Origin of the sequence: Paenibacillus sp. 32O-W, from assembly GCF_007679495.1 — a bacterium.
In the GTDB taxonomy this organism is placed as follows: Bacteria; Bacillota; Bacilli; order Paenibacillales; family NBRC-103111; genus Paenibacillus_L; species Paenibacillus_L residui.
On record NZ_VEGP01000031.1, the window covers coordinates 5,076 to 58,651 of the forward strand.

The window sequence follows — 53,576 nt, forward strand, 5'->3', positions numbered from 1 at the left end:
GAAAGTCACTCCATTTCAATACTTTAATGAACTTAAACTTTCCAATGTGGTAAAAAAAGCTTTTAACGAAGTTTTTTCAAAGATGGATAACCCGGTACTAGAGGTGGCTTTTTATGCCAATTGGAAAGTCACTCCATTTCAATACTTTAATGAACTTAAACTTTCCAATGTGGTAAAAAAAGCTTTTAACGAAGTTTTTTCGAAGATGAATAACCCGGTATTAGCGGAAGCTTTTTATGCCAATTAGAAAGTCGCTCCATTTCAATACTTTAATGAACTTAAACTTTCCAATGTGGTAAAAAAAGCTTTTAACGAAGTCTTTTCGAAGAGGTGAGAAAACAGTAGCACTAAATTACAGGGACTACCTGATCAGATAGTCCCTGCAATAGGATTAAATTTTATGGACTTGCTTCTCGAAAGCCCCCCGGATTCGGCTCTCGATCTCAGCAACCTTGGCGGAATCTACACCTTTGCGGTAAAGCCTCTTCCATTCATCGCGCAAACTTTTCACCTTGGCCAAGCATGCATTGGCTTCACTCATTGCCGAAGTATAGCGGGCACGGATCTCCGCAATCGAATCCGCATATTTTTCATCTATTCCTGGCGGAAAGGTTTTCTCATACATATCCAAAATTTCATCCCCTGCCCGGGAAGGAAAATGCTCATGGGGAGCCGTACTATCGAAAATGGCCACATTGATATCCGGAAAAATCAGCATATCGAGACTGTTTGGGTCGAAGCCGCAATGGAACATTTCCACATCGTACCCTTGTCTTTCCGCCTCGGCGGCCAGCTTCTTCATCATCGTCGATTTCCCCGAGCCCGGGCGTCCCTTAACGAAAATCCGTCTGGGGAGTCCCTCTGTCAGAGGCATGATGAAATCAACAGGGCCTCTGGATGTCGCCGCTCCAAGATAGCGGTGAATGACCTTGGCCGGTTTCGAATCCTTCCTTACTCCAAATAAAGAATCGGCCAATTCCCGGGTAATTCGATCGGCTGCAGCATGATCCATGTTATCGATATAGATCTTTTCCCATTCATCATGGATTTGCAAGCCCTTGTTATAAGTATCTATCGCTTTATTATACCAATGCTCTATTTCCTGCTGCAGTTCGGACATCCGGCTCTCATCCGCCTGCAATAAATTACGATCCACCGCTTCATCCAAATCGAATACCTCAAGCGTATTCCCTACACCGGATTGCAAAGCTTCCGGACAAGCCGTGCCGTCAATCAAACCGGCCTGCAAGCCGGCAACGATCATCCCGTCCAGGTCTTCACTGTCGAGGGAGGAATGATAAAGCTCCACATCCCAGCCCCGTTCCTGCATTGTATTCGCCAAATTTCGAATGATGGCGGATTTCCCCGTACCGGGCCCTCCTGTAAGAACATAGAGGCTCTTCACATTGCTGTAAGCCGAATCAAACAGGCTGTGAGGACCTTTCGCTGTATTTCCGACAATAAAATAAGACTTCGCCTGACCTCGCATCGATTAGCCACTCCTTTCGGTTGCATCACTCTTGCCTCTATATGGATAATATATGCTTGCGCCCAGGATGTGTGTTTGCCTAAGAGTCAATTATAGCAAGTCAAATCAGACGCGGTACGCTGTTAGAGCCAACCATGCGTTACTTACTTGTGAGCGCCCCGGTTCCGGCATGCTCTTGCCGATAACGGTCAAACAGCATTTTCCAATCGGCGGCAAAGCGGGGGTATAAATTAGGTCTTCTCCGAACCGCCAGAGGATGGTAAGAAACCAGAAGATGGCGCCCGTCGGCTTCAAGCCACTTCCCCCGCAGTTCCTTAACCTCGGCCTCCGGATTTCCGAGAAAAGACTGCACAGCCGTATTTCCCAAGCAAAAAATAAACCGTGGAAGCTTCTGATCTAACTGCAGCTGCAAATGCTCCCTGCAGGCCGCTCTTGCCTTTTCTTTATTGTAGGCTCTCTTCGGCCGGCATTTCAATAAATAGGTTACATAGAGATCGTTCTCGGTGAAGCCCGCCTCCCATGCGGCCTTCTGTAACGTTTGCCGGGCGCCGCAAACATACGGCTCTCCGTCCCGGTTCTCCCTCTCCCCGGGGTTGTCCAACAAAATTAGAACGGATGCTTGCGGATTCCCCTCTCCCCAAATCACCCGGGTGCGCTGTCCGGCTAACTCGCAATTGCTGCAATTTATGGCATGGGGAGGAGCCGGTTCCTCCTGCCAACTGGTCGCTTGAAAATCCATTCTCTTCACCGCCTTCTGATTTTTTCCCATACTGATCCATGGAGCCTGTCCAACGAGACAAGTTTAGACATCCAATCGCTGTTATTCTCAGATTTCTTGGGAATCTATTTTTTGAAGGTTGAAATCCTGGGATAACGAGGCGAACGCCGGCGCTTTTCCAGGCCGGAAACTTACTTCTTCGGTTCCTTTCTCACCTAACACGAATTCGGTCAGCGGATAGTCTTCAAACGGATTGAAGCTTGTTTCGCTCGACTGGACCCGGGTCACATGACCCGGTTGCCCACAAACATACTAATAAGCCAAGAACCGGCAGTTGGTTCTGCCGGTTCCCTTATGCTGCTATACTTCCCCATTTTCCGTTCGGGGAAACGTCTCATCCACTTCCCAAGACTCCACCAACTGATGGGCCTTCTGAAGAGGATATCCTCTTCCCATTAAATACGCTATTAATACTACTTCCGTCATGGCATGTCGGGTACCCGTCGTTTGCGCCTCCTTTAATCCGTAATTCACCAGCGGGCGGAAGCGGGCAATCAGCTCCCGGGGGCGAATCGATGGCTGGGCAAAAGCGGGTAAAACTCCTGGTCCTTCAGGATAAGAAGGATAGGATGGATAGGACGGATACGACGGGTAAGACGGAGATGGGTATAACGGCTGGGGAGATCCATAGGGGATTCCCGTATCAAAATAACTCACTGAAAGTAACACTCCTTTATCGGGTTGATCCTTAGGCTGCTATATCCTATGCATTCGCCCGAACAAAGGATAGGGACCAACGCCCATTATTTATTGGACCCCGTCGCGGATCTGTGCCCGAGTTCACCTCGTCAGAGAAAAATCACCCGAGCTTGTCCTTACCTTCATCTTGATCTTCCCCTCACCTATCTTGCCGACAATCCGGTTGGATTTATCCGTTTCGTATTCGAAGCCCTCCAGTCCGACTCTGCCATCCCCCGAACCGGAACGGAAATCGAGGTCCAGCCCCGAAGGCCAGTCGCTTAGCCGGATGTCGATATCCCCGCTGGACGTTTCCAGATTCATGTCTTGTCCCAGCTCACCCAGCTCTATCGAAATTTCCCCCGAACTGGTTTCTCCCTGGAGCTCAGCCGATCCGTCGAGAATGCTGATATCTCCGCTGGATGCCCGGAACTCAATCAGATCGGCGGAGAACCGGCTGACCTGAATGTCCCCGGAAGAGCTTCTTAACTGCATATAGACCGCATTCACCGAATCGAGGCTGAGGTCTCCGCTTGAGCTCTCCAGCTTCAATTCTTTATAAATCTTCTCGGGGAGCTCTACCTTGAGATTAACATCGTTTGGCGCGAAGCCGAAGCTGATGCCGTTAGGCAGATTCACCTCAACATTCAGAGTGTCTCCGGCCTCTTTGACCCGCAGAGCCGTCTTCTTCCGGTAGCTTTGGTTTGCCTTCCCCTCCAGCTTAATCACAATCTGCTCAGCGTCGCCGGAGACCATTTGCACATCTGCACTGCTGGTATTAATATTGATTCTTTCTATTTTGTCAGCGTCCACTGATTGCTCTTGAAATACATTCTTACTGGCGAACCAGGACAAGCCTCCTTGGGAAATTACAATATAAATGACGACCGCTACAAAAAAAAGCACTGCCAAAAAGATTTTCATCGATCCTCTCATTCGAGAAAACCTTCCCTCCCATCTCTTCGCGGCCTTATACTGACAGCCGCTTGCACGGCGTTCGCTATAAACAATTATGCCGTGCTAATACTCCATCGTGATTGCCGGAAAACCGAGGGTCAGCCTCCATTTGCCGCTTTCGGTCACTTGGTGCACAGCGGCTTGCGCATGAATTTTATGCTGTCCGCTTATGATATATTCATTAAGCAGCGGGGAGGACAATGAAACGCTCAAGCTTCCGGCATCTTCATAACGGTCAATGCGCTGAGCCTGCAGCTTATTCTGTACGCTCAGGATAACCTCTTCCTTGCCGGAGTTCGCCTGCAAGCTATCCCGTACCATCCCCTGAATCCCTATATTCCATCTAGCTCCATCGCTTTCCGGCATCGATTCCCGCCACTCCAAAGCCTGCGGAAATTCCCGGACAGCCCCATCCCAACGCACGGTCAGATAAGCCGTAACACCATCATCCAGGGCGACTAGTCTCATCGTTACCTGACCGCCGGACATAGGTGCGGCGGTCTCATAGCAGAGGCGTCCATCCGGGAGTGCGTTCAGGCTTCCTTCCGGCAATTGAAGCCTCTCTGCGGTCTCGCGGCCTATAGCTGTGAATTCCGCCGGATCGCTATAAGTGTTAAAAACACTCTCCTGATAGATTACCAGATTAGCTTCATCATATAAAGAATCGGTTAAGTTCATCAGTTCCCGCCATGGGTCTTCGGCTGCCGTAACATCGGCAAACACGCGAAATTGCCCCCATACCCCTAACAAAATAAGGAAAATAGTGATAAGTGCCAGTCGATTAATAGAAAATGGCGATCTGAAAGACATTCTTAATCACCCCATCTTTAAAAAATAGACTTTTATTAGTTCTTCTCACACTCAGTTTTCCCGAATCTAGCAAAAGCTATACTTGTTTTTCTTTCTATTAAATAGCTTCATTCTTCCGACAAGTAATATTTAGTATTACAAAGTATGACAAAGGAATTCCAAATTCGACATTTTCCCCTGAAATCTCCTAAGCCCCGGCCTCTTCTAACCTGGAAGAAGAAGGAGTACAATGGAATCAAACTAAGGACGAAAGGTGGTCTTTGCGATTAAACCGCTTGTGGGAATTACTTGTTATATGAATGAAGAGCAGGTTTATCTCGGACATGTATATTCGGATACGATACTGAGATCCGGGGGATTGCCTGTTGCTATTCCGGTCATTCGGGAGCTGCAGGATGTGGAGCAATTAGCCGAAACTCTGGACGGCTTACTGTTATCTGGAGGGGAAGACATCGATCCGGAGTGGTACGGAGAGGACCCTATCCCCGGACTGGGCACTGTGACCCCGGCAAGAGACTGGAGCGAGATTCACCTGGCCCGCCGCTTTCTCGCGCTGAACAAACCGGTATTTGCCATTTGCCGCGGCTGCCAGGTGTTAAATGCGGCCTTCGGGGGAAGCCTATATCAGGATCTGGGTTCGCAGCATCCCTCTATCCAGCATGCCCAGAAAGCTCCCCGATCGCATAGGAGCCACAAGATCACCATTCTGGAAGGCACGCTTCTTCATAGCATTGCCGGCACAGAACAGGTCAAGGTCAACAGCTTTCACCATCAGGCGGTCAAGCAGGAAGCCCCCGGCTTCCGGGTTTCCTCCCGGGCGCCCGACGGAGTCATTGAATCGGTCGAGCATCCCGGTTCCAAGTTCGTTCTTGGCGTCCAATGGCATCCCGAACATACCGCGCTTACGGACAGCTTGTCCGCCAAATTGTTCGAAGCCTTCGTCCAAGCCTGCAGCAGCCCGGATTAAACCCATGGAACGAAGCCGCCGATATTCGACATTCCTTCGTTACGTCATTCGCCATACATTTGCCAATGCCGAGAAGGATAATTACAATAAGAATCATCTCAATCCGTTTCACCCTGACAAATAGTATATGAAGGAGGACACACCATGGCCCCGCAAGAAGAACGTAACTATGAACTGGCCACTTTCGCCGGCGGATGCTTCTGGTGCATGGTTTCCCCATTCGAGGAATTGCCCGGCATCATTCAAGTCGTATCCGGATATACCGGCGGGACTCTGGAAAACCCGACCTATGAACAGGTCTGTTCGGACACAACCGGGCATTATGAAGCGGTTCAGATCACCTATGACCCCGAGATTTTCCCTTATCGCAAGCTGTTGGAAATCTACTGGATGCAGATCGATCCGACCGATGAGGGAGGACAATTCTATGACCGGGGAAGCTCTTACCGGACGGCCATCTTCTATCACAATGAGAAGCAGAGGGAAGAAGCCGAGCAATCCAAGAAGGAGCTGGAAGATAGCGGCCGCTTCGACAAGCCGATCGTGACCCCGATTATTCCGGCGGCTCCTTTCTACCCGGCAGAGGATTACCATCAGAATTACCATCGCAAAAATCCCGCCCATTACCGTCGTTATCGGCAAGGCTCCGGCAGGGAGGATTTTATCGAACGGCATTGGAGCCGCAAGATAGATCGGGACAGCTTAAAAACTCGCCTCACCCCTATGCAGTATGAGGTTACTCAAAACGAAGCTACAGAACCGCCTTTCCAAAATGAATTTTGGGATTCCAAGGAAGAAGGCATCTATGTCGATATTATATCGGGAGAGCCTCTCTTCAGTTCCCTGGATAAATTTGATTCCGGGTGCGGGTGGCCCAGCTTTACGAAACCGCTGCAGTCACACAGCATCAAGGAGAAGCTGGACCTGAAGCATTCGATGGTTCGAACGGAGGTCAGAAGCCGGGTAGCCGACTCGCATCTCGGCCATGTCTTCAACGATGGGCCGGCACCCACCGGGCTTCGTTATTGTATCAACTCCGCTTCTTTACGCTTTATTCCGAAGGAAAGACTGGAGGAAGAAGGCTACGGAGAGTATCTCTATTTATTCGAACATAAGAACGATTAACTTTCTCGTTAGAGAGCATCGCCCAAGCCTCATCACGAATGATGAGGCTTCGCCTGCGTCCTGCCATGCGGCTGCCCAATCGCCCAGCCGCATGTTGACGTCGGCCTATGGGGTCGGATTATCTGGTCCTGTTCCAAATGTAAGAGAACCAGGTGGCATGCCGCTGCTCGTCATGCGAGGCGTTGATCAGCCCTCTGCGCAGAGGCAAAGGCACAATCTCCGACAATCGCTGATAGCTCTTCGAATCCTCCAGCTCGTCCTTAATGGATTCCTCTACACCCTTAACGAAAGATTCCGGGAGTGGACCCGCCTTAATTTCCGGCTTGCGACCGCCTGTCAGCTGGGAATAATAGCTGGAAAATAGCCGGAAGTGGTGTTCCTCATCCTGCTTTATGTCTGAAATTATTTTACGAAATTCTTCGTCAGGAGCTTCTCTGGCCAGCCATTCATATGTCCGGATAGCGTTGTATTCTCCATTGATCGCTTTGGCCAGCTCCCGGATCAACGAGGCAGTATCCGTATCGGCTGCGGGTCCGGCTTGCAGCCGGGTATTGTACGAAGGACCTGCGCTATATGGCGGATATACCCAGCTTCCTCCCCATAGAATTGGAGAGCTCCCGTAACGATTCCCTTTCATCCTTAGTTCCTCCTTTCCATGAGATTCTGCTTATACTCTATGGAACTACCGCCTATTTGGTGCCCATGGTTCATAATCCATGTGCAGCTATTGAGCACAATAAAAGCACGATCCGCTTAGGATCGTGCTGTTCGCATGTCCGGGTGAACTACCAATTGGAGCCCCCGGATTTATTATTGTTGTTTGAGCCGGAACCCCAGGAGGAACCGCCGGATTTGTTCGCTGAGGAGCTCGAACCCCATGTAGAGCCTCCGGACGTATTCCGCGAAGAGGTTGAACTCCAAGAAGACCCTCCGGACGTATTCTGCGAGGAGCTGGAATCCCTTGTAGAGCTCCCGGAGGTATTCCGAGACGAGCCGTAACCCCATATAGAGCTTCCGGAAGGCTTGCGCGACGAGCTGGAACCCCATATAGAGGTTTCCGAGGAACTGGACCCCCAGCTTGAAGAGGAGGCCGCTGTCCGCTCTGAATATAGCTTACGCTGATATTCGTTATCCATTTCGTCAATAAGATATTGAACCTCGTTAACCTTCTCGGCTGCATCCATATAGAAGCCGGAGGCCATCAGGTTGTTCACTTCATAAAGAATATTGCGGTAGTTCTTCTCATATTTTCTCACCCGGATCTTCCTCCGGGTCCTGGCCACTGCAGATTGGAAGCTTGATTCCATAAAGCTGATCGCTTCCAGAGCATAGTTCTTTTCCCCTAATACGAATTCGACATGGATCACGAAATCGTCGATCCTGCCGGAAAATTCGCGGACATGCCGCTCAAGTTCCTGTAAAGAGTATGGGGTAGTATGGAGCATCGATTTCAACTTTTGAAACATGGGATAGATAATGGGGTAGGTTTCGTCCGGCCCTGCCCCCTCCAAGAAGATTAGCTTTTCATTTCTGGCCAACTGCGCAGATTCCATGAATTGCTTCCAGCTCTCATTCACGACCGTTCGCAGATCATCCATAGCTTCGTTCAATTGCATGGAAATCGACTGGCAATGGCTTGAAATTTGATCCACCCCGTCAAGCCACTGAAGCATCTCATCCAGCTTTAGACGAGCCTCCTCAAAGTGTTGGTGATCATCATCCGTCAGCTTGATTACATTGGGAAGCTGAACGGCCGTATCCTGCATCATCCGTTTGGCAGCCTCCAGGGAAACGGCCAGGTCCACCCAATGCTCCTTAACGAAAGCCTCCCTCAGATCACTCAATATCTGCTCCAGATCGGCCTCGACCTTCGCGAACTCCGCTATTTTCTGCTTGATGAATCGAATATCCTCCTGGTTCTTGCCCCGCAAATAAGCATGCCTCTTCGTCATCTCCAGTGCTTCCGCCAGCAGTTCGTCCATTCTTCCGGATATCTGGCGAATATTAGGCATATTTCCGACCCGCAGCTCTGCCGATAAGGGCTCCATATTCCTCTGCGCCTCATCCAGCTTGGAGTACGGATCGATTCCGACCAATTTCAGGCAATGCTCGTTTATCCAACGCTCCAGCTCTTGTCTGCATTCCGACAACGTTTGAGGAAAGGCGTTATACTTATTCAACCATTGGGGCAGTTCTTCTGCCTCCTTGAACGCTTTCTCCATGGGCTGCGTTAACCCGGCGGCCGCTTCGCTCGCTCTTAAAGGATCGAACACCTTCAGATCGCGCACCCGACTAAGTTCCGCTTCCAACTCGGTCAATTCCTCCGTCATGCAGGTTAACGGAAAGGAGTGCTTCTCCGCAAGCCGTTGAACCGTCGATTGAGCGGCTTCCAGCTTCCCGGATAGGTCCTCGACCTTTCTAGTCACTTGACGTTCGGTTTCCCCCACCCGGACAATTTCCGGATAAATCTTCTCGAAGACAGCCTGACAATTCGCTACTGTTAATCTGCCTTTACGAATTCCCTGGCGAAGAGCGAGCAGCCTGATAAAAAGGATCTTCGCCTCCATGTCCTGCTGCAGCTTGCCTAGATCAATCAACAGCAGTGTGACAAGTTCGTTAAGCTGGTTGACCAGCTTCTCGGTCTGTCCTTGAACCAGCCCGACATAAGGCTTCAGTTCTTCGTTGGCATGACTGACCTCAATCAGCAGTTGATTCGCTCGGGACCGCAGCTTGGACCACTGGATTTTGAGAATCATTCCATATAGTAATATCCATGCCAGAACAACCGAGGTGAGAACGATAGCGATCAGAGTCCAGTTCCACTGGCTCAGAGGAGGTATTAAAGGTTTCTTGTCAACATCGGCAGAGGTTTCGGCCGGGCTCATGTCCCCCGCCTGCGGTTCAGGATCGGCAGCGGGAGCCTCCGGCTCCGGATCAGGGACAGAGGCAGGCTGGACCGCCTCGGCGTCTTCTGCCGCCAGTTCATGAACCGCATTCATCAGGTTCAAGCTGGCCTGAGCGAAATCCCCTTCTTTAGCCGCGGGAATGAAATACTCCTCCGTCAGCCTTCCAATCAGTTCACCGACATCGCCGCCGCCATAAAAGGATCGGGCGCTCCGCTGGAGCTCCTCGCTGACCAAATTCATTTCAATCCGCCGGTCCTGACTGGATATCAGCAGCAATATTTCATTATTTTGCAAACCCCATTCATTAAATACGCGTGTCGTATAATCGAACGGATCTTCACCCTGCAAGCTGTCGATCGTTAAAATATAGAAAGTATAGAGGGGGCCTTGAGCCGCCTGCTCCAACGAGGCCAGCGCTTCCTCACGAAACATGCCCGCCTGGTCCTGCACCGTTCCATTCTTCACAGGAGTATTTGCCGCCCAGACCATGACCGGGCTCAATAGTAAACATAATAAGAGCAGGAAGCAGGTTAATTTCTTCACAAGTCTATCCCCCATTTTCATGTCTATAATCATCAGTATACTGAAAATAAAGGAAATTGGATAGAGATGGCAATTTTAACTTGTGCGTCGATTTATATGAAACGCGCTCGATCGCAATAATCTTCGCGCATTTTCGCTTGGCCGCACCGAAAGTTGAGTTACAAACTATGCAAAAAAAGCCGCCCCCATCCAGAGAGGATGAAAGCGGCCGCGGGGAATCCACGCATCGGTCATTGCATCAATCATTGCATCGATCAACGCACTTCGGCCATTACATCGTCATGGCATCACCCATAACATCGGTCGTTACATCGATCATTGCACATCGGCCATTGCATCGCCATAGCATCACCCATGACACCGGTCATTTACAATTGCCCGGCGTACCACTGCAGCAAACCGAGCCTCCAGGAAATATAGAAGGAAAGCAGCAGGGCGGCAAGCATACTCCCCAGGAAAATCCAATCCCGGGCCTGCACCTTAACCTTCTGATAGAAGGTCCGGTCGCGTGAACCGGTAAACCCTTTGGATTCCATCGCTACGGCTGTTCTCTCCGCCTTGCGTATGGCGCTGGCCAACAGAGGGATGACGTAACGGCGGATTTGCTTCAGCTTCCCACGAAACCCTCCGCTTCGGTTGATCCCCCTTACTCGATGGGCATTCTGCAATATTTGCAGCTCCTCCTTGAATAGCGGAAGGAAGCGATAGCCCGCCATAATGCTGTAGGCCAGCTTGGGGGACAGCTTGAACTGCTGCATCAGGCTAAGCATCAAGCGGGTGGAATCGGTCGTGAAGACGAACATCAGAGACAGGGCTGCGAAGCTTAGCATCCGTGCGGCCAACGAAGCTCCGCGAATCAAGGCCTCTTGGGTAACCTCCAGCCATCCCAACCGCAGAAGTATCGTCTCAGCTCCTCCCTCCGGCACCTTGGCAAATAGTATCGCCGTCCAAATATAGCCCAAAGCAACGATCAGGAAGGGAGAGAAAAACAGCAGCCACTTCTTGGCCGGGACCCGGCCGAATATAAAAGTGATCCCGATCGTCCAGGACAAAAAGAGGAGAGGAGTAAGGGGATCGAACACGAGAGCAAGCAAACAGACGCAAAGCAGAACGGCAGCCACCTTGATCCCCGGATTAATGCTCTGTAATACCATAAGGCAGCCTCTCCTGATCGGTAAGATGAACCTGCTCACCGAGCACCTTCCATACGGAAACCGGTATCGGCAGCAAGAGCCGGGCCTCCTCCAGCAGATCGGAGGAATAGTCCCACAGCTCAAACGGCGTGCCCGCAAAACGAAGACGGCCGGCTATCAACACGGCAACCCGGTCCGCATACTGCCGCACCAGCTCCATGTCATGAGTAATCATGACAACCGATTTGCCCTGTTCCTTCAACTGAACCAACAGATTCATAAGCTGCCCTGCCGTGTATGCGTCCTGACCGAAGGTCGGCTCGTCCAGCACCAGTATCCTCTGCTCGTCGGCGAGCATGGAGGCCACGCTGAGCCTTCTCTTCTGCCCCTGGCTGAGGGCAAACGGGTTCTCTTCGGCCAACTCCGCCAAACGAAACATACGCAGCGACTCTTGTACCCGCTCGCTAATTTCCCGCTCCGGCATTCCTTGAATCCGCAGGCTTAAGGCCACCTCTTCAAATACCGATGAGGTGACGAACTGGTGCTCGGGATTCTGGAATACAAGCCCGACTTGCCGGCGCAGCTCTCTCTCGTTCCAAGAAGATAAGGGACGACCATAGAGCGCAATCTCCCCTTGAGAAGGACCGGATAAAATCCCTGCCAATGCATGAGATAGGGTCGTTTTCCCAGCACCGTTAGGTCCTACAATGGCGAGCAGTTCGCCCGGATAAAGCTCCAGGCTCAGTTCCTGCAGAACAGGCTTGTCTTTGCGGGAATAGGAAAATTGATTTAGCGTCATAAGAGGGGACTTCGCAGCAAGAGCTTGCTCCTGCCCACATCGGGGCGGTACGGCCCCGCTGGCTGCCGGGTCCCCCTCCACCCCGGCATCCGGACAGCGAAGCGCAGCCGCCAATTCCGCCCATCCCCGGTAGGGCTCCTGAATTCCCGCCAGCAGCTCCCGCTCCGTCAGCGGATCATGACTGCCGGCATAGATGCCTTGAGCCCGCCAATCCTTCCCCATCCTGTAGGCCGTCGGCCACCATATCCCTTCCTCCCGGCTCCATTCTTCATGCCTGTGGAAGAAATCCCTCAATCCTCCCTGGTACACCAGCTTCCCCCGGCGATCCATCGCCACAGCCCGATTGGCGACCGTCATCCAGTCATCCAGCTTATGCTCGATAATTACGAGCGTCAATGAGCTTCTCTTCCGCAAACGGTCTATCATGCAGACGAATTCCCGGGTCGACAGCGGATCCAGATTGGCCGTCGGCTCATCCAGAATGAGGACGCCGGGCTCCATAGCCAGAACGCATGCCAGGGCCAGCTTCTGCTTCATTCCGCCGGAGAGCTGATGGAGCTTGGACCTTCTGTATTCCGCAAGCCCTGTCCAATTCAGTGCCCGGTCGATTCGCGCGTCCATCTCCTCCGGAGGGACCGCCAGGTTTTCCAGGCCGAAGGCCACCTCATCCTCGACAGTCACCATACAGAACTGACTCTCCGGATCCTGGAAGACCATTCCGATGCGGCGGCTAATTTCCGAACGGCTGTAAGAGCTTATTTCCCGGCCCTGCAGCAGAATTGTTCCGTCAGAATGACCATCCACCGCCTCCGGATACAGGCCGTTCATACAGTAAGCGAGCGTGCTCTTGCCCGAGCCGCTCGGCCCCAGCAGAAGAACCGCATCGTTCTCCGCTACTTCGAAGCTGACGTTATCGATGACCGGAGCCGACTCTTCATCGTAAGCAAACGTCCACCGGCGCACCTCCAGCAGACGGGAGTTAGCCTGCAATGTCATGATGCTCTCTCTTTCTTGCGGATTTGGCAATGGCAAAGCCTCTCAGCACCCCGGTCTTGGCCAGGCCGTCCGCCACCCCTTTGCCCAACAGGCCGGCCAGAACAGCCCCGCTGATGAGGCGAAGAATGAACATGGCCGTGACGTATCCCGGGTGAAGAGCCGCATAGCCCGAGACGAAGAAGCCCCACACGAAGCTGAACACCGCCGAGCCCATTCCCGCGCAGACCAGCACCCAGGTCGAATAGCGCTGCCAGCCGGTAGCGGCAAATACAGCCTCCGCCCCGAGCCCCTGAATCATCCCCGACAGCAGCAGTCTGGGGCCGGCCACATTGCCCATCAGCAGCTCGATGGCTGCGGTAATCGTCTCGGACACGAAAGCCGCCCCCGGTTTGCGGATAATGTAAGCGGCGATGATGGATACAATGAACCAGATGCCGAAGATAAACTCGTAGCCAATCGGGCCCATCAGGCCGACCAAGACATTGCCGAATTGTAGGAAAGCCAGATAGACTACGGCAAAAACGACCGATAACGCGGCAAGCACTACCACCTCGCGAAGCTTCCAGCGCTTCATTACGGCAGCCCCCTCTACACTCTGTCCGGCTTCCTGGAAGGGCTGTTCGCAGAAAGCACGGCCGTCATGGTCACATGGGAAGCGAGCTTGCTCGCATTCACGAACGATTCTTCCAAAGAGGCAAACACTTCATGGGCATCCCCGTCCAATCGGCTCGCATAGTGAACACCGCCGCTGAAGGTTCCTCGCGCTTTGGCCCGTTCGATTTGGTCATAAATGATTTTCATATAGTCGGGGTTCCCGAGAGGATACAGGGCGAACTGGCAAGCCGTCTCGACCGAATGCTGCCGCAAACCGGCCTCATTCATCCTCTCCTCATCCTCAGACAAATAGACGTCTCCTTCACTATCGCCCGGACAGCCTATAGAGAAGGTCCCGTTCCATACGACATGCAACTCGGAGACAGCAGTCTGAATGTAAACCGCCTTGGCCACATCGAAGACATGCTCGGCCTTCCCCCGAATGCAGGTGCTGATATCATCCGTGCTCATCCATACTTTAGATCGATCCACCTTCTCCAACACGCCCATAATGATTTCTACGAACCGGTCCGACATGGGATAAAGAGAGAACCGGCAGCCGACGATCCGACTGGCTCCACAACCTGTCTGTTCCATTTGCGAACACCCTCCATGTAAATGGTTTTGAGCAAATAAAAAAACTGCACCCGGGCAAGATGCAGTTTAAACACAAGGCTAAAATAACGTTGTGCAGCTACACTTCCCCACGCTAGCATTACCTAGATCGGGTCCAAAGGGATCGGACAGCGTCCGTCTCAGCCGATTACGGCACCCCTAGTGCATTTGAATGAATATGCAGTTTTTTCATTGCTTGAGTCTTATCGTAGTGGAGTGCTTCCGGTTTGTCAATTGGCCCATCGGGCCTATTTCGGTGAAACGCAGCATTCCCCCGCTATTGCAGGGGAATGCTCATTTAGCCCGATGCTGAGAGCTCATACTTACGTTATTGGGGTTATTTCACAGCGTCAAACCCGCCGCCTTCGCGAATTTGTTTCGTGTAGTTTTCGAAAATTTCTCTTCCCTTATGCTTGGTCATCAGCTCCTCCAAATACTCGGGCCACTTGTCGGCCGGCAGATCGCCGAAGACGATTTTCGCATGAGTCGAGTTCATTTCCTTCCGGTAATCGGCAATATTGATGCCGGCCGGCGGTGTCACATAAGGTCCTCCAGTGTAAGGAACCGATTTATAGCTGAGCAATTCTTCCACGATAGCGCGGTCCCGTTCCGTTTCTTTCGGATTGATGATTTCCAGTCCGATTGGACTAGTATCGGAAACCCGGGTGAAGAAATCGTAAATCTGCAGGAATTTACCGTTCTCTTCGTTGATCTTTTGGATGACGTCCGGTTTTAACGTGACCTTGTTGCCTTCTCTCGTATAGGACTCGTTCTCCAGGCCGTAATGCGTCAGCAGGAAACCTTCCGGACTGGCCAGATAATCGAGGATGGCCATCATTCTTTTCACCTTATCCGGTTCTTGCTCGGCCAGCTGCTTGGGAACAACAAAGCCGAAGGAGCCTTGCGGATCCGTCTTGATCCCTTTGGCATCAGGGAAAGGATTGAACGGAACGATATCCGCTTCCGGATTGATTTGTCTTGCCCGGCTCACCGCGCTCGTCTCCACACTCTCCAGCGCAAAATCGCGGCCACCGGCTTTAACGATTCCCGCCTTGCCTTCGATGATCTTATTGAGATGCTCCGACCCCTTATTCAAGAACCAGTTGGGATCGACAATACCTTCCGCAATAGTATCTTTGATTTCCTGCAGTACCTTGACCGTATCCGGGTGGGAACCGGCGTCCACCAGCTTTCCTTCGTCAATATACATGGAGGCGTAGAAGCCGTTCTTGACCCAATGAGGCCAATCGAATCCGACATTGGCCCCATTGCCGGAAGTGGTGAAGCCGTAGGTGTCATTTTTGCCGTTCCCGTCGGGATCGTTAAAAGTAAATTGCCGCATCGCTTCCAGCATTTCCTCATAATTGGTCGGCACCGGAAGGCCTAATTTATCCAGCCAATCCTTACGAATATACCAAGCGCTGTACGCTGTAAGATCAAATGGAGTCGGCGCCCGCAGGCCGTCGTCTACCCCTTCAATCGTATAATAGCCTTTGAATTCGTTATCGCTAATCCATTTATAGTAATTGGGCATCGCCTCTTTAGTCATGAATGGGCGCAGATCGGCCACCAGACCGTCTTTGGCGTAGGTTTGGGAATCCCTCCCGCCGACGACTGCCAAATCCGGCGGAGTATTGGAGGCGAACCTTACATTGACTTTATTGGTCGAGTCCGGTCCGGCCGCCATATGGGTGATTTTCAGATTGACATTAAATTTCTCATCGATCGTTTTCTTGACGAAATCTTTATCTTCACTTGGAAGCGACCCTCCCGTACCGGTTGGGACAAAAAACTCAATATCATACTTTTTCCCCATATCATCCGTCTTGGGTGCCTCCGAAGGCTGTGTGGATGCAGAGGCATCCGGTGACGGGTTGGCCGCCGGTGCCGGTTCCGACTTGCCGCACCCGGTAAGCACAAGCATAGCCCCCATAATAATGGATAAAGATCCTCCTGCTATTGGTTTAATGCGCATTGGACTTCCCCTTTCCATGTTTTTGTAAAATGGCTTTTTAGCTATTGCATATCGTAGTTAGCCTTCATCAACCTTTGATCGCTCCCAGCATAACCCCCTTCGTGAAATACTTCTGGACAAACGGATAAACAAATAATATAGGCAACGTCGTAGCTACGACCATAGCCATCCGAATGGAGAATGGAGGAAGCTCGGCCTCCAAGCCCTGAACCTGGCTCATCATTTCCACGCTCATATTGGGCTGCTGCAGCATATCCCGCAAGATGACCTGAAGAGGATACAGCTTATCGTTCGTAATGAACATGATCCCTGCGAAAAATTCGTTCCAGTGGGCTACCGCATAGAACAATCCAATCGTCGCAATGATGGCCTTGGACAGCGGCAGTACGACCCAGAACAGCGTCTGCAAATCGTTGCAGCCATCGATCTTGGCCGCCTCCTGAATTTCAATCGACATATTCTCGAAGAATGTCTTGGCAATCAGCAGGTTGAAGGTCGCTATCAGGCTGGGAATGATGAGCGCCCAGATAGAGTCTAGCAAACCGAATTCCTTAACCACCAGATAATTCGGGATCAGCCCTCCGTTAAAAACCATCGTAAATACGATCAGGAACAGGCACAGCTTGCGCCCGGGCATCTGCTTGCGTGACAGCGGATAGGCCAGAAGCAAGGTAAAAACCAGGTTAAGGAAGGTCCCGAGGACCGTAATCAAAGTCGTTATTTTCAGCGATTGCGGCAATCTCGGACTCTCGAATATGGCACGATAGGCGCTGAACGTCACTTCCGACGGGAAGAGAACGAAGCCTCCGTTGCGAATCGTCTCCTTAAGCGGTGTAATGGACATGATGACGACATAATACATCGGAAACAGAGTCGCCAAGCCGATCAAGGTCAGGATGGTGTAGAACAAAGCGTCGATTAGCCGGTCTCCCGTTGTTTTGATCTGTGTGTTCATGAAGCTTCCCTCCTACCAAATGCCGGAATCGCCGAACTTCTTGGCAATTTTATTGGCGCTGAGCACCAGTATAAGGCCTACGAATGATTTGAAGAACCCGACCGCAGCCGCGAAGCTGAACTGCATCTCCTCCAGCCCCCGCCGGAAAACCCAGGTGTCGATAATATCCCCTACCTCGTAAACTCTCGCGTTCAGGAAGATGTAGATCTGGCCGAAGCCGGCGTCCAGAATGCCTCCCAGTCGAATAATCAGAAGGAGTACGATGACGCTTCGGATTCCCGGCAGGGTGACGTGCCATATCTTGCGCCAGCGGCCCGCTCCATCAACTACCGCCGCTTCATACAGACTCGGATCGATGGAGGATAGCGACGCCAGGTAAATAATCGCCCCGAAGCCGACTTCTTTCCATATCTCGGTAATATACAGAATGGGCCGGAACCAGCTCTTGGAGGTGAGGAAATCGACCGGTTCTTTGCCTAGAAATTTCAAAAACTCGTTAATCAAGCCATCCGCCGGAGCCAGAAACGCTAACGCAAGCCCATAAATGATAACCCAGGATAAAAAGTGAGGCATATATGAGATGGTCTGAATGGTCCGCTTGAACCACCTGGAACCGATTTCATTTAAAATAAGAGCAAGCATTATGTCGGGGACCATGCCCAATATAATTTTGAATACGCTGATCACCAACGTGTTGCGAAGCAGAAGATAGAAATCTGCGCTTTGGAAAATCTCCTCGAAATGCTTGAAGCCCACCCATGGACTGTCAAACACACCCTTCATGATGTTGTAATCCTTGAATGCTATGATCAGGCCGAACATGGGCAAATATTTAAAGCATAGGTAGTAAAGCATGCCGGGAATCAGCATCAAATACATCCACTTGTATTCTTTGATGGTTCGGACGAATCTCGTCCGCCACGTCTTTTTCTTGTTCGAAGCTGGCGCCAGGTCTTTTTTCAAAGTAATATCCGCCATTCTCTCACTCCCACTTTCTCTTTGTAAAGCGCTTACAATTTTGGTCTGACTTAATTATAGCTTCGTGACTCCACCCTCCTCTACGGGAAAAATTTTATAACCTGTGTAAAAATTATATTAAAATAACGGTACTTGTGAGGTTTTCCTTAGGGAACTAAGCGGCATAGGGGCTAACTTGTAGTACACTATAGTTTTTTTCAATTAGTGGCAACGACAAGTGTAACGTTAAACTAGGCAAAATAATAGAATAACTTGACTCTAGAGAAAAAGTGGGGGGTGTGGGCCATCAACAACAAATTACGGCCTACCAGTCAGTAACGTGGAGGTAAAACGGCCATTTATCTAGGGGATGGCCATTACGATCTACATTTCGGGGGAGGTTTGGAATTTATTTCGGGAATACCTATACAAGGCTGATTGGAGATGGATCGGGTTACATCATCCTGCATAATATAAATATGTCCACCGGACAAATATATGGTGAGTATTTAAATTACGATGCTAAGTCCGTTCGCCGCACACCGAGTAAGTAGCAAGGGGGCTAGCCCCTTGCTACTTACTGCAAACTGACTATCAAAAAATTGGTATCACAAGCACAATCTTCTCGATTTCAGAAAACATCTTGATGAGTTGCCTCATATTATCAGGAAAATAATGGACGTTTGAGTTTATAGGGACTCTTGTAAACGTCCAACACGTTTCCATGAAACATCGGAAGCTTCCTTTATTTAGCCAAGTTTGTTTTTTCAACACAGTTGAACGGTCATATTAGATCCGCTAGCAGGAGAATCGATTATTTGCTGTAGCCCTCTGATGACTGAAGGTTATGGCTATCAATTTGATTTCGATCTCAATACTTCTGCAATTTCCCAGCCAGACCGGATTAATCACTCTGTTCAGTTTTCATATATGTATACAGAGTGATTTTATTGCCGGCGACTTTCCTCTGTTAATCAGGGGGGGGATTTTCTATGCTTTTTGTCCGTGAACTAACGAACCAAGAAGGTCAAAACTTACTTCGGGTTGCTCGCCAAAATACATCCGGCTTTGCTGTGCGGAGAGCTCACATATTGCTAGCGTCTCGCAAAAAATGAAGAATTAAAGACATTGCGTCCTTTGTATCATTGGGCAGATATGCCTACCGTTTACACGCAGAAACGCTTGTTCGCTATCTTTTCGCTGCTTATGATCTAAAAAGTAACACTCTCTACGGGAATATCGAAAACAATAAAGGGCCGTGACTTCTTGTCGAAGCCTTCAAGTTCTTCGCCGCCGGTACCATCGTTCCGAGCGGCTTTATATTGTGCTGGACAATTTTAACATCCATAAAACGGTGAAAGTAAGAGAGTTTCCGGCAGAAGACAATATGGAGCTTTTCTTTACATCAACTTGTTCGTCATGACTGAATCGCATCGAGTGCCACTTGCTCCACTACGTTCTTTTGTTTCTACCCCGATTCCCACTATTGGCGTAATAAGAACGCCAAATCCAAAAGCTACTGCGCCTTCAAAAACGGGATTAAGGTAGCCTGATGGGGTATTTGGTATGTTTGATATTCCCGCACCTTCAATACATATCATAACATACCTTTCTAACTCCGTTGCGAAGTTCTTCACATATTCTATAGGCCTCCCCAGATATAAACGTCGCCCTCTACTCATACCGAACCATTTGTAGGATCACAACCGAATACTATATTTAATAACATTTTCCTTACTCCAGTGCTTTTGCTTCCGGCCCCCTAAAGATACATTCACGCCCTGATAGATACCCCAAGATACACATATTAACAATAAACTTGGTCAGCTGGTGTTTGTGTTTTGGTTATAAAATATGTATGCGTTTTTCAGTACTCTCGTTATCAATTAAAAAAAGATAGTCTTTTATATTTGCTTTATTGTTCTTATCTAAAATCAGAATCCCATTCGACGTCACAGCTACAACAACATTGGATATACCAAGCACTACAACCGGTATATCTAATTCATTTATCATATGGCTATTTATACAATCATCGCTTAAAAATCCTTTTCCTATGGTGTTAGATACAAGCTCCTCAGTGAAAGTCCCCCACGAACCAAGGTCTTTCCAATATCCTTCATAAGGGACCACAGCAATATTACTTTCACGCTCAGCAATTTCATAGTCAAAACTTACTATTGGCAATTCACTATAATAATCCCGAAGTTCTCTAAAGGTTGTGGGAATACCTTTCTGACGAAGTATATTTATAACATATTCCAACTTAAAGGCATATACGCCACAATTCCAAAGAGCTAAACCACTGTTCACTAGACTTTCAGCTATTTCTTTTGATGGTTTCTCAACAAAGTGTGAAACCCTGTGAAATAAACGTTTTTCTCCAAGCGTATCTGTTAGTATATAACCATATTGCGAGGAGGGCATTTTGGGAGGCACTCCTATTAAAGCAAGGGAAAAACAATTATCTTGAAGTAATTCTTCCAGTTGTTTGATTACCATAAAAAAATTATTTTCAACGTACGTATCAACTGGAAGCGTTATAACTACCTCACTTAGTTCTATTCCAATTTCTGAATATAGAAAAGCCGCAGTTAGAGCAATCGCTGGGAAAGTATCTCTTCTCTCCGGTTCAATTACTACTGATTTCCCATTTCCTATTTGATTATATATTAATTCAACTTGGTTTTCTCTCGTTACTATTAATGTTTCTTTTTCTAATCCAACTTCTACAATTTGTCCCCATATTCGTTGCAGCATTGATTCTTGATGTCCATATTGATTTTTTATCAGCTTTATGAATTGTTTAGACTTAATCTCGCTAGATATAGGCCATAAACGTTGTCCAGATCCTCCTGATAATAATATAAGTCTCATATTAATTATAGCTCCCCCAATTAATTTCCAACACTTTCATATTTTTTTATTCCTCGATAAAATATTCTAATTGAAAGGTATAAAAAAAAGATAGAAACGATTGGCGTAAGTAATCCTATAATTGACCATTGATCTTTACCAAATATAAATGATGTGGGAAAGTAGCTTATAAACGCATACGGTATAAAGATTGAAATAATGATCTGTATACCCATAGAATAAATAGTTATAGGGTACCTGCAAAAATCAATTGCGCTATGAACCATTACCGGAAGAGAATTTCGAGGTCCCTGTGTCCAAAATGAGGCGGAATTCGCAATCAAGTTCACTGCTATCCTTATACCTACGCCTGAAATAATAAAAATAATTAATGCTAGTAACTTCAAAAAACCCCAATCTGTATCGGTTTTATTGATTGACTCCAATAAAAATACTAGCCCCAAAATTATATTTACAATCCCGTTCAAACCAAATGCTGAGGACATAACCTGTAATAATGGTGATACTGGTCTTAGTAGGAATCTATCTAGCTCGCCCCTATTTACAAACCCATTTATTAACCATATCCCATTAAACAAGAATGAAGATACTCCCTCAGCAATAAAAATGAGTGAATACATAAAAACAATCTCCCATAAACTCCAGCCATTAATATGGGGGATACGTTCAAATATAGCCCAAATAAAAATTAAACCAAGGCTTTGCGTCAACAATCCTGCGGCCATAGCAATAAAAAAATCTGACTGATATTCTAGAATCGCCTTTACTTGTTGAATTAAAAAACGAAAATAGATGTAAATTGAACGCTTTAACTTCATAATCCATCACCCTCCATGAATTATGACTTTTCTAATAGCCCACCGCCAAATAAAAAGGACTGTTCCCCACAATAATAATATCCAGAATAGTTGTAGAACCATTTGTTGTATCGCTTTGATAATACTCATATGTCCTAAATATATAGATGCCGGAATATAAACAATTCCCTGAAAAGGTAACCATTTTGCTATAGTGGCTAACCAGTCAGGAAAAAGAGAAAGTGGAATCAATGCTCCCGAGAATAAATTTGTAATCGCTGTACGTGCCCAGGCGATCCCCTGTGAACTGGAAGTCCAGAAACAAAATAAACTAGCAAGATAAACTACACAATATTTCAAAATTAACGATAGGCATAAACTTATCGAAAAAAGAAAAATAAACCAATTATCCTCAGGCATCTTGATTCCGTTAATTACAATTACCCAAATAATTGCTAAAAATACACTCACTCCGCCTTCAACCATACTTGTACCCATTGTTTCAAAAAAACGAGCTATATGAAAGTTTAATGGTTTCAATAAATCCATAGAGACACTTCCATCGAGAATTCTTTTTGATAGCGCCGATTCCGAGTACCAAGATAATAGAGTGTTAGAAATAAAAACAATTACTAAATAGCACTTCATGTCATCCCATGTCATTTGACCTACCTCGGTATTTTCAACGTAAATCGCTTTCCATAAATAATATAAAACTGTAATAAATACAATTCCTGATATAGAATTTATCAAGAAATTTAATCGATATGCCAATGAAGTCTGTACTGACATCTTAAAGAGCGAGTAGTATTTTCTTGAAGAAATCATAATTACCACTTCCCCCTCTATATAGATAACTCTATTTGCCCGTCGTACACTTTTCGAATAATGGTATCAACTGAAGGCTCATCTATTTTAAAATCAACAACATCAAAAGCATTCATAACAAGGCTAACTATTTCCGCAGTAGAATATTCTAATCGATTAAAACGAATGCAAAAATTTATGTCTGTTTTACTTTCAATATATACTTTCGGCAATCTTAATTTTGATTTAATATTAGTACTAGGTTCTCTTAGTTGAAAGTGGATAATTACTTCTCTCGAAAATGCATTTTTAATAGCATCCAAATTTCCATCGTAGATAACTTTTCCGTCGTCAATAATAATAAGCCTTTGACATATTTCTTTAATATCTTCAAGGTCATGTGTAGTAAGCAGTATGGTTGTTTTTCGTTCTACATTAATTTTTTTTATAAATTCTCTAATGCGTTTTTTTACTGAAATATCTAATCCAATTGTTGGTTCGTCCAAAAATAATATTTTTGGGTTATGCAAGAGGGCAGCTGCTAAATCTGCCCTCATTCTTTGGCCGAGTGATACTTTTCTAGCCGGCAAGTTAACGAAATCATTTAGATTAAGTAATGAAGTAAAAGTATCTAGGTTTTCTTTGTAAATATAATCAGGTATTTCATAAATATCTTTTAATAGCGAAAACGATTCACTAATAGGTAAATCCCACCAAAGCTGGGTCCGTTGACCAAATACGACTCCAATATCTTTAGCATTTTGAATTCGATTTTCATATGGTATCATTCCATTTACACGAACCGATCCTGATGTAGGTACTAATATCCCAGTTAACATTTTTATAGTTGTGGATTTCCCAGCTCCATTTGGCCCTACGTACGCAACAGATTCACCTGAGTTAATAAACATATCGATATGATCAACTGCTGTTTTTTCAACATACTTTTGATTAACTAAATGTTTTAATGAGCCTATTATTCCAGGTTGTTTTATGGCATGTTTATAGGTTTTTGTTAAGCCCACAACTTCAATTACATTCATAATATTCCCCCCTTGTTCTTCATACGAAATCAAGGATTACTTATAGATACTTACTTTCGGTCCCACTGGTTGGTTGCTATAAGTTGACCTACCTCATCGCACGACAAAAATAACAGGACTCCCAACGTGCGGTTTGTCGGTGCTTTGTCGATGTTGCCATGCTAGCAAGTTGTGATGTAAAAAGACAATTATAATACGACTAATCAATGAATCGTAAGAACATCCTTGAAACACTACCTGCAGGCACAGCAAGGATTTCGAACATTTGAAGAAAACCTGTCGGTTAAGGACTAGCGCGTTACAATAGATCCCCCCCATAAGAACTACTCATGAGGTTTTTCCCTCAAGTAACTCACCCCGTTAACTTCGTCAAAATCTCTATGTAGTCGCGTACTTCGCTGAATGTACGACTAAAGTTTCCCACTCTGAAGTGATCCATAAGAGTACGATCAAAAGTCTACCTCAAAGATCGACTCCAAAATCGGTTTCAATGCCCCTTCAACACACGATCTCGAATGTTGGGAATTTGCAATGTTCTCATTTTACCGTTTGCCTCCGGAATATCTAATCTGCGGTTGGTCTCCGGTCGGTATGTTTCTACTTGAAGCCCGGCTTGGATACTTTTTAACAAACGGAATGACTCCTTCGAGTTCCACGTCAGCAATGCTTTTTCCGCCTTCACATGTTGACATGCTTCATGAAGGGAGGTCCGCCATCCTGGTACCTGCCTATCCCAATTCCTAATCACGTTAAAGGGATGACCTCCCTCAATTAGATTCACCGAATACAGAAGGCTTCTCCATTTTCCACACCTTCATTCCCTCCATGTCGCCACTGATACTCCGCCGGTAAGGACTGACAATTCAGACTCTTTCGGTTTTCAGTCACATCATGCAATTATGCCGATTTCCGAAAGTAAGTTAAAAAGAAAACTTAATATTATATTGTTACTTTTGAAATAAATTTATCCGGAACTTCACACAAGAAACCGTTTCCACAATTGTTGATTAACTTTACTTTAATATAGTTGTATCGATCCGATGAATACAAATTAGGGACATTGGTGATTGATAAAATCGTATCATTATTATCCAAGGTGAAAAGATCGCTCTCACCAGTTATGACTTTTTTAAAACATTGTTTTCTGGCAATAAGGCTATCTATTGAAATAGCATTTACGTATTTATATTCTTCGCCAGTATTATTTAATACAAGTTCATCGCATTCCTGATCATAACTAAAATAGGACATCTTACCTGTTAAGGGTGATTTAGAATAGTTAAATGTATCAATTAAATCTAAAAGATAATTTGATGCATAATAGTCGTTACCGTTAAAGAAAGACACATACTCATATTTCGCTTCATTTAAAGCATCTAAATAAACTGTTTTTACACAGCTAGCATAGATAAACTTAATATCTTCTCTCTCTCCTATCATTTCATACATGTTATTTTTATCTCCTACAATAACCAGCAATAGTTCCTTGTACAGTATTTTTTGACTATCGTAGTTTTTTATCACGTTTTTAATGTTATTTATATTGGGAATACAGATAATCGAAACTCCTATTTCACAGTTCCTAGTTGCACGTATATTCAGTTTCTCAAGAATATACTCAAATCTATGTTGATATAGATGCTTCTTATGAATCTCTCTTATCCCTAAAACACTCTTTCTTCTACGATATTCTTCATCTGAATATAGCAAAGACAATTCTTTCTTTGTCTCAGATTCGGTCGAAACCAAAGATACTATACCGTCAAACATCTCACTTATTCCTTTTGAATATGCACTTACAACATTGGTTCCAGAAGCTAGCAGTTCAAATACTCTTCGTGAAAACATTGTGGAACTATTTTTAATAGAATTCACGTTAAGAAACACTTTATATAACTTATATGCCTTGATCATATCCTGATAATTAAGATTTCCGACAATATATGGTTTAAATTTGTCTGGAAACTGAAAATTTACCGATGTACTATGAAATTTTCTATCAAAAATATTTAAATTAAATTCCACGGCTCCATTTAGTAGAAACCACATGTCTTTTTGGCGCTCATTAAAAACATTTAAGTTGTACCATGCACCGGCAAATGCTGTGTCCATTTTTTTAAATTTAAATGAATCAATAGGATTATGTATTCTTGGTTGTGCAGCAAATGGAAGTGGAAAAATGTTATCATGGCCTAAATCAATCTTATATTGATCTATACAATTAATATCTGATGTAAAAACAAGATCGAACAGCTTTGCAATTCCTATGAAATTATTGTAATTAATAGAATCCTCTTTATTCCAGAATACCGTCTTAATGTTACATCTATTGCAATAAGATATTAACTTTCTTAACTCATGATCATCATCCTCAACTACAGTTGAGAAATCCCAAGCTTCCCAAACAGATTCAACAAATAAAAAATCCGGGTTAATAGAATTTATTTCTTGCATCCAATTTTGCTCAGAAATTTGAGAAAGAGTACACTCATATCTAAAACATTCATAACTAAAAGGGTCGAGAATTGCTGCTACTCTAATATCCGGTCTGTTTGTATTAGATGTTGTTGTTTCAAAGGAAATCTGATTTATTTTTTCTTTAATGTCTATCATTTTTGTCATTTTAATATCCCTTCCCCTTAACACTTTTTGTTATAACTTCAATGCGCCTAATCTGATATGCATAAATCCGTCAGTTGTAATGTTTTCTTTAATAACATTTCTTGTATCAACAATTATTTTTGTCCTAACCCTTTCTTTAATTTTTGAAAAATCTAATCTTTTGAACTCGGCATGATCTGTAATAAATACTAAACAATCGGATTCGTTTGCTGCTTCCTCCACAGTCGGTTTTTGAATTTTATCATAAACGTTAACTAATGGATCGTAAATGCTAAGTCGATATTTTTGATCTAATAATGAATTTACAATTTTAATTGCTGGACTCTCTCTTATATCTGCAACTCCAGCTTTATAAGTTAGTCCAAAAATTGATATTAGGGGATTTTCTATATGCTCGATCGATTTTTTTATCAGTTCTACTATATAATTGGATGTATTGTTGTTCGTATCTCTTGCTGCAGCAATTACTTTAGCTTCTTTTGGAGCAATTTGAATTAAAAAATAAGGATCAACGGCAATACAATGCCCTCCTACTCCGGGCCCTGGTTGTAATATATTTACTCTCGGATGGGAATTTGCAATTTTTATAGCTTCCCATATGTCTACATTTATTTTTTCAGCTATTCGCGCTACCTCATTTGCAAAAGCAATATTCACATCTCGGTATGCGTTTTCCATTAGTTTTACCATTTCAGCTGTTGTAAGATCTGTAACGTGGATTTTCCCCTCTGAATAGCATTTGTATAATTCTACTGTCATACTCGCTGAAATTTCATTAATTCCTCCAACAACTCTATCATTTTTGATCATTTCTTGAAGTAAATTTCCCGGAAGAATACGTTCCGGACAATGTGAAATAAAAAGATCCTCTCCAACAGATAATTTGGTTGATTCCAATAAAGGTATTATTTTCGTTTCAATAGTACCAGGGGGAACTGTAGATTCTATAATAATTAAATTTCCTTTTCTCAGATATTTCAAAATGGAATTGATAGCATTAAGTACATAGTTTAAATTGGCTGTCTTATCTATATTTGTAGGAGTAGGAACTGCAATTATAAAGACATCACTCTCGACAGGAGTTGTAGAAAACTTAATCTTCTGATTATTAAAAACATCAATAAGCAGCTCATGTAAACCTTTCTCTTTAATATTTATTTCTTTTCTTCTAAGACTTTCGATTATTTCAGGGTTGCCATCCACCCCATGTACATCAAATCCTTTGCTTGCAAATAAAACTGCAGTAGGTAAGCCTATGTACCCTAAACCTAGAACATTTATTTTCATTTTTTTCTACCCCGTCACTGTTTTTAATATTACTTCCAAATATTTGTTTCCTATTTTGGGAATATTGTAATTAGAAAAAATAAAGGAATTGCCGTACTTTGTTATATAGTCCTCATCCATGCTGATTATTTCCAATCTTCGGATAATTTTGTTAATGCAGTCTTCCTTATTATTAACTTCATATAAGTATTGACTAAGATTGCCATCTAGTATCTCCGGTATAGCACCTACTTTCGGTGCAATAACCGGACAGTTACAAGAAATTGCTTCAATTAATGACATGCCAAAAGATTCATCAATTGATGTGCTAATACATAGACCTCCACTTTTAGCCACTTTAGAGTATATTTCAGGCATATTTTTATAATCTACAAAAGGTATCCAATTAAAAAAACCATCTATTTTATATTTGCTAATAGTTCTAATAAACTCGTTTTTAATACTATCAGGCGCCGTATGCCCTCCCACTAACTGGAAAATAACGTCACCCTTTAAATGCGCCTTTAAGTCTACTGCCACCTCAATAAAAAATTTCCAATTTTTGTGATCGTCTAACTTACCTACCCATAATAACATTCTCTCATTATTAAGACTTTCATATATAACGTCTTTGTACGAAAAAAGACTTGTATCAAGGCAATTTTCAACACAATAAATAGGGATATTTGATTTTTCAGAATAGTTCATTATGATTTTGTTTTTTAAATATTCTGACGGAGTAATAATAGCAGCTATTTCAGACTTAGCTAATACTTCCTTTAATTTCATAAGTGTGGTAATATATGTTGAATGTACTTCATGAATCACTGTTACATTGATTTTTAATTCATCGATAACCTCATAGATTTCATAAGTATCAATTGTTACTATTAGATCAAATTTATTCTGGTTCAAGAAATTAATCATTTTTTGTTTATTATCTAAAATATAGATATGTGGGTAACCATTGAACGCTGAACGCCCGCCATGGTCACTCAAAAACACAAAATATGGTGTACACATTTGAGATAAATAATTCAATCTATTCACTAATTGTGTTGTTACCCCACCAAGTATGCAGTATTTATAGATGTACAGAATTTTCATTTAGAGTCCTTCTTTCGAATTTTCAGTAAATTGTTTTATTATAGGTTTTGATATAACTTATGGTACATCTCACCTATTTCTTCATTATTATATCGGCCAGTCATTTTTTTAAAATTCGCGCCCATGCTTATTAATCCTTCGTTGTTTACCGAGTGGGCTTTTCTCATAAGTTCTGAAATAATTTCAGCTGTAATATTAATTTGTGTTGAAATAAACCCCACATCTTCATACTCTGAATGCTCTAGATCAAACATTAATGGAACTGAACCTAATATAGGTTTTCCATAGTTTGAAGCCAATATCGCAACTCCACTCGACCAAGGTTTTTCATATGGTAAAGTTACTATATCACATGCAAGTAATAGTTCTTGGATATCCTTCTCCTCAACAAACTTTGAAATATAGATTATACGAGTATCCTTAGCAGCTCTGGTCTGGATTAGTTCATGTATTGCTAACTCATCCGGATTTCCAACAATAACAAGTCTAATATTTGATAATTTAATTAATCTTAAGGCATCAAGTAAAACATCTATTCGTTTATAATGTCTTAACCTCCCTATAGCCAGAAAACAGAGAGTATTATGAGGAATGTTATATTTAGCTCTTACTCTACAACGCCAATTGATATTATCCTCGTTTTTTACAACATTGGTGAAATAGTTGGGATGTGGGATGATTTCACATTTATGCCTATATTGCGGATATTCGTTAACAAATTGGTTAAGTTGCGCATTTGAAAAAAGAATAAATTTGTCTATCATGCTATTAAAAACTTGCTCCAGTCTATTTTCCTTTTCATCATTAATCTCATGGGGCTTTAAATTATGGATGGTTTTTACTAAGATAACGTTTTCTTTTTTTAAATTATCGAGTTCATTGATAAATTCTGTGTGGTTTATCCTACGATATAGTTTTTCTGGCCAATGAAAATGTACTATTTTTTTAGCATCCCTACTAAAATATTTAATCGAATTTTTAAAGAATGGCTCAGGTGCATTAGGTACATCGTGCAATATCCCTGGCACTAGTACATCAATATTAGTATTTCTCTGTATTTGTGTGATTATTTCAATAAAGGTATTATAATAGCAAACCTCTGGAATATGAATTACTTCAATTTTCTTTATTTCCAAAGTATCCCCTCGATTCAGAGTATTACTAGAATAGGCTAAGCAATTCATTTGGTGCTTATTTTGATTTATACATTTAAACTAGATGAAAAAGACTCAGCTATTCTTACTATTTCCTCATAGTATTTTTCCCAATTACTATCGCAAAAGGAATTATGACCATTTTTTCCCATTCTATCGCACTCGTCCGGCCGTGTAAGCAAATACGCGAGCGTAAAAGCTAAGTTATACCACCCTTCGCCTCCGAAAATAATACCATTTTTCCCGTTATTAACAAACTCGTCAGCTGTCCCTCCTTGCGAGGCAATTACAACTCTATGCAGTAAGCCAGCTTTTTTATAGCTTACTCCTGAATCCAGATTGGAAAGACAATACAATATCTGACCACTCTGAAGTAATTCCAACTCTTCTAAGCTATTAGTTTTAATTAGTTTTATATGATTTGAAATGTTATTTTGGTATCTTTCTTTTGATTTTTTATTTGTATCAACAATAATTAATTCATGAATATACTCCTTATGATATAAATATTTTGATGAGTTGATTAAGTCCTTTATGATTCCAGAATCTTGTCTTATATTTGGCCCATAAGCAATTATTCGATTAGGAATAAAATGTGTATATGGTTTATTCATATAAGTTTCATCAACACCTATAGGTACGACAAAGATATTTTCCCGTAAATTTATCTGATTTATAATAAACTCATATATGTAATTATTAGCACATACAACTATATCGCTTGTAGAGATATTATTGATAATTTTTTGACGCAGGTGTTCCACAAAAATATTAGTCCCTACTTGGAGTATCTTAAGCCTTGGCCCTCCGTACTTTAATCCTGATACGTTAGTCCCTATATCGTCAACACTTAGATAAAAGTCATTATTCGATGTGGTAGTACTTCGTAAAATATAATCAGGAATTTGGAAAACTTCACCGGCAAATTCGTCGATTTCTAACGTCTTTAATTTCTCTCCAATAATACTGTCCACATATGGAATATTAATTTTTTCGTCCAATTTTGCCACTTTTATTAATTGTTCAGTTTTATAATCCATTTTCTCTACTAATTGCTTAGATAAAGATTTTCTAATATCATCATAAGGGGCTAATCTTACTCCACTATCAAAAAAGTTATGGCATGCAATATATCCCGGCACTCTTAACGGTTTTAAAAAAGCATTCAGCGCTGCAACATTTTTAGCATGCAAAACCAAACTATGTTCAGGATATTCCTCTAATGTAGCTGCCATTGTAGCTAAATGGATTGCATCATATACAGTTATAGTCCCTCTTGACCTATTAGTACGCCCATAAGGGATAGCTCTTATCACATCAGATACTTTCAAATTTTCAAGCCATTTCACAATAGAAGTTGCAAAATTTTCCCTTTCGGATGTGAAGGTTACCTGCAAATCAAATAAATCCGCTAAATCGTGGTACATCTTTTTTACCGCAGGTACATCATAATTTTTATATAACTTCCTAGAAATTTCATCCTCTACCAATAAAACCCCTTTCCCGTCCTTACTCAAAGAACTAGTCAACGAACACAAAGCGATGTTCGATATGGAAATCGAGGGAGAACCAAATAACATCACTGCATATTGTTTTTCCTTATATTTTTGAAATTTTGTTGAATGAAAATTCACTTTAGGTTTAATAAAAAATTTAAATTTATCAGTTTTCTTTTTAATGAGAACCCTTCTAATTTCCAAAAATAATTTCCACAAAAGTCTTATAGAAGACTCGACACTCTCATTTTTTGATTTGCATTTGCACGTCAGTAAATCATCCTTTTCTAAAGCAAATAAAATTGAGGATTTGGCACATGCACCTGCAGGAGGTAGTTTGGCATATTCTGGGCAGGTTGTAAAAGGCTCCTCCCATTTAGTAATATGAAATACCCCTATGAATAATAATTCAGAATGCCTGAGTAGATCACTTGGTAGGTATCCACCACCTAAATAAACTATTTCTGAACCTAATCTTAAAAGCACAATTCTTAATATTGCATCTAAGAATTTATTAGGCACTAATTTCCCATTCATGGTTCTTAGTAGATCGCAAGCATCACGTATTATTACACCGCATTCCATATAATCATCTAAGATAATAATCTCTGGTTTGCCTAAGGAAAACTGATCAGCTAATACATCGAAAAAACTATCAAATTTGTACTTAAGCACAGAACTATTAACAATTGGTTGCTTAGCAAATAAAAGTAGCTTATAATTTTCTGCACAAGCTCTCTTTACTTCAAATAAATAATCAATTAATTCCAAGAACACTCGAGAATTAATGGAATTTTCATCATTTAACTGCAACAAAAAAACAAAATTATCCCTTGGACTATGCGTTGAAGTACAAATCTTAGCAGAAGCATTATTTACTGCGTCTATTAACCTTATATCGATATCTTCAGAAGGGACCCACCAAGGAACTTTTTTGATTAAGTCAATTAAATCAATAGACACTTATCAACCACGCCTCCGTTTATAGTAATAAGTAAAGGGAGGAAACTTCCCTTGCTTATAAAACACTAATAAAGCTTATTCTTTTGCAAAGGCATTTACAAAATACATATTCCTTTCTGAGAGTCGTTCGATAGTTACAGGACGCAATTGTGCAGTTAACCCACCATCTATAGTAATAACTTGACCAGTAATAGATAGGCTTGAATTAGTTAAAAAACTTCGGATAAAATGTGTGATCTCCGAAATTGTAGGATATCTTTGAATCGGAACTATTTGTCTTAAATCATTTGGGTTTTGTAAAATACAATAATCATCTATACTTGTAGGTGATTCTTCTATTGGACCCAGTGCAATAGTGTTAACATTAATTTTGTAAGGTGCTAAATCAAGTGCTAAAGATCTTGTTAAAGACTCAATACCTCCCTTTGCAGCATCATAAGCACATTGTTCTCTATGTGCTCTATTTGCTCCAACTGATCCGATAAACACCAATGATCCTTCACAATCATTATCAACAAGAATTTTAGAGAATGTTTTTGCCGAAATAAAGTAATTAACTAAATGTTCATCTATTTGCTCTCTGAACTTTTCTATACTCATATTAAATATATGGGACCTGGTATCTGATGTTCCCAATGTTGTCAATAAAACTTTAGGTGTTACTGACTGTTCCCGAATATCATTACTTAGGTGGTAATTAAATTCTGATTCATTTGAAATATCCACAATATTACAATGTAACAAATTCAATAAGTCTTTTCGGACTTTATTCACCGGGAATGGAATTTTGTCGTATGCCCAAACGGGTATTCCTTTCTCTAATAACTCTAGGGTTAGGTTATATCCAACGAAACCAGCAGCACCAACTATTAGAATTGGTCGTTGATTTCCTAAAAGCGTTGTATTTTTATTTAGAGCATAATCCCTCAGAACACTTTCTGCATGGTCAAGAGAAGTTTTTCGATTTTTAATCAACTCAGATTCAAATGAGTTTATACATAAATACTTAAGTGGTTCTTCATTCTCGTTTATTATCATATGCCACGTGCTTGTCGGAATTGTAACAAGATCATTTACTTTTAGATTACAAGAGTTGTCCAGGTTACTTCTTTCAATCCCTGTTTTCAACATACCTTTACCTGATAATACAAAAAACATCTGTTCCATTTCATGATGCACATGACAATGAGTAGACATATTAGGTGGGATTATTACCAAAAATGCTTCAGAAAATCTAGTTTCTTCGCGTCTTATTAGGAATTCATTAATATGTGTTTCGAAAACAAACCGATCGCCAGCATATACATTAATTGTTTTTATTGTCAAAGTTGATCCATCCTCCCATTTTATAAAAGAATCGTTTCCTTCTCTTATCTAATCCTTAAGTATTTGTCCTTTGCTGGGGAATCAGTGTATCAAATATTGATTTACTAGTCGTTAAAAAAGAAACCTGTTGTTTAAAAATATTTGGTTGTTCGCCGGCTTTATAGATTATAGGAAGTGTTAAATATGGGTTTAAATCTATCGCTTTTTCTATATACATATTAGCGGTTAAACGGTCTTCTTCAGATATTAGTGAAGCTAAGTTAATATATACGTGAGGTTCATCAGGATATTTCTCTTTTAAAGTTGTACATATTTGCTTTGCTTGTGTGAGATCCCCAGTTCTTACAGCAACCTCCGCTAAAACTAACGATGCACTATCGTTTAAATATGGTTGTTCTATAAGCACTTTTAATGCTTCTCTGTGGGCATCAGTTATTTGATTTTTTAACAAATAGTGCTGTGCCAAGAGCAACCTCGCAAATGAAGAAGATTCGACATTAAGATCAATAGCTTTGAAATAGTATTTCTCGGCCTCATCAAATAACCCTAGGGCAGAATATTCCAAACCTAAAAAGTAAAACAAATTTGCCTGACATTTCCCTTTTTGAATTTCAGATATTAATTTTTGGGTATTTCTTTCACGTTTCCTTTTTGCACGACCATAAATTAACGTATCTAGGTGATGGATTGGTGTGCTTATGTCCATAAATGCGCCACCAATCTTCTTAATGCTAGGGACTACGGAAGCATGCATAGAAGTGTTGTTATATCTAATTAATGGACTATTCCTAAATAATCGACATATACGTATAGTTGCCCATTGACCTTGTCCGCAATAATTATAACAAGGAAGATTAAACGCCATTACGTTATTTGGAGTGTTTACAATTGTATCCCTTATTATTTTAATAGATTGTCGTGTTATGCGTTCGTCCACATCTAAGACCAATATCCAATCAGCGGTAGCTGCTTCAAGATAAGCATTCCTTGCTTCATCGAACAACATATTAGGACATTCAATGATTGTTACACCGAAATGTCTAGCAACTTGAAGACTATCATCAGTAGACCCGTTATCTACCACGATAATCTCATCAACTTCTCCTATTAAAGAATCTAAACATTCTTTTAAAAGTTGTGATTCATCTTTAACAAGAACACACGCGGCTATTCCCATAAATACTCTCCATCGAAAAATAATTTGGAAATACTTCTATAAAAGAAACATTTAGTTTCTATTGTGAAAAACATTTACTGCTCTTCAATCAAAGTACGAATTCGATTTAATTTAAACTCAGTAATTGACTTCCACCTTGGCGTTAAGATTACCCTTCCAATCTGTTCTCTTGCAAGCTTTTTGCCTATGAGCGATTGAATTTGATTAGTAATTTCATCAAGAGATAAATTCCTCATATAATTCAATGCATTATTTATTCGCCGTTCTGCCTCCTGTTCACGTTCCTCGGGTAATGAATTCCACCATTTTCGCTCAAATGCATCCAAAGGGTTTAAACATTCACAAAAATAGGGCATTTTCAACCATTCTTTTTTAATAACTCCAATCGAAATCTCATGTTTAAAATTAAAACGGTTACATATTTCTGATGATATTGTTAATATTTTATTTTTTAATTCAGAATTATGCACATTAAAATCCCTAACACATATATATAAATCTAAATCAGAGTACTCAAAGGGATGTTTATTACATGATAAAGGCGAATGTGACCCCCCCACAAAAACAGGTAGATCAATTCTTTCTGAGATAAACTTGCATATGTCTGTAACAATAGAAAGCGATAATTTTTTTTCGTAACTGTCTTGAACAGGGAAGGCAACTATATAAGGACCAATTTGTTCAGTTCTCATACCTTTATAAGAATTACCGAATGAAATTTCCGCCTGATTTCTTATTGGATAATTTATTTTACCAATTATCCATTCATCTTCTCCTCTATTGACTAACCGATTCTCTTTCAATTGTAATATAACCCCAAATTTATTCCCTATTTGTTTGAACCATTTAATTTTATATCCGCTGGCAATTGCTAATTGCATTAAAGTATCAGGATCAACCCATACCCATTCAAACCATTCTCCTACGATGTCATTAAAACGTAACCTTATTTTTATTTCACCCCCGTATTTATTTGCTTCATGGTTTTTTTGATTGTACTTGATATGAATCGGGTTGTTACTATCTCGCCAATCAATCCCCATTATTACAATCTGACCGTTTATACTAAGTATCTTGTTTATTTTTTCAAACATTTCTGAGAGTCTGCTTATCCTCCCAATCATGCCAAGAGATCCATCCATAAATACAATGGTGTCAAATTTGTCCCTTTCCGGAAAGTCCCATAAAGATCCATGCTTTATATTCTTTGTACCTAGTTTCTTACCGATATCAATAACTCCTTGAGAAATATCGATACCATGCGCATCTAAACCACGACTTGATAAAAAACGCACATGCCTCCCAGTTCCACAACCAATATCAAGGACACGTGGGCCAATAGTGTTATCCAATAACTCTATTTCAAATTCATTTATAACCGGGTTTTGGGACAACCATGAATCCATATTTGAATAACTTTTAAAATTGTCATCCCTCTCAATAATAATTTTGCCCTCTTCACCCGAAAGACATCTGTTTAGGATTTGTCCAATAGTATCAGGGAAAGTTGAATCAGTACTAATAATAGAAACCAACTCACTCACCTCTTCATAATCTTTTTTAAGTTAAAATACAACCAACAATAATCTCACATTATTCGTCAAATCAGCTCCTCCCTCGACATTTCTACTAGAATAGAATTACCAAGTTTGATGAATAATGGGTAATATTGGGCATTTTATGTTATAGTATGGATTTTATACCATTTTTGTCTTGAAGTAAACACCTCTTTTTCCCAATTATTCGATGTTTTTATAACCGTGTAATAGAATCAACAATAATCTGTAAATAAGAAATGAAAAAACTGTTCGAGAAACAAATGTCTCTAATCTAGAGCATAAATAATTTAAGACAAGAATTCTAAACGACCCTGCACTAAAGTGCAGGGGATTTTTAAGGCGACTGAAAGTCGCCGTTCAGGCTAAAGCCAGCTAAAGTTTTCGACTGATCGTCGTCCTTTGCACTGAAGTGCACTGAAAAGCCCTCTTGCTAAAGCAAAATGAAGTTCGTGACTGAAACTCACTCTTCTATTTTGAATACTTCGTCGTCTCGATCCTGTCCTTGGTTTTCGATGTACTCTTTGATGATTTCTTCCGTTACTGTGCCTACTGTTCTACAGAAATACCCTGGCACCCATAGATGCTGGCCCCAGTAGCGTTTCTTTAGCTCCTGGAATTCATCTTGCAGCATTTTTGATGATCGCCCTTTCAGATATTGCATGATCTTGCTTGGCGCCAGCGTTGGCGGGCATGATATGAGCAGGTGCACATGTTCTTTTCCTATGCTTCCTCGTACGATTTGAATGTTTCATGCTTCGCATCCTTGGCGGATCAATATTCGCAGTCGTTCTGCCACCTTCCCTTGCAGCACCTTGTATCGATACTTCGTCGTCCACACAACGTGATACTGAATGTCAAATACCGTATGACTGCCATATTGATATAACCCATTTTCTTCACCCTGCTACAGTATAGCAAAGATTTAGGACACTGAAGTGTCTGCTAGTCCTGGAAGGACCCACTGACTGAAAGTCAGTGGGTTTAGACCAGGAGCTTGTTAACTAAAGTGTGTAAATCATTTGGTGTAATTTGATATGTCCAGGCAAAGTTTCAAACAATACTTTCCTTAAACCAATCCAGAATTCCTCTACAGATAAATCAGGATAATCCCGGAACATTAACAACTTGATGTTCATAATCTATTTTCTTTTAGATTGCCATTTTATCCCCCCAAAAAATAGCCTCGAAAACTTTTTGACACTGCTCGTCAGGCTTCTTTATTCTGTGTTTGTACTAAATAAACTCTTTGCTTCTTACACAAAAAACAACCTTTATTTTATTAACCAATAATTTTGTGCAAAAGAAAGATTAGGAAAGGTTGGTTAAAATAACCGCGCCTAAGTATATACTGGGCAAATTTGACATTTGTGTTCCGATCATCTAAAATACGGTTATAATTAATGTTAAATAGCTGATAACTTAAGGCATAATCTGTGAAACAGGAGGGGGATAGTGGAAGCCCGGATGTGAAGATCGTGTTAAAAAAGCACTCTTAAGAGAAGTGTCTTGAAGTTGGCTTTTTATTTTAAAAGGCCAAGTATGGTGGAACCGCGAGGGCTTAAGCCCCCGTCCCTAAGTCTACAATTTACAGACTTAGGGACGGGGGGCTTTCTTGTATTGGCATTATCAAATAATGAAATTCCTTTCATCAAGGAGTGAATTCTATTCATGAACTTTCAACAAATGACATTTACGTTGCTTGAGTTTTGGACGGAACAAAATTGTATCGCCGTGCAGCCTTATGATACTGAAAAGGGAGCGGGCACCATGAATCCGATGACTTTCCTTCGTACAATTGGACCGGAGCCATGGAATGTTGTCTACGTTGAACCTTCACGTAGACCTGCCGATGGCCGGTATGGCGAAAATCCAAATCGCCTGTATCAACACCACCAATTTCAGGTCATCATGAAACCTTCCCCAGATAACATCCAGGAACTTTATTTGGAGAGCCTCGGACGACTTGGGATCGATCCTCAAAGACATGACATTAGGTTTGTCGAGGATAACTGGGAGTCTCCAACTCTTGGCGCTTGGGGGCTAGGATGGGAGGTTTGGCTTGACGGGATGGAAATCACACAGTTCACTTATTTTCAACAGGTTGGCGGAATCGATTGTCATCCAGTGGCGGTGGAAATTACATATGGAATGGAGCGGCTAGCCTCCTATATACAAGAAAAAGAAAATATTTTTGATCTGGAATGGGTTGCAGGCGTTACATACGGCGATATATTTTTACAACCTGAGTATGAACATTCCAAGTACACTTTTGAAGTGTCAGATGTCTCCATGCTCTTTCTTCTATTTTCGACTTATGAAACGGAAGCCATGCGGGCTTTAGAACTCAATCTGGTGTTTCCAGCATACGATTACGTGCTAAAATGTTCACATACATTTAATCTGTTGGAGGCTCGTGGTGCATTAAGTGTGACCGAGCGAACGGGTTACATAGGACGGGTTCGAAATTTAGCAAGATCTGTTGCATCAATATTTTTAAAAGAGCGGGAACGGCTTGGTTTTCCATTACTCAAGGAAGGAGCAATGTGAATGACTAAAAATTTTTTACTTGAGATAGGGGTCGAGGAATTGCCTGCACGCTTTGTGCGATCCGCAATATTGCAGTTGAAGGTTATGACAGAAAGTTGGCTAAAAGAAAGTCGACTTTGTCATGAGGGAATAAAAACTTACGCAACACCCCGACGTCTCGCTGTCCTGGTCGCTAATCTCTCTGAGAAGCAAAAAGATACCAGTGAAGAAGTAAAGGGACCTAGACGAGAGTTTGCGCTTGACGAGTTTGGTAAATGGACTATGGCTGCAGTCGGCTTCGCCAAAAAGCAGGGTGTTAAACTGGAGGAACTGTATTTTCGTCAACACGGGGATGTAGATTATTTATATACATCGAAAAAAAAGAAAGGTGCAGAGACCTCGGCACTTTTATCAAAGGTACTCCCCCATCTTGTTACTTCAATAAATTTCCCAAAGAGTATGAGATGGGGTGATCACGAACTTAGGTATGCTAGGCCTATTCGATGGCTTGTTGCGCTCTTCGGAGGGGATGTAATTAATTTCCAAATTTCTAATGTAAAATCGGGGAATGTGACTCGTGGCCACCGGTTTCTAGGGAAGGACACTCTAATAAAGGAACCATTGCTCTACGAAGATCAGTTGAAAGAACAATACGTGATCGCAGATGTTGAAGAACGCCGCAAAGCGATAATTACAGGTATCCAATCATTATCCTCAGATCGTGGATGGGTTATTGACTTAAATGACGATCTGATGGAAGAGGTACTATTCTTAGTAGAATACCCTACGGTATTGGCTGGTTCGTTTGATTCTTCTTTTCTAAACATCCCACAAGAGGTTCTAATTACCTCAATGAGGGAACATCAAAAATATTTTCCAGTGTTGGATTCTGAAGGTCGGTTACTGCCTCACTTTGTTACAATAAGAAATGGAGACATAAAATCTTTAGACGTGATTATAAAAGGGAACGAGAAAGTGCTCCGTGCTCGTTTGGCAGATGCGAAGTTTTTTTATGAGGAGGACAAAAAACTAGTCATTGCAGACGCTATGGCGAAACTAGAAAGTATCGTTTATCACGAAGAACTTGGTACAATGGCAGATAAGGTAAGACGCATTAATAAAATCGCTGTGGCTATAGCACATCGTTTACGAGTTGAAAATCCAATATTGATTGACCTAAATCGTGCAGCCGAGATATGTAAATTCGATTTGGTCACTCAAATGGTATCCGAATTTCCTGAACTACAAGGAATTATAGGTGAAAACTATGCGAGTATGGCGGGTGAGAAAGCAAGTGTAGCACAAGCAATTAGAGAGCATTATATGCCGCGTAAGTCAGGTGATACACCCCCTAAATCATTAATTGGCGCAATAATTGGCTTAGCTGATAAAATCGACACAATTACAGGCTGTTTTTCGATCGGATTAGTTCCAAATGGCTCGAAGGATCCTTATGCGCTAAGACGTCAAGCAACTGGGATTGTAAGTATTCTGATCTCGCATGAAATGCCACTAAAGTTATCGGAGATTTTTGAAATTGCACTTGAAATCCATTCAAATTGTAGGATGAGACGCAAGGCATTCGATGTCTACAATGATTTACGGGATTTTTTTTCGCTGCGCGTCAAAACTGCCCTAATGGAGAATGGAATCCGAAATGATATTATCGATGCAGTACTCGGAACTGGTGCGGAAGATCTACGAAGCACGATTCTAAGAGCTAATGTACTTGCGGCTGCTGTTACAGATCAAGATATAGAAAGGCTTCGTCTGACAATAGAATCCTTCAATCGCGTTTGTAATATAGCTGTAAATATCGACTCCAAATTAGTGGATAAAAGACTTTTTAACGAATCATCAGAAATGGATCTTTATAAATGCTGGCTCATTGCTCATAAGCAATTTGTTGATGCTGTCAATGAATACAGAATGGATGATGCTTTCAAGGCATTATCTTCATTGAGCAAGCCAATCGCTTGTTTTTTTGAGTCGGTAATGGTTATGGATGAAGATGAGGAAGTGCGACAAAATCGACTCATTTTGATAACCAACGTTGCAGAGGACATAAACTCGTTCGCCGATTTCTCTAAATTAATTATTTAACTTACTATATAAGTTGAACTTACGATTTTCTTTAGAAGGATTTTCCAACCCTGTACGTCGAATGAGAATATCAAATCTCATTTGAGCGGGTGATCTAACTTGGAGAATACAAAAACAGAATTAAATGCAGTCGAGGAACGAATCAAACAAATAAAAGACCGGCGGATGTATGAACGATACCAAACCATCCGGCTTCATCTTCTGGGGAATACCACTAGTCAGATTGCTCTCATTTTGGGCAGAACGAGCAAAACAATCAAAGCTTATATTGACACCTACAACAAACTCGGACTTAACGGATTAATCATGAAACAATCAACAGGAAAGCCCACACGTTTAAGCAAGGACCAGCAAACCCAGCTCAAACAAACGATTATCGATCACGTTCCTCATGAATTGGGCTTTACAGGAAAATTCAACTGGACTTTGGAAATCATTGCGTCCTATATTCGTCGTGAGTTTGGGCATACCTATTCGATTCGCGGCGTATCCAAACTCATGCACCGAATCGGCATGAGTTATACCAAACCAACTTACACATTAGCAGCAGCCGATGAAGAAAAGCAAAGAGAATTTGTCGAAGAAACCTTTCCAAGGTTAAAAAAACTACGATAATGGCGAAATTGATCATTTATTGTTTGAAGATGAAAGCATGATTCGTGATTATCAAGCCTTGCAGCGGACTTGGTTCCCAAAGGTCAACAGCGCATGATTCAAACAACGGGTAAGCATCGTGGTGTAAAATTGCTATCCACAGTAGATTATGCGACGGGCAAGATTGTTTGGCGTGAAGACGAGGAGTACACTGCTGAAACGTTTTTAACATTCCTCAAACAAGTTCTAGAGGCCTATCCTACTGGTAAAATCGTGATGATTTTAGATAATGCCCGGATCCATCATGCCAAGCTGCTTCAACCCTTTTTGGAAGAAAATTCTCGCTTACGCTTTGTCTTCTTGCCTGCGTACAGCCCGCAACTCAATATTGTTGAAGGGCTTTGGAAGTGGCTAAAATCCGATGTGATCAATAACGTGTTCTACCACACTGTTGATGACATTCGCAAGAATGTTCGTGCCTTTATGGAGAATATCATGCTCAACCCTATGAAGATCATTGATCGACTTTGCATCCGATTGGAGTCGGGACATTTAGTAAATCATTAGTTCAACTTATATAGAGTCTTGCGATTTCGGTATTTTATCATAAAAAGGGCAGACCTGTAGCGTGAACGGTAAAGTAGCGATTTAGGCTGAGTGCTTGAGAAGATGCAAAATTTCCTTTCCAAGGCTTGTTGATAACATATGCGACACTTTACCCAAAGATTCTTCTCGGATGCGATGTACCACTTTACCAAGTGTCAATTCAGTACCTCCGTTCATCCACTCCTGACGCTGAAACTCCATGAATTTCTGCGTCAGGAACTGAATGGCACAGAATCGCTGAATACCGTGAAACGAAAGCAATTGATATTGGCCAAAGCCCAGCAATTTCCTTGTAATAACGATACCTGGTCTCGATGTTCCAGCGTACGTAATAGTAACGTTGAATGGTAACAATATCCAACGTCGGATCTCTTCACAGAAGACGAACCTGCGGTTTGCTCGATGTGGTACTCATCTTTGCAAGAAAGCAGAAAGTAGCAGTCTGACGTTTCGATTTCGTTGACTGGTCCCTCGTAGATACAAACCCAGTACATGCCCTGACCTTCCACCTGTAACGGAGCGGAGATCAGATTTGCGAATGTACTGCTCAGCGAAATAGTTTATCTCGATCGTAATACCGGACGGTCAGATCAGTCGGTTCGTCTTGATGGTTGCAATGTCATGGAACCCTTTGCAGTTGCAATCATTCACGACTTTCTCGCTGGTATACCAACTGTCCATCAGGACATAAACGCGCTCATCATGATTTGCCGGGAAGACTTCAATCATTTCGACGGCCAAATCGTTCTTGCTTTTAAAGGTGATTCGTTTTACAATATTCGCTTCGATAGCAAGGTGGAAAATCATAGACGTATGGCTGGTCATCGCAGACGACATGCGTAGTAACGAGATTGTGAAACCAGACGAATTTTCCTTCTTCATGTGAATACTGAAAGCTAAATGCCTCCATTTTCTTAGTCGTTCGGTCTTTCTTACAGCAGGTATCATCTACGATCGGGAACACGATTCTTCGGGAACCGCCATTCGTGCTGAATCTGTGTGATATTTCTACGTCCGACACAGAGATTTGATGCCATGGACCAAAGTGAACAAATGATTCAGCTGTGGATTGGAAAATTCCGATTTCAGTGTCAAAATGACCTTGACGGTCAGCAGATAGAGGGATACCATGAGAATGGGACATTTCCTTTTCTCGGAAATTGTGGCACGTTTCCCGGAGAAGACGCTTTCTACCGCTCCTTGAATCATGGCGGATATGCGTGGCAACGCATTTTTTGTTATTCGCCAAGCAGCGACACTATAGCGCCTGCTGAGAAACTAACCTCAGCAGTAGAGTACAGAGCGTTCGTCTTGACGATTCGATGTTTGAACGGAACCGGGGCAAAGCTGTTGAAATGCTGGCACGTTTTAGGCACACATCGGAATCATTCTTCGCCAAATCAAGACGAAGCTTGATCCGGTCGTGTCTATCCGTCATCGTTCCAAGAAGAACAAATGACTTGCGATCCTATCGACAGACATTAGCCTGACTGCTCAGGTGATCATCCGGATTTTTAGGATGTGTTGGGAGATCGAAATCTTTCAAGTGCGCGAAATCGTTCCTGCGTTTGCAAAAGAACTTCAGGGGTTATCCAGCAAAATGCTGACTTACAATGAATAGTAACTTACCGGATACCGATCAAATTACCGCTTGGAAGCTAAGTAACAGGGACTTCCATGCAGCGGACAATGGAGGCAGAAAAAATGGGAGAACCCCAAGCAATCTTAGGATTCTCCCCTCAAGCGTCATTCAGCCACGAAGCTAAATGGACTTCTTATATTCGGTTGGCGTCACTCCGACCATGTTTTTGAACATTTTACAAAAATACCGGTAATCCGTTATGCCTACCGTCTGGGCCACCTCGTAAATTTTCATGTCGGTCCGCTCCAGCAGTTCCTTAGCCTTATGCAGCCGCACCCGGCTGATGTAGTCGGTCAAATATTCGCCCGTCTCCTGTTTAAAAAGCTGTCCGACATAAGCCGGGTTGAGATTGACGGCCTTGGCCAAATCAGCCATACTCCAGTTCTTGCCATATTGTTCCGATACCATCTGGCAGATGGCCTGGATTTCCCTGCGCACCTTCCGGTTCTCCCCCTGCAGCCCGTAGATGACCGCCAGCCGCTCCTTAACTTGCTGCCACCACCAGCCGTACTGCTCCCAGGAAACAATCAATTCCAACTGCAGCTTCAAATCATGCATGTCCGCTTCGCTGCCTTCCATGACGGTATCGAGAACCGCTTCCGCTACACCTAACAGAAAATTCGGCGAATAGGGCGGATTGCGCAGTTGTGTTAACTGCTGCACATGCTCGGCGAATGTCTGCCAGTTGCGGGCATGCAGGGAGCGGGTCAGTTCGGCAATGATTTCAAGCCGCCCCACCTTCCCCGGTTCATAGAAGGAACCTGTGTCCGGACCCGACATGACGCTCAGACCGGTATAGAAATGTTCCTGAATCCGGGCCAGTGCCTCTCTGACCAACTTCGAAAACTGCTCCGGTTCGGTTGTTATCGGGCCGACGTATACAAAGCAGTCTGTGCCTAATCTTTGCTTGAACAGGGACAGCCGGTTATGAACGAACTCATTAAGCTTGCATTGGAAAAAGGCATAGCCCCGGTGAACGGGACAAGTAAGCATGATAAACAATTGGCAGCGTTTATACGGAAAGACGGCGGCCTGAATATCCGGTTCCCCGGACATCCCTTCCCATTGCTCGATCGCCTGGCCGGTCTGCTTTTGCCTTTGATCCAGCGTTTCTTCAAGCGTATGTGCCTCGCAGGCCTGTTCCGCACTTACGGAATAGCCGTCCCAGCCGAAGGACAGAACGGCATAGTATCGGCCGTTTAAAGCGATGGCCCCGTTAAGATGACGCAGGAGCTCGCTGCCGGCCGCACTTCCCTCCAGCAGACGTTGAACCAGTTGCCGTCTGGCGGACCACTCCTTTTCGCTATACTCTGCTTTAAGGAAGTGAATATGCTCCTCCTGGTCCCGTTCCTGCTTGATTTCTTCCGCGACTTGGGTACAGGCTTGAAGAATCTCTTCTTTAGACAGTCCCATCTTGAGCAAATAATTTTTGGCTCCGAGCACCAATGCCTTCTGAGCATAGGCAAATTCATCGTGCGCGGTTAAGAATATGACCTTCACCTTCGGCCATCGGTCCCGGACATACTTCGCAAATTCCAGTCCGTCCATGACCGGCATCGTTATATCTGTCAATACGATGTGAGGAAGCTCCCGCTCCATCATCTCGATGGCTTCCCGCCCGTTCTGGGCCGCTCCCAACCAGATAAAGCCGGCATCCTCCCAAGGAATTCTCCGTTCAAAATGCTCTCTGACAAAATGCTCGTCGTCCACGACCATCGTTTTCAGCTTTTCCATAGAAGGCCCCCCTGAATGCGATGTCCACATCTTTTCGACTTGGCTGATGTTCTGTCGCAAGATCAGCTTATGCTCGGAAACGGCAGCCGAATTTTGACCAGCAGCCCTTCCTCCTCATCATTTTCAATGCTCAACCCGTATTCGTACCCGTAATACAGCTGAATTCTCTCCTGGATATTGCGAATGCCCAGATTGTTCAGCCCTTTGAAGGTCGAGCGGGTCTCCTGCTTCTTGAACAAATCCCTAATGGCATCCTCTTTCATTCCCGGGCCGGTATCGCTCACTTCCAGAAGCAATTGGCCCGCATCCGATTCCGCCGAAGAAATAATGATATGGTTGCGGTGATTCGGCTTGCTCAGCCCATAGAAAATGCTGTTCTCTACCAGAGTGATCAAGGTTAGCTTCGGGATCGTCGCTTGAGCCGCAATGGAATCCGGAATGACGATGTCCAGATCAAATACAGGACCGTACCGAAGCTTCATCAGCTCCGCATAATTATGCAGCTGCCTGACCTCCTCCTCCAGAGGGACGACATCCCCTACCTTATCGATGGAATATTTCAACAAGCCCATTAATGCCTGAATCAAAGGTCCGATCTCGCGGGAACGCTCGGTTTCGCTCAGCCAGTAGAACGCGTTTAAGGTGTTGTACAAAAAATGAGGCTGGATTTGCGACTGCAGTACTTTCATTTCCTGCACCCGTTTTCTTTCTTCGGCCTCTTTCAAATTGTTGAACAGGTCGTTCAGGTTCAGCATCATTTTGTTAAAATGCGTGGCAATCAAGCCAAATTCGTCATTGCGCTTGATTTCGATGCGCGTATCCAATCGGCCCAGTGAACCGGCATTCATCTGGCGGATGATCGTTCGGATCGGCTTCTTGATATAGGCGGCCAAGCGATAAGATATGATAAGCGAGATGGTGATCCAAATAAGCAAAATGAGCAAAAACTGTTTTTGCAATGAAGTTAACAGCGGATAGGCCTTGGCTTCGTTAACGACCGAGAACACAATCCAATCCCATCGGTTGTTGTCGCTTCTTAAAATTTTGAAATCGCCCTGCGGTGTATGGATCGTATTAAAGTCCTTCCCTTTTTCAATCAGTGTTTCCCCCAGAATCCGCACCATCTCGTCCCGCTGCAGTTTTTGCGAGTAATGGTCTATAGGTGTGTTGGAGGCGACAAACTTCCCGCTTCTGGAGAAAATATAAATCGTTTTGTCCGTAGGCCGGGATTCCCCCAAGCTGGCGAACGATTCCACATTCAGTTCCAGGGCAACCGTTATCGTTCTCGTTTTGTCGGAGGAGCGGAAAGATTTGGCTACCGTCACCGCCCGCCCGAATCCGGAGTCGAAAGGATCACTCCACCAGAAGCCCCACTGCGACGCCTGCTTGTCAACCTCCTCCAGCCATTGACGTGGAACGGAATGTTTATACAGCTCCGGCGATATCGCCAGCAGCTCCCCCTGCTCAATAACATAAGCCGCATTAATATCGTTGGAATACAAGGTGATAAAATTATTCATCAACAGCATGTAATTTTCACGGCTCAGCGACTCAAAAATATCGACATTGGAAAAGTAAAGCAGCTGGGACTGGATATTCAACATGTACCATTTCAAGTAGTCTTCTACATGCACGACTGAAGATTGCAGCGATTTCTCCTGATTCTCCTTTATCAATACATAAACCGTAGAGTAGGCAAACACCCCGATCATGATTAAACCGGACAGCACCGACAGGAAAGCGATCAGAAACATCTTGTTGCCGATGCTTGTAAAAAGGCGTCTTCTAGTAAACATATCCTCAGCCTCGTTCCTCGATAAAGGATATTGGTAACGCTTCCATTCCAAACTAAACAACATCCTCATCCAATATACGGGAACTTGCTTATTCCAATTATATTGGAGTGAGGCTTGCGCATTCTACTGGGAAAATTTATAAATTTCGTGTAAAAATTATAGATTTTCCAAAACGATAAATGTCCGGACCAGCTATTCACTGCCTTCCGCGTCCGGACCCGGCTCCGGAAAGACGATCGTTGTCACCAACCGTTGACGCCGCTCCGGCGTCGGCTCATTCTCTGCCGCCTGAAGCATCAGCTCCCGAATTCTGTGAAGCAATTCCAGATTCTCCTGGTCGGATAAATAGAGCGGCATCTGTCTGTAAATGACGCCATCTTGAAACAGATCGAAGGACGGATGGCGTACATAGCGTGCGTAATCCCCGATAATTTGGGCCATAAAATTAATAAAATAGGACAAATGATCCTCCGGACCGGCTTGCTTCAGTTCTTCCACCGACATGCCTTCCGCATGCTCCGGAAGCATGTAGACTCTCTCCAATGTGCCGCGATTGGGGCGTTCTTCCGCAATGACCAGCAATTCCGCCTCCTGCAGCTTCTTGAGATGCCGGTATAGGGTAGCCGGAGGCACGTCCGGCATTCTCTCGTTTAATTGTTGGGCGGTTAACTGCTCTCCATCGGCCAGGCACTGAATAATTCTCATACGGATCGGATGGAGAACGACCTCCGCTTTGTTTTCCGCCATAATTCCTGTTCCCTCTCTCTCATCAAACGGTCATACTGAGGATAGCATCCGTCAGTCCGACCGGCAACCTGTTATTATATAATATATAATGGAGCATACCATATCATCTCCCATCGCGCGCGGTGCTTGTACGGGAAATGAATTGGCTCCACGACTATTATCAAAATTGATATCGCTCTAATTCAAGGCAAGTGGCGTGAATTTCCAGACATCCAATTTTATTATCGTATATAGTAATATTATTATATTTGATAATATAATACAATACACTGAATCTATTTAAAAGTTTATCGAGGTGAGAGCGGTGACCGATCATGCTATCCACTTGCAGTCAGAGAACGGACCACTATTTTACCAAATCTACGACTATTTTAAGACGGAGATAGACGAGGGCCATCTCGCTCCGGGGGTTCTGCTACCTTCCATCAGAAAATGCGCGGAATCGCTGGGGGTTAGCAAAAATACGGTAGAGGTCGCCTACCAGCTTCTCCAGTCCGAAGGTTACGTGGACAACATTCCCCGCAAAGGTTATAAGGTGTTGGAAAGAACCTTGACGGCCGCTCCCTCTGCTCTTCCGGAGATTGCTCAGGAGGATTCTGCGCATCCGATCGTCTACGACTTCCGATACGGGAACTGCAAGCTGAGCGACTTCCCTTTCGCCAACTGGAACAGGCTCCGCAATGAGCTTATCCACGGCTGCATGGACGAATACAGTGTAGTGGGCAACTCCCAGGGTGAAGCTGTGTTAAGGCAGGAAATCCTCCATCTTCTGCATTCCTCCAGAGGAATCGCCGCCACGCCGGAGCAAATCGTTATCGGTGCGACACCGCAGCAGCTGGTGACGCTGATCTGCCAAATTCTGAACCGGGACACTTCGATAATAGCGGTAGAAAATCCGGGATATGACGGCTCCCGCAATACTTTTATCAACTATGGATTTACCGTCAAAGGGATCCCTCTCACGGACAATGGGATGGAGATGGAGGCCCTCCGCAGCAGCTCGGCCAATATTGCCTATGTCAGCCCTTCCCAACAGTTTATCCATAAGATGGTTATGCCTCTGTCCAAGAGAAGGGAGCTCGTCCAGTGGCTGCAGAAAGCGAGCTATCTGATCGAGGATGATTACGAGTGGGAATTCAAATATGACGAACACCCTATCCCTTCCATCCACAGCTTGGATTCTACGGGTAAAGTTCTTTATCTCGGCTCGATTTCCAAAGCGCTGCTTCCCGTCTTTAATCTCGGTTACATGGTGCTTCCGCCTTCCCTGGTACCCGTTTTTAAAGAACGGATGCCGGAATATGATCAGCCGGTTTCGGTTATCGATCAGTTGACTTTCAGCCACTTTCTGCAAACCGGATATTGGTTCCGGCACGTGCAGAGAATGAGGAAGAGCTATGCCCGCAAGAGAGAGCTGTTCTTCCAGGCCGTCACCGAATATATGGGCGATCATGCGATCATGAGAGGAAAGGATTCCGGGCTGCATCTTTTTCTGACCGTCAGGACGGAACGTTCGGAAGAAGAGCTGATCGACGCGGCATTGCGGGCCGGGATCAGAGTTTACGAAACTTCCCGGTACTGGTTCCGGGATCCTGCCTCGTACCCCACCGTACTTCTTGGATATGGGGCCATGGAGGAAAAACAGATTAAAGACGGGATCCAAAGGCTGGCAAAAGCTTGGTTTTCTTAAAGCCTTGTCCCGGTGAGCCCGGATGAAACTGTCCCTTTTCAACTTCTCGCATGACAGGCTATGATTTCCTTAGCCGCTCTTCACATGACGGCACACTGCTTATACGTGGGTTGATTACTAAATTTTATACCTGCGCCTAGGGAGATCGTTACAAACCAAGTCTTGCGAATTGCAAGCGGAAGCCTCCCTTAAAGAGCCATTGCCGTCATTCGTGAGGATATTATTGAAAGGGAGACTAAACTGCCATGAATTTTGTATTCGATATAGATGGTACCATCTGCTTCCATGGAAAGCCTGTGTCACGCGGTATTCTGGATGCCCTCTGCGAGCTGGAGCGACAAGGTCACTTCATTGCCTTTGCCTCTGCCAGGCACAGCCGCGATATTCTTCCGGTTCTCGACGAAAGGTTTCATCATCACCTGCTGATCGGAGGAAACGGGGCCGTCACTTATTACGAAGGCAAGCTGATCCGGGCTTGTCCTATTCCCGGTCCGCTCTTTCAGCGCATCACTCAATTGCTGGATCGCTTCCAAGCCTCCTACTTGATCGACACCGAATGGGATTATGCTTATAAAGGAGCGGAGGATCATTCCTTCTTGTCCAGGGTCGATCCTTTGAAGCAAGCAAATCGCATTCGTCTGGATGAGGTCCGGCAGCCGGTCAAAATATTGGTTACGGAAAGCGCCGATCCGCAGCGGCTGAAAGAAGAAGTGAAGGCTCTGGACATTAACCTTCACAATCATTCGTTAGAAGAAGTGCTCGATATTACCGATTGCGGCGTAGACAAGTGGAATGCCGTCGCAGCTTTCGGCCTGTCGTCCGGCAGCACCGTTTGCTTCGGCAACGATACGAACGATCTTCCGTTGTTCCGTCAGGCGGCCCGCTCGGTGCTGGTAGGCAATCATCCCCTGCTTGCCGGCGTGGCCACCGATCAATTAGACATCGATGAACAATTTGAGAGCAAGCTGAGGGATAAGCTTACCGAGCTTGCCGCCGGGGCCGACAAGAATTAACGAGCAAGCGAATGTGCTTGCTCGTCATCTTTTTGATTTTCGATATCCGGCGGCGACAGCCTCTTCTTCCGTACAAAACATTTCCTCCGCCTTGGTCTTTTCGTAAAATTGGCCGCCCGGAACATGATAGATCCAATCTCCTGAGGAGCTATGGTTACCTTTAATGGTCGGCTCTTCACAGGCCGCAGCCGGCTCCCCGGCGGCGACAGCGGAAGAAGACTCTTCTTCCTTGACCGGCTCCTCAGCTTTGATCTGATCTGAGGATTTAGGCGGTTTAGCGGATGGGGATGGCTCGGGGGATTTCCCGGCTGTGCCCTGACCGTCGGCCTCGCTCTGCTCCGCCTTGGCAGCAGCCTTCTGATTAAACCCGTCTTCCAGGGCATAATTTTCAATAGACCAGATGCCGATGCCCTTCTCCTGAGCCTGCTTTTGAATTTCTCTGAACCGGTCGACATGCTTCACATTAGGCGGATAGACGTAAGCGACACGGGCCAGCCCTTTCTCAAGCAGCATTTCATTAAACATTTGATCGTCCACCCACAGATAAGCAAGCAGCCTGCCGTATTTATCCCTTTCCGATACGTCCATTTCCAACTGAACTTCCTTATCCGTCAGCGTATCTTTGGCAAACTGGGACGCTTCGGGACCGAAAGGCTCGACCGGTTTGTTCGGATGAACGGTTTCCGGCGTATCGACCAGCAAGAGACGAACCTTCTCCTGCTTGCCGTCAATACTGACTTCTACGGTATCCCCGTCCACTACCCGAACAATTTGCGCAGGAATCCGGCGGGCTTGGTCCTCATCCCCTTCTTGGGCAAGGGAGCCCGATCCGGTTTGGCTCTCAACACCTGTCGATGCCTGAGTTCCTTGAAGGGACGGCCCTTTCGCACAGCCGGTCAGAATGGCCAGACTGCCCCACATGATCATGCAAAACAAGATCCATTTTCTCATGCATTGTCTCTCTCCATATGTACAATATATATAACTCCAATTTTCCATCATATCTATATTTGTACATGATTACCAAACATATATTTCCATCCTCTGATAGCTCTGGAACAATCCCTTTGAATAAAGGATTCGTTCCTTTATAATATTCAATGAATCACCATCGAGTGTTTTCTGGAAAAATCGATATTTCAATCGTTTATTTGGAATATTTATATCAAATATATTGACCCACTGAAAAACAAGGAGGACGAGCATGGTGAAATACAATTTCGATCAAGTGATTAACCGGATCGGTACGGCTTGCAGCAAATGGGACGAGGCGGAGAAGCTGTTCGGATATCCGGACATCCTTCCGATGTGGGTGGCCGACATGGATTTCGAATCCCCGCCGGAGGTTAAAGAGGCTCTGATCCGCAGGGCGGAGCACGGCGTCTATGGCTATACCATCCGTCCTCAATCTTACTACGATGCAATTATCGGCTGGCAGCAGCGGCGCCACGGCTGGAGCCTGAAGCAGGACTGGATCTGCAGCAGCCCGGGAGTAGTGACGTCGCTTGGCATGCTGATTGAAGTCCTGACCCGGCCCGGGGACCGCATTATGCTTCAGGTGCCGATCTATCCCCCGTTCTACGATATTATTACGCTGAATGACCGCGTCATCGTCCGCAATCCGCTGAAGATTGAAGACGGAAGCTACAAGATGGATTTCGAGCTTATGGAGCGTCAGATGGCGGAGGAACAGGTCAAAATGCTGCTTCTGTGCAACCCGCACAATCCGGTCGGCCGCGTCTGGACCAAGGAGGAGCTTCATACTTTAGGGCAGCTATGTTTGAAATACAATGTTATCGTATTGTCTGATGAAGTCCATGGCGACATTATTTATCGCGGACACCGACATACTCCTTTTGCCTCGCTTTCCGAGGCGTTTGCGCAGCAATCCGTGACCTGTATCGCCCCCAGCAAGACCTTCAACATTGCCGGGTTACAATCCTCCAGCGCGATTATTCCGAATCCGGAATGGCGCAGACTATTTAAGCGCAAGCAAAGATCGCTGGCGCTCCAATCGGAAAATTATTTCGCCGTTGCGGCCGTCGAATGCTGCTACAACTACGGCGAAGCCTGGCTCGATCAGCTTCTGGAGTATTTGGCAGAAAACGTGGAGACGGTTCTCAGGTATGTAGAGAAGGAGCTCCCCGAAATTAAAGCCTATCGTCCCGAAGGAACCTACCTCGTCTGGCTGGACTGCCGGAACATCTCGCCGCAAGCCTCTGTATTGAAGGATCTTATGTTCCGGCAAGCCCGGGTAGCCTTCAGCGAAGGCTCCGGATTCGGTGCGGAAGGCGAGGGCTATCTGCGCGTCAATATCGCCTGCCCCCGCTCTCTGCTGCTGGAGGGGCTGGAGCGCTTCACACGTGCCGTACGTGGACGTACAAATTAAAATCCCGCGAAGTGAAGCATAACCTTCGAGGGGTATTACAGGTACTTTGCGGGGAGCCTGGAACTTAAGACTTAACTTTCGCAGAGCGAAAAGGTTTGATTTGACTGGTCTACTCGCAGTAACGAGGATTTAACTGTATTTTATATAGCATGACCTATGCAGTTCAAGTAAGTAATTGGTAATCAGTCATAACGTCAATTGTTAGAAAATATTTCGCTAAATATCACGAAAACCTCTTGACTTTTGAGAAACACCCCCATAATCG

General features: G+C 43.9%; 41 protein-coding genes, 5 pseudogenes and 1 riboswitch. Of the genes and pseudogenes, 10 read left to right on the top strand and 36 right to left on the bottom strand.

What is annotated here, in order from left to right:
* A partial coding sequence (locus FS806_RS25750) for a hypothetical protein (RefSeq protein WP_186328350.1) occupies positions 1-247 on the top strand: 247 nt, incomplete at its 5' end.
* 144 nt (positions 248-391) lie between these two features.
* On the opposite strand, the gene FS806_RS13645 is transcribed toward FS806_RS25750, so the two are convergent.
* From FS806_RS13645 to FS806_RS13665, 5 genes are all read right to left on the bottom strand, one after another.
* Positions 392-1,489 carry a PRK06851 family protein gene (locus tag FS806_RS13645; RefSeq protein WP_144937334.1) on the bottom strand — a complete coding sequence of 366 codons (1,098 nt, stop codon included), beginning with the start codon at positions 1,487-1,489 and terminating at the stop codon, positions 392-394.
* Between the two features lie 139 nt (positions 1,490-1,628).
* A complete protein-coding gene (locus FS806_RS13650; protein WP_144937337.1) occupies positions 1,629-2,228 on the bottom strand; it encodes a uracil-DNA glycosylase in 600 nt (199 codons plus the stop codon).
* A 339-nt stretch (positions 2,229-2,567) separates the two neighbouring features.
* Positions 2,568-2,924 carry a hypothetical protein gene (locus tag FS806_RS26715; protein WP_260982078.1) on the bottom strand — a complete coding sequence of 119 codons (357 nt, stop codon included), beginning with the start codon at positions 2,922-2,924 and terminating at the stop codon, positions 2,568-2,570.
* A 123-nt stretch (positions 2,925-3,047) separates the two neighbouring features.
* Entirely contained in the window at positions 3,048-3,869 is an 822-nt protein-coding gene (locus FS806_RS13660; protein ID WP_222126662.1) for a DUF4097 family beta strand repeat-containing protein, read from the bottom strand.
* Between the two features lie 96 nt (positions 3,870-3,965).
* The gene (locus FS806_RS13665; RefSeq protein WP_144937344.1) at positions 3,966-4,712 is read right to left on the bottom strand and encodes a YwmB family TATA-box binding protein; all 747 of its coding nucleotides are present in this window, start codon (positions 4,710-4,712) and stop codon (positions 3,966-3,968) included.
* Positions 4,713-4,989: 277 nt separating this feature from the next.
* Between FS806_RS13665 and FS806_RS13670 the strand changes: the two genes are divergently transcribed.
* Together FS806_RS13670 and msrA are read left to right on the top strand one after the other, a co-directional pair.
* Complete coding sequence (locus FS806_RS13670; RefSeq protein WP_260982079.1) at positions 4,990-5,679, top strand: gamma-glutamyl-gamma-aminobutyrate hydrolase family protein; 690 nt, start codon at positions 4,990-4,992, stop codon at positions 5,677-5,679.
* Positions 5,680-5,823: 144 nt separating this feature from the next.
* Entirely contained in the window at positions 5,824-6,804 is a 981-nt protein-coding gene (gene msrA / locus FS806_RS13675) for a peptide-methionine (S)-S-oxide reductase MsrA (RefSeq protein WP_144937350.1), read from the top strand.
* Between the two features lie 118 nt (positions 6,805-6,922).
* Here the strand turns inward: msrA and FS806_RS13680 are convergent, their stop codons facing one another.
* The 25 genes and pseudogenes from FS806_RS13680 to tnpA form a co-directional block, all read right to left on the bottom strand.
* Entirely contained in the window at positions 6,923-7,441 is a 519-nt protein-coding gene (locus FS806_RS13680; RefSeq protein WP_144937354.1) for a ferritin family protein, read from the bottom strand.
* A gap of 148 nt (positions 7,442-7,589) precedes the next feature.
* Positions 7,590-10,253: a TPM domain-containing protein gene (locus FS806_RS13685; protein ID WP_186328351.1), complete on the bottom strand. Its 2,664-nt coding sequence runs from the start codon at positions 10,251-10,253 to the stop codon at positions 7,590-7,592.
* Positions 10,254-10,621: 368 nt separating this feature from the next.
* Complete coding sequence (locus FS806_RS13690) at positions 10,622-11,407, bottom strand: energy-coupling factor transporter transmembrane component T family protein (protein WP_144937359.1); 786 nt, start codon at positions 11,405-11,407, stop codon at positions 10,622-10,624.
* Positions 11,388-13,181: an ABC transporter ATP-binding protein gene (locus FS806_RS13695; protein ID WP_144937362.1), complete on the bottom strand. Its 1,794-nt coding sequence runs from the start codon at positions 13,179-13,181 to the stop codon at positions 11,388-11,390. The genes FS806_RS13690 and FS806_RS13695 overlap by 20 nt, the downstream gene beginning before the upstream one ends.
* Positions 13,165-13,755 (bottom strand): ECF transporter S component, encoded by a 591-nt coding sequence (locus tag FS806_RS13700; protein ID WP_144937366.1) that lies wholly within the window; start codon positions 13,753-13,755, stop codon positions 13,165-13,167. Before FS806_RS13700 ends, FS806_RS13695 begins: the two co-directional genes overlap by 17 nt.
* Positions 13,756-13,769: 14 nt before the next feature.
* Complete coding sequence (locus tag FS806_RS13705) at positions 13,770-14,372, bottom strand: YkoF family thiamine/hydroxymethylpyrimidine-binding protein (protein WP_144937369.1); 603 nt, start codon at positions 14,370-14,372, stop codon at positions 13,770-13,772.
* 87 nt (positions 14,373-14,459) lie between these two features.
* Positions 14,460-14,561: riboswitch (TPP riboswitch) on the bottom strand.
* Between the two features lie 166 nt (positions 14,562-14,727).
* Positions 14,728-16,365, bottom strand: coding sequence for an extracellular solute-binding protein (locus tag FS806_RS13710; protein WP_186328352.1), 1,638 nt, complete (start codon positions 16,363-16,365; stop codon positions 14,728-14,730).
* Positions 16,366-16,432: 67 nt separating this feature from the next.
* The gene (locus tag FS806_RS13715; RefSeq protein WP_144937375.1) at positions 16,433-17,320 is read right to left on the bottom strand and encodes a carbohydrate ABC transporter permease; all 888 of its coding nucleotides are present in this window, start codon (positions 17,318-17,320) and stop codon (positions 16,433-16,435) included.
* A 12-nt stretch (positions 17,321-17,332) separates the two neighbouring features.
* Complete coding sequence (locus FS806_RS13720; protein ID WP_144937378.1) at positions 17,333-18,298, bottom strand: ABC transporter permease; 966 nt, start codon at positions 18,296-18,298, stop codon at positions 17,333-17,335.
* A 1,379-nt stretch (positions 18,299-19,677) separates the two neighbouring features.
* Positions 19,678-19,914, bottom strand: coding sequence for a hypothetical protein (locus tag FS806_RS25755; RefSeq protein WP_186328356.1), 237 nt, complete (start codon positions 19,912-19,914; stop codon positions 19,678-19,680).
* A gap of 208 nt (positions 19,915-20,122) precedes the next feature.
* The gene (locus tag FS806_RS13730) at positions 20,123-21,154 is read right to left on the bottom strand and encodes a sugar phosphate nucleotidyltransferase (RefSeq protein WP_144937384.1); all 1,032 of its coding nucleotides are present in this window, start codon (positions 21,152-21,154) and stop codon (positions 20,123-20,125) included.
* 20 nt (positions 21,155-21,174) lie between these two features.
* On the bottom strand, positions 21,175-21,972 hold the full coding sequence (locus tag FS806_RS13735; RefSeq protein WP_144937387.1) for an ABC transporter permease: 798 nt from the start codon (positions 21,970-21,972) through the stop codon (positions 21,175-21,177).
* A 6-nt stretch (positions 21,973-21,978) separates the two neighbouring features.
* Positions 21,979-22,779, bottom strand: coding sequence for an ABC transporter permease (locus FS806_RS13740; protein ID WP_144937390.1), 801 nt, complete (start codon positions 22,777-22,779; stop codon positions 21,979-21,981).
* 17 nt (positions 22,780-22,796) lie between these two features.
* The gene (locus FS806_RS13745) at positions 22,797-23,801 is read right to left on the bottom strand and encodes an ABC transporter ATP-binding protein (protein ID WP_144937393.1); all 1,005 of its coding nucleotides are present in this window, start codon (positions 23,799-23,801) and stop codon (positions 22,797-22,799) included.
* A gap of 80 nt (positions 23,802-23,881) precedes the next feature.
* Positions 23,882-24,080: pseudogene (locus FS806_RS27195) on the bottom strand (IS4 family transposase); the annotation flags it as partial.
* A gap of 173 nt (positions 24,081-24,253) precedes the next feature.
* Positions 24,254-24,475 (bottom strand): annotated as a pseudogene (locus tag FS806_RS26725) (reverse transcriptase domain-containing protein); the annotation flags it as partial.
* 265 nt (positions 24,476-24,740) lie between these two features.
* A complete protein-coding gene (locus tag FS806_RS13755; RefSeq protein ID WP_144937396.1) occupies positions 24,741-26,423 on the bottom strand; it encodes a CgeB family protein in 1,683 nt (560 codons plus the stop codon).
* A gap of 30 nt (positions 26,424-26,453) precedes the next feature.
* Positions 26,454-27,710 carry a nucleotide sugar dehydrogenase gene (locus FS806_RS13760; protein WP_144937399.1) on the bottom strand — a complete coding sequence of 419 codons (1,257 nt, stop codon included), beginning with the start codon at positions 27,708-27,710 and terminating at the stop codon, positions 26,454-26,456.
* Between the two features lie 6 nt (positions 27,711-27,716).
* Positions 27,717-28,796 (bottom strand): glycosyltransferase family 4 protein, encoded by a 1,080-nt coding sequence (locus FS806_RS13765; protein WP_144937401.1) that lies wholly within the window; start codon positions 28,794-28,796, stop codon positions 27,717-27,719.
* A gap of 38 nt (positions 28,797-28,834) precedes the next feature.
* A complete protein-coding gene (locus tag FS806_RS13770) occupies positions 28,835-29,932 on the bottom strand; it encodes a glycosyltransferase family 4 protein (RefSeq protein WP_186328353.1) in 1,098 nt (365 codons plus the stop codon).
* Between the two features lie 65 nt (positions 29,933-29,997).
* Positions 29,998-32,409: a glycosyltransferase family protein gene (locus FS806_RS13775; RefSeq protein ID WP_144937406.1), complete on the bottom strand. Its 2,412-nt coding sequence runs from the start codon at positions 32,407-32,409 to the stop codon at positions 29,998-30,000.
* A 75-nt stretch (positions 32,410-32,484) separates the two neighbouring features.
* On the bottom strand, positions 32,485-33,735 hold the full coding sequence (locus tag FS806_RS13780; protein WP_144937409.1) for an SDR family oxidoreductase: 1,251 nt from the start codon (positions 33,733-33,735) through the stop codon (positions 32,485-32,487).
* Positions 33,736-33,790: 55 nt separating this feature from the next.
* On the bottom strand, positions 33,791-34,912 hold the full coding sequence (locus FS806_RS13785; protein ID WP_144937412.1) for a tetratricopeptide repeat-containing glycosyltransferase family 2 protein: 1,122 nt from the start codon (positions 34,910-34,912) through the stop codon (positions 33,791-33,793).
* Between the two features lie 74 nt (positions 34,913-34,986).
* The gene (locus FS806_RS13790; protein WP_144937415.1) at positions 34,987-36,447 is read right to left on the bottom strand and encodes a class I SAM-dependent methyltransferase; all 1,461 of its coding nucleotides are present in this window, start codon (positions 36,445-36,447) and stop codon (positions 34,987-34,989) included.
* Positions 36,448-36,931: 484 nt separating this feature from the next.
* A pseudogene (tnpA, locus tag FS806_RS13795) lies at positions 36,932-37,324 on the bottom strand (IS200/IS605 family transposase).
* A gap of 815 nt (positions 37,325-38,139) precedes the next feature.
* Between tnpA and glyQ the strand changes: the two are divergent.
* From glyQ to FS806_RS13810, 3 genes and pseudogenes are all read left to right on the top strand, one after another.
* The gene (gene glyQ, locus FS806_RS13800) at positions 38,140-39,018 is read left to right on the top strand and encodes a glycine--tRNA ligase subunit alpha (RefSeq protein WP_144937418.1); all 879 of its coding nucleotides are present in this window, start codon (positions 38,140-38,142) and stop codon (positions 39,016-39,018) included.
* Positions 39,019-41,100, top strand: a complete 2,082-nt coding sequence (gene glyS / locus FS806_RS13805) for a glycine--tRNA ligase subunit beta (RefSeq protein ID WP_144937421.1) — start codon at positions 39,019-39,021, stop codon at positions 41,098-41,100.
* A gap of 165 nt (positions 41,101-41,265) precedes the next feature.
* Positions 41,266-42,261 (top strand): annotated as a pseudogene (locus FS806_RS13810) (IS630 family transposase).
* An 81-nt stretch (positions 42,262-42,342) separates the two neighbouring features.
* Here the strand turns inward: FS806_RS13810 and FS806_RS26185 are convergent.
* Both FS806_RS26185 and FS806_RS13815 read right to left on the bottom strand, forming a co-directional pair.
* Entirely contained in the window at positions 42,343-42,585 is a 243-nt protein-coding gene (locus FS806_RS26185) for a hypothetical protein (protein ID WP_222126663.1), read from the bottom strand.
* A gap of 300 nt (positions 42,586-42,885) precedes the next feature.
* Positions 42,886-43,137, bottom strand: a complete 252-nt coding sequence (locus tag FS806_RS13815; protein ID WP_222126664.1) for a hypothetical protein — start codon at positions 43,135-43,137, stop codon at positions 42,886-42,888.
* A 550-nt stretch (positions 43,138-43,687) separates the two neighbouring features.
* Here FS806_RS13815 and FS806_RS27200 point away from each other — a divergent pair.
* A pseudogene (locus FS806_RS27200) lies at positions 43,688-43,889 on the top strand (IS4 family transposase); the annotation flags it as partial.
* A 173-nt stretch (positions 43,890-44,062) separates the two neighbouring features.
* Here the strand turns inward: FS806_RS27200 and FS806_RS13820 are convergent.
* The 3 genes from FS806_RS13820 to FS806_RS13830 all read right to left on the bottom strand — a co-directional run bounded on the left by FS806_RS13820 (position 44,063) and on the right by FS806_RS13830 (position 48,219).
* Positions 44,063-45,676: a response regulator transcription factor gene (locus tag FS806_RS13820; protein WP_186328354.1), complete on the bottom strand. Its 1,614-nt coding sequence runs from the start codon at positions 45,674-45,676 to the stop codon at positions 44,063-44,065.
* A 62-nt stretch (positions 45,677-45,738) separates the two neighbouring features.
* Complete coding sequence (locus FS806_RS13825; RefSeq protein ID WP_186328355.1) at positions 45,739-47,472, bottom strand: sensor histidine kinase; 1,734 nt, start codon at positions 47,470-47,472, stop codon at positions 45,739-45,741.
* 192 nt (positions 47,473-47,664) lie between these two features.
* Entirely contained in the window at positions 47,665-48,219 is a 555-nt protein-coding gene (locus FS806_RS13830; protein ID WP_144937433.1) for a helix-turn-helix domain-containing protein, read from the bottom strand.
* A 304-nt stretch (positions 48,220-48,523) separates the two neighbouring features.
* On the opposite strand from FS806_RS13830, the gene pdxR reads away from it, so the two are divergent.
* Both pdxR and FS806_RS13840 read left to right on the top strand, forming a co-directional pair.
* Positions 48,524-49,909 (top strand): MocR-like pyridoxine biosynthesis transcription factor PdxR, encoded by a 1,386-nt coding sequence (gene pdxR / locus FS806_RS13835; protein ID WP_260982080.1) that lies wholly within the window; start codon positions 48,524-48,526, stop codon positions 49,907-49,909.
* 245 nt (positions 49,910-50,154) lie between these two features.
* Entirely contained in the window at positions 50,155-50,922 is a 768-nt protein-coding gene (locus FS806_RS13840) for an HAD-IIB family hydrolase (protein ID WP_144937438.1), read from the top strand.
* A 24-nt stretch (positions 50,923-50,946) separates the two neighbouring features.
* Here the strand turns inward: FS806_RS13840 and FS806_RS13845 are convergent, their stop codons facing one another.
* Positions 50,947-51,873 (bottom strand): thermonuclease family protein, encoded by a 927-nt coding sequence (locus tag FS806_RS13845; protein WP_144937440.1) that lies wholly within the window; start codon positions 51,871-51,873, stop codon positions 50,947-50,949.
* Positions 51,874-52,126: 253 nt separating this feature from the next.
* Here FS806_RS13845 and FS806_RS13850 point away from each other — a divergent pair, with 253 nt between their 5' ends.
* Positions 52,127-53,311, top strand: a complete 1,185-nt coding sequence (locus FS806_RS13850; protein WP_313960585.1) for a MalY/PatB family protein — start codon at positions 52,127-52,129, stop codon at positions 53,309-53,311.
* Positions 53,312-53,576: the final 265 nt, after the last annotated feature.

Excerpts from the sequence above, each read along its gene's own strand:
- FS806_RS13645 (WP_144937334.1), bottom strand. The coding sequence starts at position 1,489 with ATGCGAGGTCAGGCGAAGTCTTATTTTATTGTCGGAAATACAGCGAAA.
- FS806_RS13650 (WP_144937337.1), bottom strand. The coding sequence starts at position 2,228 with ATGGATTTTCAAGCGACCAGTTGGCAGGAGGAACCGGCTCCTCCCCAT.
- FS806_RS13660 (WP_222126662.1), bottom strand. The coding sequence starts at position 3,869 with ATGAAAATCTTTTTGGCAGTGCTTTTTTTTGTAGCGGTCGTCATTTAT.
- FS806_RS13665 (WP_144937344.1), bottom strand. The coding sequence starts at position 4,712 with ATGTCTTTCAGATCGCCATTTTCTATTAATCGACTGGCACTTATCACT.
- msrA (WP_144937350.1), top strand. The coding sequence starts at position 5,824 with ATGGCCCCGCAAGAAGAACGTAACTATGAACTGGCCACTTTCGCCGGC.
- FS806_RS13680 (WP_144937354.1), bottom strand. The coding sequence starts at position 7,441 with ATGAAAGGGAATCGTTACGGGAGCTCTCCAATTCTATGGGGAGGAAGC.
- FS806_RS13690 (WP_144937359.1), bottom strand. The coding sequence starts at position 11,407 with ATGGTATTACAGAGCATTAATCCGGGGATCAAGGTGGCTGCCGTTCTG.
- FS806_RS13695 (WP_144937362.1), bottom strand. The coding sequence starts at position 13,181 with ATGACATTGCAGGCTAACTCCCGTCTGCTGGAGGTGCGCCGGTGGACG.
- FS806_RS13700 (WP_144937366.1), bottom strand. The coding sequence starts at position 13,755 with ATGAAGCGCTGGAAGCTTCGCGAGGTGGTAGTGCTTGCCGCGTTATCG.
- FS806_RS13705 (WP_144937369.1), bottom strand. The coding sequence starts at position 14,372 with ATGGAACAGACAGGTTGTGGAGCCAGTCGGATCGTCGGCTGCCGGTTC.
- FS806_RS13710 (WP_186328352.1), bottom strand. The coding sequence starts at position 16,365 with ATGCGCATTAAACCAATAGCAGGAGGATCTTTATCCATTATTATGGGG.
- FS806_RS13715 (WP_144937375.1), bottom strand. The coding sequence starts at position 17,320 with ATGAACACACAGATCAAAACAACGGGAGACCGGCTAATCGACGCTTTG.
- FS806_RS13720 (WP_144937378.1), bottom strand. The coding sequence starts at position 18,298 with ATGGCGGATATTACTTTGAAAAAAGACCTGGCGCCAGCTTCGAACAAG.
- FS806_RS13730 (WP_144937384.1), bottom strand. The coding sequence starts at position 21,154 with ATGAGACTTATATTATTATCAGGAGGATCTGGACAACGTTTATGGCCT.
- FS806_RS13735 (WP_144937387.1), bottom strand. The coding sequence starts at position 21,972 with ATGAAGTTAAAGCGTTCAATTTACATCTATTTTCGTTTTTTAATTCAA.
- FS806_RS13740 (WP_144937390.1), bottom strand. The coding sequence starts at position 22,779 with ATGATTTCTTCAAGAAAATACTACTCGCTCTTTAAGATGTCAGTACAG.
- FS806_RS13745 (WP_144937393.1), bottom strand. The coding sequence starts at position 23,801 with ATGAATGTAATTGAAGTTGTGGGCTTAACAAAAACCTATAAACATGCC.
- FS806_RS13755 (WP_144937396.1), bottom strand. The coding sequence starts at position 26,423 with ATGACAAAAATGATAGACATTAAAGAAAAAATAAATCAGATTTCCTTT.
- FS806_RS13760 (WP_144937399.1), bottom strand. The coding sequence starts at position 27,710 with ATGAAAATAAATGTTCTAGGTTTAGGGTACATAGGCTTACCTACTGCA.
- FS806_RS13765 (WP_144937401.1), bottom strand. The coding sequence starts at position 28,796 with ATGAAAATTCTGTACATCTATAAATACTGCATACTTGGTGGGGTAACA.
- FS806_RS13785 (WP_144937412.1), bottom strand. The coding sequence starts at position 34,912 with ATGGGAATAGCCGCGTGTGTTCTTGTTAAAGATGAATCACAACTTTTA.
- glyQ (WP_144937418.1), top strand. The coding sequence starts at position 38,140 with ATGAACTTTCAACAAATGACATTTACGTTGCTTGAGTTTTGGACGGAA.
- glyS (WP_144937421.1), top strand. The coding sequence starts at position 39,019 with ATGACTAAAAATTTTTTACTTGAGATAGGGGTCGAGGAATTGCCTGCA.
- FS806_RS13815 (WP_222126664.1), bottom strand. The coding sequence starts at position 43,137 with ATGTCGTCTGCGATGACCAGCCATACGTCTATGATTTTCCACCTTGCT.
- FS806_RS13820 (WP_186328354.1), bottom strand. The coding sequence starts at position 45,676 with ATGGAAAAGCTGAAAACGATGGTCGTGGACGACGAGCATTTTGTCAGA.
- FS806_RS13825 (WP_186328355.1), bottom strand. The coding sequence starts at position 47,472 with ATGTTTACTAGAAGACGCCTTTTTACAAGCATCGGCAACAAGATGTTT.
- FS806_RS13830 (WP_144937433.1), bottom strand. The coding sequence starts at position 48,219 with ATGGCGGAAAACAAAGCGGAGGTCGTTCTCCATCCGATCCGTATGAGA.
- FS806_RS13840 (WP_144937438.1), top strand. The coding sequence starts at position 50,155 with ATGAATTTTGTATTCGATATAGATGGTACCATCTGCTTCCATGGAAAG.
- FS806_RS13845 (WP_144937440.1), bottom strand. The coding sequence starts at position 51,873 with ATGAGAAAATGGATCTTGTTTTGCATGATCATGTGGGGCAGTCTGGCC.
- FS806_RS13850 (WP_313960585.1), top strand. The coding sequence starts at position 52,127 with ATGGTGAAATACAATTTCGATCAAGTGATTAACCGGATCGGTACGGCT.